General features: G+C 72.3%; 53 protein-coding genes and 1 pseudogene (2 of these 54 running past the window's edge). 30 read left to right on the top strand and 24 right to left on the bottom strand.

What is annotated here, in order from left to right; genetic code table 11:
• A protein-coding gene (locus FHX52_RS11330; protein WP_141822214.1) for a nitroreductase/quinone reductase family protein crosses the window boundary here: on the bottom strand, positions 1 to 167 show its 5' end (the start). The gene continues 370 nt to the left of window position 1, outside the view; the window shows 167 of its 537 coding nt (coding positions 1–167); the start codon lies at positions 165 to 167; its stop codon lies beyond the left edge, outside the window.
• Positions 168 to 280: 113 nt separating this feature from the next.
• Between FHX52_RS11330 and FHX52_RS11335 the strand changes: the two genes are divergently transcribed.
• From FHX52_RS11335 to FHX52_RS11360, 6 genes are all read left to right on the top strand, one after another.
• Positions 281 to 1,528: a threonine/serine exporter family protein gene (locus tag FHX52_RS11335; protein ID WP_141822215.1), complete on the top strand. Its 1,248-nt coding sequence runs from the start codon at positions 281 to 283 to the stop codon at positions 1,526 to 1,528.
• An 83-nt stretch (positions 1,529 to 1,611) separates the two neighbouring features.
• A complete protein-coding gene (locus FHX52_RS11340) occupies positions 1,612 to 4,503 on the top strand; it encodes a winged helix-turn-helix domain-containing protein (RefSeq protein WP_141822216.1) in 2,892 nt (963 codons plus the stop codon).
• Positions 4,504 to 4,694: 191 nt separating this feature from the next.
• Complete coding sequence (locus FHX52_RS11345; RefSeq protein WP_185747249.1) at positions 4,695 to 5,459, top strand: hypothetical protein; 765 nt, start codon at positions 4,695 to 4,697, stop codon at positions 5,457 to 5,459.
• A complete protein-coding gene (locus FHX52_RS11350) occupies positions 5,456 to 6,151 on the top strand; it encodes a DUF2306 domain-containing protein (RefSeq protein ID WP_141822217.1) in 696 nt (231 codons plus the stop codon). The genes FHX52_RS11345 and FHX52_RS11350 overlap by 4 nt, the downstream gene beginning before the upstream one ends.
• Positions 6,148 to 6,396, top strand: a complete 249-nt coding sequence (locus FHX52_RS11355; RefSeq protein WP_141822218.1) for a hypothetical protein — start codon at positions 6,148 to 6,150, stop codon at positions 6,394 to 6,396. The genes FHX52_RS11350 and FHX52_RS11355 overlap by 4 nt, the downstream gene beginning before the upstream one ends.
• A 280-nt stretch (positions 6,397 to 6,676) precedes the next feature.
• Positions 6,677 to 7,486 carry a hypothetical protein gene (locus FHX52_RS11360; protein WP_141822219.1) on the top strand — a complete coding sequence of 270 codons (810 nt, stop codon included), beginning with the start codon at positions 6,677 to 6,679 and terminating at the stop codon, positions 7,484 to 7,486.
• A 139-nt stretch (positions 7,487 to 7,625) separates the two neighbouring features.
• On the opposite strand, the gene FHX52_RS11365 is transcribed toward FHX52_RS11360, so the two are convergent.
• Together FHX52_RS11365 and FHX52_RS11370 are read right to left on the bottom strand one after the other, a co-directional pair.
• Entirely contained in the window at positions 7,626 to 7,835 is a 210-nt protein-coding gene (locus tag FHX52_RS11365) for a dodecin (protein WP_141822220.1), read from the bottom strand.
• A 91-nt stretch (positions 7,836 to 7,926) separates the two neighbouring features.
• Positions 7,927 to 8,223, bottom strand: a complete 297-nt coding sequence (locus FHX52_RS11370; protein WP_246069930.1) for a MerR family transcriptional regulator — start codon at positions 8,221 to 8,223, stop codon at positions 7,927 to 7,929.
• Between the two features lie 147 nt (positions 8,224 to 8,370).
• Here FHX52_RS11370 and FHX52_RS11375 point away from each other — a divergent pair, with 147 nt between their 5' ends.
• Positions 8,371 to 8,802 (top strand): Hsp20/alpha crystallin family protein, encoded by a 432-nt coding sequence (locus FHX52_RS11375; RefSeq protein WP_185747250.1) that lies wholly within the window; start codon positions 8,371 to 8,373, stop codon positions 8,800 to 8,802.
• 20 nt (positions 8,803 to 8,822) lie between these two features.
• On the top strand, positions 8,823 to 9,128 hold the full coding sequence (locus FHX52_RS11380) for a hypothetical protein (RefSeq protein ID WP_141822223.1): 306 nt from the start codon (positions 8,823 to 8,825) through the stop codon (positions 9,126 to 9,128).
• Between the two features lie 273 nt (positions 9,129 to 9,401).
• Here FHX52_RS11380 and FHX52_RS11385 read toward each other — a convergent pair whose 3' ends face one another.
• Together FHX52_RS11385 and FHX52_RS11390 are read right to left on the bottom strand one after the other, a co-directional pair.
• Positions 9,402 to 10,112, bottom strand: coding sequence for a class I SAM-dependent methyltransferase (locus tag FHX52_RS11385; protein ID WP_246069931.1), 711 nt, complete (start codon positions 10,110 to 10,112; stop codon positions 9,402 to 9,404).
• 125 nt (positions 10,113 to 10,237) lie between these two features.
• On the bottom strand, positions 10,238 to 11,032 hold the full coding sequence (locus FHX52_RS11390) for a helix-turn-helix transcriptional regulator (RefSeq protein ID WP_141822224.1): 795 nt from the start codon (positions 11,030 to 11,032) through the stop codon (positions 10,238 to 10,240).
• A gap of 82 nt (positions 11,033 to 11,114) precedes the next feature.
• Here FHX52_RS11390 and FHX52_RS11395 point away from each other — a divergent pair, with 82 nt between their 5' ends.
• The 10 genes from FHX52_RS11395 to FHX52_RS11440 all read left to right on the top strand — a co-directional run bounded on the left by FHX52_RS11395 (position 11,115) and on the right by FHX52_RS11440 (position 24,208).
• Entirely contained in the window at positions 11,115 to 11,414 is a 300-nt protein-coding gene (locus FHX52_RS11395) for a DUF2249 domain-containing protein (RefSeq protein WP_221630579.1), read from the top strand.
• Positions 11,415 to 11,462: 48 nt separating this feature from the next.
• A complete protein-coding gene (locus tag FHX52_RS11400) occupies positions 11,463 to 14,159 on the top strand; it encodes a multicopper oxidase domain-containing protein (RefSeq protein ID WP_221630580.1) in 2,697 nt (898 codons plus the stop codon).
• An 88-nt stretch (positions 14,160 to 14,247) separates the two neighbouring features.
• Positions 14,248 to 14,724 carry a hemerythrin domain-containing protein gene (locus FHX52_RS11405; RefSeq protein WP_246069932.1) on the top strand — a complete coding sequence of 159 codons (477 nt, stop codon included), beginning with the start codon at positions 14,248 to 14,250 and terminating at the stop codon, positions 14,722 to 14,724.
• Between the two features lie 138 nt (positions 14,725 to 14,862).
• Positions 14,863 to 18,663: a nitrate reductase subunit alpha gene (locus tag FHX52_RS11410; protein ID WP_141822226.1), complete on the top strand. Its 3,801-nt coding sequence runs from the start codon at positions 14,863 to 14,865 to the stop codon at positions 18,661 to 18,663.
• Entirely contained in the window at positions 18,663 to 20,372 is a 1,710-nt protein-coding gene (gene narH / locus FHX52_RS11415) for a nitrate reductase subunit beta (RefSeq protein WP_141822227.1), read from the top strand. The genes FHX52_RS11410 and narH overlap by 1 nt, the downstream gene beginning before the upstream one ends.
• Positions 20,369 to 21,067, top strand: a complete 699-nt coding sequence (gene narJ, locus FHX52_RS11420; protein WP_141822228.1) for a nitrate reductase molybdenum cofactor assembly chaperone — start codon at positions 20,369 to 20,371, stop codon at positions 21,065 to 21,067. The genes narH and narJ overlap by 4 nt, the downstream gene beginning before the upstream one ends.
• Complete coding sequence (narI, locus tag FHX52_RS11425; RefSeq protein WP_141822229.1) at positions 21,064 to 21,813, top strand: respiratory nitrate reductase subunit gamma; 750 nt, start codon at positions 21,064 to 21,066, stop codon at positions 21,811 to 21,813. The genes narJ and narI overlap by 4 nt, the downstream gene beginning before the upstream one ends.
• A 92-nt stretch (positions 21,814 to 21,905) precedes the next feature.
• Positions 21,906 to 23,135, top strand: a complete 1,230-nt coding sequence (locus FHX52_RS11430) for an MFS transporter (RefSeq protein WP_141822230.1) — start codon at positions 21,906 to 21,908, stop codon at positions 23,133 to 23,135.
• A 230-nt stretch (positions 23,136 to 23,365) separates the two neighbouring features.
• Positions 23,366 to 23,704 carry a Sec-independent protein translocase subunit TatA gene (gene tatA / locus FHX52_RS11435; protein WP_141822231.1) on the top strand — a complete coding sequence of 113 codons (339 nt, stop codon included), beginning with the start codon at positions 23,366 to 23,368 and terminating at the stop codon, positions 23,702 to 23,704.
• Between the two features lie 9 nt (positions 23,705 to 23,713).
• Positions 23,714 to 24,208, top strand: coding sequence for a cupin domain-containing protein (locus FHX52_RS11440; protein WP_246069933.1), 495 nt, complete (start codon positions 23,714 to 23,716; stop codon positions 24,206 to 24,208).
• Positions 24,209 to 24,371: 163 nt separating this feature from the next.
• Here the strand turns inward: FHX52_RS11440 and FHX52_RS11445 are convergent, their stop codons facing one another.
• Positions 24,372 to 24,578 carry a hypothetical protein gene (locus FHX52_RS11445; protein WP_141822232.1) on the bottom strand — a complete coding sequence of 69 codons (207 nt, stop codon included), beginning with the start codon at positions 24,576 to 24,578 and terminating at the stop codon, positions 24,372 to 24,374.
• Between the two features lie 193 nt (positions 24,579 to 24,771).
• Between FHX52_RS11445 and FHX52_RS11450 the strand changes: the two genes are divergently transcribed.
• Entirely contained in the window at positions 24,772 to 25,176 is a 405-nt protein-coding gene (locus FHX52_RS11450; RefSeq protein WP_141822233.1) for a DUF4345 family protein, read from the top strand.
• A gap of 164 nt (positions 25,177 to 25,340) precedes the next feature.
• Here FHX52_RS11450 and FHX52_RS11455 read toward each other — a convergent pair whose 3' ends face one another.
• Together FHX52_RS11455 and FHX52_RS11460 are read right to left on the bottom strand one after the other, a co-directional pair.
• Positions 25,341 to 26,342, bottom strand: coding sequence for an NAD-dependent epimerase/dehydratase family protein (locus FHX52_RS11455; RefSeq protein ID WP_185747251.1), 1,002 nt, complete (start codon positions 26,340 to 26,342; stop codon positions 25,341 to 25,343).
• Between the two features lie 75 nt (positions 26,343 to 26,417).
• Complete coding sequence (locus tag FHX52_RS11460) at positions 26,418 to 26,858, bottom strand: MerR family transcriptional regulator (RefSeq protein WP_141822234.1); 441 nt, start codon at positions 26,856 to 26,858, stop codon at positions 26,418 to 26,420.
• A 59-nt stretch (positions 26,859 to 26,917) separates the two neighbouring features.
• Between FHX52_RS11460 and FHX52_RS11465 the strand changes: the two genes are divergently transcribed.
• Both FHX52_RS11465 and FHX52_RS11470 read left to right on the top strand, forming a co-directional pair.
• Positions 26,918 to 27,808, top strand: coding sequence for an NAD(P)/FAD-dependent oxidoreductase (locus FHX52_RS11465; protein ID WP_141822235.1), 891 nt, complete (start codon positions 26,918 to 26,920; stop codon positions 27,806 to 27,808).
• A gap of 298 nt (positions 27,809 to 28,106) precedes the next feature.
• Positions 28,107 to 28,493 carry a YciI family protein gene (locus FHX52_RS11470; RefSeq protein WP_141822236.1) on the top strand — a complete coding sequence of 129 codons (387 nt, stop codon included), beginning with the start codon at positions 28,107 to 28,109 and terminating at the stop codon, positions 28,491 to 28,493.
• A gap of 139 nt (positions 28,494 to 28,632) precedes the next feature.
• On the opposite strand, the gene FHX52_RS11475 is transcribed toward FHX52_RS11470, so the two are convergent.
• From FHX52_RS11475 to FHX52_RS11485, 3 genes are all read right to left on the bottom strand, one after another.
• Positions 28,633 to 29,454, bottom strand: coding sequence for a hypothetical protein (locus FHX52_RS11475; protein ID WP_141822237.1), 822 nt, complete (start codon positions 29,452 to 29,454; stop codon positions 28,633 to 28,635).
• A gap of 184 nt (positions 29,455 to 29,638) precedes the next feature.
• A complete protein-coding gene (locus FHX52_RS11480; RefSeq protein ID WP_141822238.1) occupies positions 29,639 to 30,781 on the bottom strand; it encodes an alpha/beta hydrolase family protein in 1,143 nt (380 codons plus the stop codon).
• A gap of 113 nt (positions 30,782 to 30,894) precedes the next feature.
• Complete coding sequence (locus tag FHX52_RS11485; protein WP_246069934.1) at positions 30,895 to 32,052, bottom strand: glycoside hydrolase family 76 protein; 1,158 nt, start codon at positions 32,050 to 32,052, stop codon at positions 30,895 to 30,897.
• 30 nt (positions 32,053 to 32,082) lie between these two features.
• Here FHX52_RS11485 and FHX52_RS11490 point away from each other — a divergent pair, with 30 nt between their 5' ends.
• Positions 32,083 to 33,348: an RNA polymerase sigma factor gene (locus FHX52_RS11490; RefSeq protein ID WP_246069935.1), complete on the top strand. Its 1,266-nt coding sequence runs from the start codon at positions 32,083 to 32,085 to the stop codon at positions 33,346 to 33,348.
• A gap of 70 nt (positions 33,349 to 33,418) precedes the next feature.
• Here the strand turns inward: FHX52_RS11490 and FHX52_RS11495 are convergent, their stop codons facing one another.
• On the bottom strand, positions 33,419 to 34,501 hold the full coding sequence (locus FHX52_RS11495; protein WP_141822239.1) for a DUF429 domain-containing protein: 1,083 nt from the start codon (positions 34,499 to 34,501) through the stop codon (positions 33,419 to 33,421).
• Between the two features lie 177 nt (positions 34,502 to 34,678).
• Between FHX52_RS11495 and FHX52_RS11500 the strand changes: the two genes are divergently transcribed.
• The 3 genes from FHX52_RS11500 to FHX52_RS11510 all read left to right on the top strand — a co-directional run bounded on the left by FHX52_RS11500 (position 34,679) and on the right by FHX52_RS11510 (position 39,136).
• The gene (locus FHX52_RS11500; protein WP_141822240.1) at positions 34,679 to 36,097 is read left to right on the top strand and encodes a sigma 54-interacting transcriptional regulator; all 1,419 of its coding nucleotides are present in this window, start codon (positions 34,679 to 34,681) and stop codon (positions 36,095 to 36,097) included.
• Between the two features lie 126 nt (positions 36,098 to 36,223).
• Positions 36,224 to 38,290, top strand: a complete 2,067-nt coding sequence (locus tag FHX52_RS11505) for a vWA domain-containing protein (RefSeq protein WP_141822241.1) — start codon at positions 36,224 to 36,226, stop codon at positions 38,288 to 38,290.
• Positions 38,291 to 38,371: 81 nt separating this feature from the next.
• Positions 38,372 to 39,136 (top strand): GNAT family N-acetyltransferase, encoded by a 765-nt coding sequence (locus FHX52_RS11510; RefSeq protein ID WP_141822242.1) that lies wholly within the window; start codon positions 38,372 to 38,374, stop codon positions 39,134 to 39,136.
• 55 nt (positions 39,137 to 39,191) lie between these two features.
• Here FHX52_RS11510 and FHX52_RS11515 read toward each other — a convergent pair whose 3' ends face one another.
• Positions 39,192 to 40,136, bottom strand: a complete 945-nt coding sequence (locus FHX52_RS11515) for a phosphotransferase family protein (RefSeq protein ID WP_141822243.1) — start codon at positions 40,134 to 40,136, stop codon at positions 39,192 to 39,194.
• A 63-nt stretch (positions 40,137 to 40,199) separates the two neighbouring features.
• Positions 40,200 to 41,165 carry a thermonuclease family protein gene (locus FHX52_RS11520; protein WP_141822244.1) on the bottom strand — a complete coding sequence of 322 codons (966 nt, stop codon included), beginning with the start codon at positions 41,163 to 41,165 and terminating at the stop codon, positions 40,200 to 40,202.
• 85 nt (positions 41,166 to 41,250) lie between these two features.
• Between FHX52_RS11520 and FHX52_RS11525 the strand changes: the two genes are divergently transcribed.
• Positions 41,251 to 41,601 (top strand): iron chaperone, encoded by a 351-nt coding sequence (locus FHX52_RS11525; RefSeq protein ID WP_141822245.1) that lies wholly within the window; start codon positions 41,251 to 41,253, stop codon positions 41,599 to 41,601.
• On the opposite strand, the gene FHX52_RS11530 is transcribed toward FHX52_RS11525, so the two are convergent.
• The 7 genes and pseudogenes from FHX52_RS11530 to FHX52_RS11560 all read right to left on the bottom strand — a co-directional run bounded on the left by FHX52_RS11530 (position 41,584) and on the right by FHX52_RS11560 (position 48,419).
• Complete coding sequence (locus FHX52_RS11530) at positions 41,584 to 42,906, bottom strand: NAD(P)/FAD-dependent oxidoreductase (protein WP_141822246.1); 1,323 nt, start codon at positions 42,904 to 42,906, stop codon at positions 41,584 to 41,586. The genes FHX52_RS11525 and FHX52_RS11530 overlap by 18 nt on opposite strands.
• Positions 42,906 to 44,024 carry a saccharopine dehydrogenase NADP-binding domain-containing protein gene (locus tag FHX52_RS11535; RefSeq protein ID WP_141822247.1) on the bottom strand — a complete coding sequence of 373 codons (1,119 nt, stop codon included), beginning with the start codon at positions 44,022 to 44,024 and terminating at the stop codon, positions 42,906 to 42,908. Before FHX52_RS11535 ends, FHX52_RS11530 begins: the two co-directional genes overlap by 1 nt.
• Positions 44,025 to 44,225: 201 nt before the next feature.
• On the bottom strand, positions 44,226 to 44,804 hold the full coding sequence (locus tag FHX52_RS11540) for a dihydrofolate reductase family protein (RefSeq protein ID WP_185747252.1): 579 nt from the start codon (positions 44,802 to 44,804) through the stop codon (positions 44,226 to 44,228).
• Between the two features lie 63 nt (positions 44,805 to 44,867).
• A pseudogene (locus FHX52_RS24670) lies at positions 44,868 to 45,365 on the bottom strand (DNA glycosylase AlkZ-like family protein); the annotation flags it as partial.
• A 493-nt stretch (positions 45,366 to 45,858) separates the two neighbouring features.
• Positions 45,859 to 46,836 (bottom strand): methyltransferase family protein, encoded by a 978-nt coding sequence (locus FHX52_RS11550; protein WP_246069936.1) that lies wholly within the window; start codon positions 46,834 to 46,836, stop codon positions 45,859 to 45,861.
• Positions 46,837 to 46,890: 54 nt separating this feature from the next.
• On the bottom strand, positions 46,891 to 47,910 hold the full coding sequence (locus FHX52_RS11555; protein ID WP_221630581.1) for an alpha/beta fold hydrolase: 1,020 nt from the start codon (positions 47,908 to 47,910) through the stop codon (positions 46,891 to 46,893).
• Between the two features lie 47 nt (positions 47,911 to 47,957).
• Positions 47,958 to 48,419: a Cif family virulence factor gene (locus FHX52_RS11560; RefSeq protein ID WP_141822249.1), complete on the bottom strand. Its 462-nt coding sequence runs from the start codon at positions 48,417 to 48,419 to the stop codon at positions 47,958 to 47,960.
• A gap of 201 nt (positions 48,420 to 48,620) precedes the next feature.
• Here FHX52_RS11560 and FHX52_RS11565 point away from each other — a divergent pair, with 201 nt between their 5' ends.
• On the top strand, positions 48,621 to 48,968 hold the full coding sequence (locus tag FHX52_RS11565) for a YciI family protein (RefSeq protein WP_246070123.1): 348 nt from the start codon (positions 48,621 to 48,623) through the stop codon (positions 48,966 to 48,968).
• Positions 48,969 to 49,015: 47 nt separating this feature from the next.
• Here the strand turns inward: FHX52_RS11565 and FHX52_RS11570 are convergent, their stop codons facing one another.
• Together FHX52_RS11570 and FHX52_RS11575 are read right to left on the bottom strand one after the other, a co-directional pair.
• On the bottom strand, positions 49,016 to 50,113 hold the full coding sequence (locus FHX52_RS11570) for a helix-turn-helix domain-containing protein (protein ID WP_141822251.1): 1,098 nt from the start codon (positions 50,111 to 50,113) through the stop codon (positions 49,016 to 49,018).
• A 106-nt stretch (positions 50,114 to 50,219) separates the two neighbouring features.
• Positions 50,220 to 51,251, bottom strand: coding sequence for an alpha/beta hydrolase (locus FHX52_RS11575; protein WP_141822252.1), 1,032 nt, complete (start codon positions 51,249 to 51,251; stop codon positions 50,220 to 50,222).
• Between the two features lie 112 nt (positions 51,252 to 51,363).
• On the opposite strand from FHX52_RS11575, the gene FHX52_RS11580 reads away from it, so the two are divergent.
• Positions 51,364 to 52,305, top strand: a complete 942-nt coding sequence (locus FHX52_RS11580; RefSeq protein WP_141822253.1) for a TIGR03619 family F420-dependent LLM class oxidoreductase — start codon at positions 51,364 to 51,366, stop codon at positions 52,303 to 52,305.
• Between the two features lie 63 nt (positions 52,306 to 52,368).
• Here the strand turns inward: FHX52_RS11580 and FHX52_RS11585 are convergent, their stop codons facing one another.
• The gene (locus FHX52_RS11585) at positions 52,369 to 52,791 is read right to left on the bottom strand and encodes a PNPOx family protein (RefSeq protein ID WP_141822254.1); all 423 of its coding nucleotides are present in this window, start codon (positions 52,789 to 52,791) and stop codon (positions 52,369 to 52,371) included.
• Positions 52,792 to 52,995: 204 nt separating this feature from the next.
• Here FHX52_RS11585 and FHX52_RS11590 point away from each other — a divergent pair, with 204 nt between their 5' ends.
• Positions 52,996 to 54,558, top strand: coding sequence for an AMP-binding protein (locus FHX52_RS11590; protein ID WP_141822255.1), 1,563 nt, complete (start codon positions 52,996 to 52,998; stop codon positions 54,556 to 54,558).
• A gap of 126 nt (positions 54,559 to 54,684) precedes the next feature.
• A protein-coding gene (locus FHX52_RS11595; protein ID WP_141822256.1) for an LLM class flavin-dependent oxidoreductase crosses the window boundary here: on the top strand, positions 54,685 to 55,350 show its 5' portion. Its footprint extends 327 nt past the window's final position; the window shows 666 of its 993 coding nt (coding positions 1–666); its start codon is at positions 54,685 to 54,687; its stop codon lies off the right edge, out of view.

Consider the following 55,350-nt stretch of genomic DNA (forward strand, 5'->3'; position numbering starts at 1 on the left):
CTCCACAGGCCGAACCGGCCACCGGTCGCGCGCAGCACGGCGCGATGACCGTGCCAGAACGCCACGATGAACCAGCGCGGCTGCAGCCGTGCACGCCGGCCGCCCGCGGCGGCCGGTCCGGAGCGGACGCCGACCGGCGCCGCTCGTCCCTCACGATCCTTGGTCATGACCCCAGCGTGACCCCTCGTGACAGGCCTCGTCAGGGCCAGAAGTCCGTGGGTCGCGGACACGCGTGCGGCGTCCTTGGGATGATGCCGACCATGACGAGCGCAGAGTCGTGATGCCACCGACCCCGACCGCCGACGAGGACCGCGCCACCGAGACCCGCGCCCTCCTCGCGCACCTCGGCACCGCGATGATCGCGACCGGGCAGCCGGTGCAGGAGATCGAGGAGGAGCTCGCCGAGATCGCCGTCGAGCTCGGCTACCCCGACTTCCAGACCGCGGTCGGCCCCACCGGCCTGGTCGTCACCCTGACCGAGGGAGGCCCCGCGACGCAGCGGTCGGCGCCTCCCGGCCTGCGCCTCCACCAGTCCGCGAGCGTCCGCCGCATCCGCTACCAGCTGCTCAGCGGCGACCTCACTCCGCAGGTCGCCCGCGAGCAGCTCGCGGCGGTCGCCCGCCGTCCGGTGCGGCACCCGCTGTGGCTGGTCGCTCTCGCCTGGCCGGTGCTCGCCGTCGGCATCGCGCTGATCCTGCAACCCGGGTGGGCCAACGTCGCCGCGGCTGCCGTCGGGGCCGTCATCGTCTTCGGCCTCGTCCAGCTGGCCGAGCGCTACCAGGTGGTCAAAGCGCTGCTGCCGACGCTCGCCGCCTTCCTCGTGTCGCTGGCGATCTTCGGAGCCGCCAACGCGGGACTGCTCGAAGGCCCCCTGCGCACCGTCCTGCCGCCACTGGCAGTCCTGCTCCCGGGGGCGCTCGTCGTCAACGGCATGTCGGAGCTGGCCGCCGGGCAGATGCAGGCCGGCTCGGCGCGGCTCACCTACGGCCTCGCGCAGCTGGGTCTCTTCGCGCTGGGACTGCTCATGGCCACCGCCCTGCTGCGGGTGCCGACCGCGATGCTGACCAACCTCCGCGTCGACGAGTTCGGCTGGGCCGGAGCCCCGGTCGGCCTCGTCCTCATCGGCATGAGCATCTGCCTCATGGAGGGCGTGCCGCTGAGGATGCAGGGCTGGGTGCTGCTCGTCCTGAGCCTCGCCTTCGCGGCGCAGGTCGCCGGGCAGGAGCTCGGCTCCATCGCCCTCGGCGGCTTCCTCGGCGCGATCGCCGCCAGCCTCGGAGCGACCGTCGTCGAGATGCGACGACCGCAGCTGGCCCGCCTCGTCCTCTTCCTCCCGGCCTTCTGGCTGCTCGTGCCCGGAAGCCTCGGACTCGTCGGCGTCACCGAGCTCGCGGCGGGTCGGGAGTCGGCCACCGACGTCGCCCTCGGCCTGATCGGCGTCGCTATCGCCATCTCCCTCGGCCTGCTCGTCGGCTCCTCCCTGGGCCGCTCCCTTCGCGGGTGGCTCGCCGCGCCCGCCTCTCGCTGAACCCACGAGGGCGCCCGGTCCAGACCCGCAGAGGTGCCGGCAGTTTCACCGCGCATGCACCCCGAGGCACCTAGTCTGACGAGATGCCGCTACCGGGCACCAAGCTGCGGGCCCCGACCCCGCGTCGCCTGCTCGTCCCCCGTGAGCGACTGCTCGTCCGGCTCCGAGCCGACGCGGAGACGGTGCCGCGCCTGGTGCTCGTCTCGGCGCCAGCAGGCTTCGGCAAGACCACCCTGCTCAGCCAGTGGCTGACGCCGGCGTCCCGAGCCGCCGGCGACCACGCAGGTATGCCGCCCGCCTCGCTCACGCGCCCACCGCCCCCCGCGCCCCGGGTGGCGTGGCTGTCCCTCGATGCGGCCGATGCCGAGCTGCGCACGTTCCTCACCCATCTGGTGGCCGCCCTGCAGCTCGTCGCCCCTGCGGTCGGGGCCGATGCGCTGGTGCTCATGGACACCGACCGTCCCCTCCCCGTGCACGACGTGGCGGCCAGCCTCCTCGACGACCTCGATGCACTGCCGGGCCACACTGTCCTCGCGCTCGACGACTACCACGTCATCGACGACCCGCAGGTCCACGACGCAGTCGCCCTGCTGCTCGACCACCTGCCGCCACAGGTGACCCTGGCCCTGACGACGCGCGTCGACCCGCCTCTGCCGCTGGCCCGCCTGCGCGCCCGCGGTGAGCTGCTCGAAGTCCGCGCCGCCGACCTGCGGTTCACTCCCGACGAGGCCGAGGCCTTCCTCAACCACGTCATGGACCTGGGCCTCGAGCCGCGTCTGGTGGCCGCTCTCGAAGCCCGCACGGAGGGCTGGGCGGCGGGTCTGCAGCTGGCGGCCCTGTCGGCCCGCGGCCACCTCACGGCCAACCGCGGCGAGGCCGCATACGGCAGCGACACGGCATACAGCAGCGTGGCGGTGCCCGGCGATGTGGCGACGTTCGTCGAGGACTTCACCGGCTCCCACCGCTTCGTCCTGGACTACCTCGTCGAGGAGGTGCTGGCCACCCAACCCGAGCAGGTGCGCACCTTCCTGCTCGAGACGTCCGTCCTCGATCAGCTCACCGGCCCCTTGTGCGAGGCGCTCACCGGCTGCTGCGACGGTCGTCAGCTGCTGGCGGCCCTGGAGCACGACAACCTGTTCCTCGTCCCGCTCGACGACGAGCGCGCGTGGTATCGCTACCACCACCTGTTCGCCGACGCTCTGCGTGCGCGACTCCGCGCCGAGCAGCCCGGGCGGGTCGTCACGCTGCATCGGGCCGCCAGCGACTGGCACGCCGAGCACGGGTCGCTGGGCGACGCGATCAGCCACGCCCTCGCCGCGGTCGATGTCGACCGGGCTGCCGACCTCCTCGAGCTGACACTGCCCGAGGCCCGGCGGCAGCGCCGCGACCGGGAGCTGCGCGACTGGCTCAACGCCCTGCCCGAGGACGTGGTGCGCGGCCGGGCCCTGCTGGCCACGCAGATGGTTCCGGCGCGACTCTCTACGGGTGACCTCGGCGGCGCGGAGCGCTGGCTCGACGACGGCGACCGGGCCCTCCTGTCGGTCGACCTGGAGCCGGTCCCGTACGTGCTACCGGGCGGTCGGCTGGCAGATGCGGCGCGCGCCCGGAGGCAGGAGCTGCGGGGCCTGCCCGCTCAGGTGGCCGTCTACCGCGCCGCGATCGCCCAGGCCCGCGGAGACATCGACGCCACCATCGTCCACGCTCGCCGCGCCCTGCAGCTCGCGGGACCCGACGACCACGTCGCCCGGTCCGGCGGCGCCGGGTTCCTCGGCCTCGCCGCGTGGGCCTCCGGTGACCTGGCGACCGCCGTCGACACCTTCGGGGAGGCGGTGCAGAGCATGCGTGCCTCCGGCGGCCTCACCGACGAGCTCGGCGCCACCGTCGTCCTCGCCACCATGTGGCTGGCGCGCGGGCAGCCCGCCGAGGCCCAGCGGCTCTACGAGGAGGCCCTCGCCAGGGCGGACGCCCATCCCGGGGCCACGCTGTCGACGACCGGTGACCTGCACGTCGGCCTCGCGGACACGCTGCGTGAGCGGGGGCTTCTCGAAGGGGCGGCTGCGCACCTGAGGACGGCTCGCGAGCTGGGCGAGCGGGCCTCGCTCCCGGAGAACCGGCACCGCTGGTTCACCGCCATGGCAGGGCTGCTCGTGGCATCAGGCGACCTGCCGGGGGCGATTGCGAGGCTCGACGAGGCAGAGCCGCTGTTCGTCCGCGGCTTCTTCCCGGACGTCCGGCCCATCCCCGCCATCCGCGCCCGGGTCCACATCGCGCAGGGGCGGCTGGAGGACGCCGCGTCGTGGGCCCGAGCCCACCACGTCACCCCCGACGATCCGGCCGACTACCTGTCCGAGTTCGACCAGCTCACCCTCGCCCGCCTGCTCGTCGCCCAGCACCACGCCGACCGTGCGACCGACTCCCTCCGCCGCGCCCTCTCGCTCCTGGACCGCATCGCGTATGCCGCCACGGCCGCGGACCGCGGAGGGAGCGTCGTGGAGACGCTCGTCGTGCGCGCCCTCACACGCCGCCAGAGCGACCCGTCGACCGCCCTCGCCGACCTCGGCAGCGCGCTGCGCACGGGCGTTCCGGCCGGGTACTGCCGCCTCTTCCTCGACGAGGGAGAGCCGATGATCGAGCTGCTGCGTGCTGCTGCGTCACGGCCTGACCTGCCGGGCTCCGCCGAGGCGGCCGCCCTGCTCGACGCCGAGGAGGCCGCCCTGCTCGACGCCGAGGCGCGCCAGCGCAAGGGGCGAGCGCAGCCGGCTGCACCCACGACCCTCGGCTCGGAACCCTTGAGCGAGCGGGAGATCGAGGTGCTCCGGCTGCTCGCGTCGGACCTCACCGGCCCGGAGATCGCCAACCACCTCCACGTGTCCGTCAACACCTTCCGGACCCACACCCGGCACATCTTCACCAAGCTCGACGTCAGGACGCGGCGCTCTGCGGTGAGCCGAGCCGGCGAGCTCCGCCTGCTCTGACCCCACCGCCCGGCAGGGGCTGGGGTCGGGCTGGGGGGCCGCCTGGGCACTCCCGCCACCACTGCCAGCGCCTCGAGCTGAAGAATCACCACCCTGATCACATCACCATGCGATGTGGACTCACCACCCCCACTCCTACCGTCCAGGACATCGCCTGACACCCGGTCCGGCGCCTGCACGAGGAGCCCCGCATGAACATCACCGCAACCGGCCTCACCAAGGCCGCCGCGACCGCGGCCGTGGTCGCCGGGTCCATCTTCATCGCCGTCCAGATCAACCACCCGGCGCCCGACACCTTCACCACCGAGACCGCCCAGTGGGTGGCACGCAGCATCGCCAAGTCGGCCATGGCTGCGCTGGCCCTCGTCGGCATCACCGGCATCTACCTGCGTCAGCACCGCAAGGCCGGGGTGCTCGGGCTCGTCGGCTTCCTGCTCTTCGCCGCCGGCTACCTCGCGATGTTCTCAGTCGAGGTCATCGCCGCGACCGTCCTGCCGAGCCTCGTCCACAGCGAACCGGGCTTCGTCGACGACGTCGTGGCCGCCGCCGTGGGCGGCACGCCGGTGGGCGACATCGGCGGCCTGCAGACGGTGTTCAACCTCTCCGGGCTGGGCTACATCATCGGGGGCCTCGTCTTCGGCATCGCTCTCTTCCGCACCCGCGTCCTCGCCCGGTGGGCCGCGCTCCTGCTCGCCGTCAGCACCGTCGCGACCGCTGCGCTCGCCGTCCTGCCCGACGCGTTCAACCGGCCGCTCGCCGTCCCCGAGGGCATCGCCCTCATCGGTCTGGGCGTGTCGCTCTGGCGCAACCCTTCGGAGGTCACCGCTGCCTCGGCGAGCCCGTCGGTCGAGACCGCCTCGGCAGCTGGCCCGACATCTGGCCCGGCCGCTGGCCCGACATCTGGCCCGGCCGCTGGCCCGGCCATCGGTCCGGTCCAGCACCCCGCAGCCCGATGACGACGCCGACCGGCCGGTCCTCGGGCTGGCCGATTCCGGCAGCACTCGTGGCGCTGTCCGTGATCCCTTTGGCAGCGGGGACGTTGCGGCTGCTCCAGCTCGCCGGAGTCACGGATGTCCGCCCGGCCGATCACCGGTTCGTCGGCTTCCCGGCCGCGCTCGTCATCCACATCGTCGGTGCTGCCGTCTTCGCGCTGCTCGGCTCCCTGCAGTTCGTGCCGCGCTTCCGGGCTCATCACCCGGCGTGGCACCGCCGCGCTGGTCGGTTGCTGGCCGGCGCCGGCTTCGCCGTCTGCGGATCGGCGCTGTGGCTGACCCTGTTCACCGAGGCGCAACCGGGCACCGGGCCGCTGCTCTACGTCCTGCGCCTCGTGTTCGCCTCCGCCATGGCAGCAAGCCTGCTGCTGGGCCTGGCCGCGATCCGTCGCCGCGACATCGGTGCCCACCGGGCCTGGATGATCCGCACCTACGCGATCGGACTCGCGGCCGGCACCCAGGCCCTCACCGAAGGCCTGGCCGGGGCAGTCTTCGGCACAGGGACGCTGCGCATGGACGTCGCCAAGGGCGCGGGCTGGCTCATCAACCTGGCCGTGGCCGAGTGGGTCATCCGGCGCCCAGTTCACCCCGCTCGCCGGAGCGCGCGCGGCGGCACCGCAGCGGCCCACGACGCACCAGCCGGGGTTGCGAGATGACCGACCGGCCGCGAGCGAGCGCGCTCCCCCAGGCAGGCGGCGGCCCGGCGACATACGAGATCCGGATCGCAGCGCATCTCGACGACCACTGGTCCGCGACGCTCTGCGACCTCACCCTTTCTCGCCTGCCCGACGGCACCACCCGGCTGATGGGCCCGGTCGTCGACCAGGCGCAGCTGCACAGCGTCCTCGCCCGCATCCGCGACCTCGGCGTTCCGCTCCTGGTCCTGCGCAGGCTCGAGTGACTGCCTGCGCTGTCGCCCACTCGCCCACTCGCCCATCGAGGAGTGGCCGGGTCAACACCGCATGCATGCGCGCAACGCCTACCGTCGAGCGTGAGAGATGTATGTCGTACACCACCACCACCTATGAGGAGCCATCGATGTCCAACCCACGCGCGCAGGCCCGAACGGTCGCGCCGGTCGTCCTCGTTCGGCGCGGCATCACGCCGGCTGCGCCCCTGGTCAGCCACCGAGCTCAGGCGCTGGCATCGTGAGCACGACTGCACCGCAGACGATTTCGAGGATGCGCCCGCCCCCGCGCTGGTCGTGGCTGCCCGTGGCGGCCGCCGTCCTCGCGGTCTCGGTCCTCGTCCTGCCCTTCCGGCTGGCGGCCATCGGGCCGGGCGGGGGCTACCCGAGCGCGGCAGCCCTCGGCGACGCCGTGACCGCCGGCTTCGTGCGGTTCTGGTCCGCCGGCACCGGTGAGCTCCCCACCGGCCTCGCCGAGGCCGTCGACTTCTGGGCCCGCTTCCACCTCGTCAAGGCGGTGCTCGCGGCGGCCCTGCTCGCGGTCCTCGTCGCGCTCGGGCCCCGGGTCCTGGCCCGGTGGGCCGGCGCACAGAGCGTCCCGCAGCGTCTGCTCGCGGCGCTCGTCGTCGTCGTGCATGCGTCGGTCGCAGTGCTGGCCCTGCTCGTCGTGGTGGCGAACCTCCAGGGAGCCGTCGCGCCACTCTCGTCGGTGCTGGGGCTCATGGCGGTCACCGGCTCCGACACCGAGCTGGCTGCCAGCATCGCAGAGGTGCGCCAGACCCTCGCCGCGGGGGAGCGCACGCCCGCTCTGGACGCGTTGCTCGCCGACTTCACCACCTACCACGTGGTCATGGCGTGGCTCGGGGGAGTCGTGACGGTCGGGCTGGTCGTGACGGCAATCCTGCTCTGGCGACGACGTGCCCGTCTGCCGCGCACCGAACGCCGCCTCCGACGGCTGGTCCTCGCCCTCGCCGGAGCGGCGCTCGTGCTCGCGGGCTTCTTCGGCGTCGTGACCGCGGCGAACGTCAGCACCGCCGCGCGTCCGGCCCCGGCGCTGCTCGGCTTCTTCCAGGGCGGCAGCTGAGCTGAGCGGGTTGCCTTGTCAGTCAGTGGCGCTCGACGTCGCGGTATGCCGTGAGGCGGGGACGGCGGCATACCCCGGCTTGGCGGGTGGGTGTCGTGCCACGACGAGCTGCGCCCCGGCGGCGTCGGTGCCGGAAGGCTCAGTCCTCCATGCGGAAGCCGAGCTTGACGGTGACCTGCCAGTGCGCGACTGCCCCGTCGACGAGCTGGCCGCGGATGTCCTCCACCTCGAACCAGTCGAGGTTGCGCAGCGTCGAGCTGGCCTTGGCGACGGCGTTGCCGACGGCGGCCTCGATGCCGTCGGGCGACGTGCCGACGACCTCGGAGATTGCGTAGACGTGGTTGGCCATGGTTCCTCGATCCGAACGACGCACCCGGACTCTCCGAGTCGCGGCTTTCACGCTAGTCCGGTGGCCGCGCTCGAGGACAGCACCGGTCGGGTCAGCCCGAGTCGACGTCGATCCGGTCGCGCAGCTGCTGGTTCTCGTCCTGGAGGTCGAGCAGCATGCCGACGCCTGCGAGGTTGACCCCGGCATCGACGAGCTCGGAGATGCGGCGCAGCCTCGCGAGGTCGTTCGCGCTGTAGCGGCGAGTGCCACCCGCCGTGCGCGCCGGCTCGAGCAGGCCGCGGGACTCGAGGAGGCGCAGCGTGGCCGCGGGCATGCCGGCGAGCTCGGCGGCCACCGAGATGCCGTAGACGCCACGGTCATCGTCGGGTGTGGTCGCGCGCTCCGTCACCTCCGTCACCTCCTCGAGAAAATCTGTTGCGGGGTCTTGCCTCAGCATCCTCTCAGTGCTACAAAAAATCTACAGCGCATGCCACAGATCGTGAGATGCGGTCGTGGCCACTACGGAGCATCACTGGACACGATGGAGGTGAAGACGATGCTGATGCGCACCGACCCCTTCCGTGATCTCGACCGGTTCGCCCAACAGATGCTGGGCACGAACGGCACCCTCGCCCGACCCTCGGTCATGCCGATGGACGCGTGGCGCGACGGGGACACGTTCCACGTCGAGTTCGACCTGCCGGGAGTCGACCCGGGGTCGATTGACCTCGACGTCGAGCGCAACGTCGTGACGGTCCGGGCAGAGCGCCCGAACCGGGCCAGCGACGCAGAGCTCATCGCGGCGGAGCGTCCGCGGGGTGTCTTCAGCCGGCAGCTCGTGCTCGGCGACAACCTCGACACCGAGCACATCGAGGCCCACTACGACACGGGAGTCCTCAGCCTGGCGATCCCGGTGGCCGAGAAGGCCAAGCCGCGCAAGATCGCCATCGCGACCAAGGACGAGCAGAGACAGGCCATCGGCGCCTGAGGCAACTGGGAGTCGGAACCATGACCGGCGAGATCATCGACAGCGTCGCACCCGACCTCGAGGTGGGGGCCGACACGGACGAGGCCTTCTTCGAGCTCGTCTGCGCCGATGACGAGCTGCTTCGTGCCGAGTTCGAGGCGATCGTCGCCGCGAGCTGGGTGGGCCCGCCGGACCGGCCGACACCCGTGCCGAACCCGCGCCCACCTGTGCCGGGGGCGCCGCGGGTGGAGCTGCCTCGGGTGACGAGGCTAGAGCTCACAAAGCCCCTGCCGAGCGGACCCGGTGACGGGCAGCGAGGACGGGAGCGCTCACCCCCGCGACCGTGAGGGGCCGGTCCCCCCACCCTCACGCAACGGATCGAGGCCGAGACCGAGAGGAGCGTGATCACCCGCAACGCACGCGACAGTCGACAACACGCATACCGCACGCGAAGTGCACCGACGGTGCCCCGCCCTTGCCAGGGTGGGGCACCACCCTTGTCACCCCCGTGCCCCGATTCGAGGTGATCCTGACACTGACGTGGGTGGCGCCATCACCTCGAATCGGGTTCAGTCGCAGGGTGATTGGAGGTGATACTGGGACCTACGTGGGTCCCATCATCACCTCGAATCGGGGGTGTGGGTGTTGGTGGCGGTGGCGGGGGTGTGCGGGAGGCGGCGGGCGCGGAGGATGAGGTCGTCGTGGTGGTGGGCGCCGGCGCCCTCGGTGACGTCCCGCTCGCGTTGCTCGTCGCACTCGACGACCCAGCCCTCGCCGAGGGCGGCGACGACGTCGTCGTGCCCGACGTAGTCGTCCGGGTCGAATCCGTGCGACAGGGCGACCTCCCTGTCGAAGTTCGCGTGGTGGACGACGAGCAGCGTGCCACCGGGCGCAACCGCCCCGAGCAGCGCCTGCTCGACATCACGCCCCGGCGTCCGCATGAGCGCCGGGTAGAAGACGGTCACGAGGTCGAAGCGGGCCTCGCGGTCGGACAGCTCCACGAGGCCGGAGGCGACCCAGTCGACGTCCACCCCTTCTGCGTCCCCGGCGGCCCGCGCCCGGTCGAGGGCGTTCGTCGCCACGTCGATCGCCGTCACCCGCCAGCCGCGGCGGGCGAGCCAGACCGCGTCGGCGCCCTCGCCGCACCCGACGTCGAGCGCCCGGCCCGGCGTGAGGTCGCTGGCCTCGGCCACGAGCGCGACGTTGGGGTTGCCGCTCCAGACGGGCGACCCGGCATACCGCTCCTCCCAGTCGGCGTGGCCGTGACCCGGACGCTCGTTGCCGACAAGACGGTGCTGCTCGCGTGCATGAATGCTCTCTGAGGTGCTCACCGCTCCATCCTGAAGGTTCACCCCGAGGCGAAGGCAAGCGCCCTCGCGCAGCCACGCCGGCCCTCCGAGCCCGTATGCCGTCCGCCCCCTTCGGCCCTGAAGCGTGACCGCTCCCGCGGGCCGGCTCAGCGCGCGGCGGGCGAGGAGAGCCGGACGAGGCAGGCACCCTCGCGGGCGAAGGGCACGAGGTGCACCTCCGTGTCGGCGGCGCCGGACCGGTCGAGCGTCGCGCGCAGCATCTCCTCGTGCATCGTGCACACGACGCCGGGGTGGGCGCGGGCCGAGGAGAGCACCGGACACGTGCGCAGTGCGACCTGCCCGTCCGGTTCGACCTGCGGCGAGAAGCCGGCCGTCGTCAACAGGCCGACGACGACGTCGACGGGCGGCATCGGGCGCGCTCCCGGGGACGGCTCGCTCAGCTGAGTCGCCCAGCGGCGACCGATCGCCCGGGCCTGGACCTCGGGATCGCTGGTCTCGGCGAGATGCTCGGCCATGGCCGTGACGAGCTCGTCGGTCGACACCGGTCGTGACACGCGCAGCGCCTCGAGCACGAGGCGTCCACGGTCCGTGAGGTGGTGGCCGAGGGCGGGGCGGCCCCGCGTGCCGGCCTCGATCGCCGTTCGCGCGACGAGACCGTCGTCGACGAGCCGCGCGAGGTGGGCGCGGGTTGTGTTCGGGTGCCCGCCGAGGACCTCGACGAGCGTACCGATCGTCGCGGGGCGCTCCGGCCCGTAGCCGGCCAGGGCCTCGATCACGCGCTCGCGCGCCGGCGGCACCTCGGGCAGGGCCTCCGGGCCGCGCTGCCGACCCGGCTCCGAGATCTCCCTCGAGGCCTCTTCCGACGCCTCTTCCGCGACCGGTTCGGCGGCCCCCTCCGGGACCCGAGTTGGCGCGACGCCGCCACGTGGGCTATTTTTCACATGTCTAGTGTAATAAATACTCGCCCCCGCCGCATCTCCGCTGCACCCCCGCTGCACCCCCGCTGCACCCCAAGGAGCCACCGTGAGCATCCACGAGTCCCTTCCCGTCTCCGACATCAGCTCGACCGGCTGCGCCTGCGGGTGCTCCGACGAGGGCGAGCCGGAGCTCGACGTGCGCACCATCCCCCACGCGATCCGCCACGCCACCGTCTTCGGCGCGCTGGGAGCGGTGCCGGCCGGTGGGTCGCTGCGCCTCGTCGCACCTCATGACCCGAAGCCCCTGCTCGCCCAGATCGAAGATCGCGAGGGCGGCACCATCGAGGTCGACTACCTCGTGCGCGGCCCGCAGGCCTGGACCCTGCGCCTCACCCGTCAGGCCTGACGCAACCTCTGACGCCGCCCGCTGACAGACGCTCCCAGAGACGCCGCGATGAGCATGCGCCAGCTCGAGCGCCGCTCTGCCGCAGCCCTTCCGGGGCGCGGGGTGTGGCCGCTGCGCGATCACCCGACGACGCTGTGGCTGACCGCAGCCCTCGTCGTGGCGGCGCTCGGTCGGGACATCCCGGCAGCCGACTGGCTCGTCGTGCACCTCGTGCTCCTCGGTGCGGTCACGCACGCGGTGATGGTGTGGAGCACGCACTTCGCCCAGGCCCTCCTCAAGACGCCGCCGACCCTCGACGGTCGCCGGCAGCAGGGGCGCCGCCTCGCCCTCCTGCTCCTCGGCTCGACGCTCGTCTTCGTCGGCGTGCCGGCCGGCTGGTGGCCGGTGACGGTGGCCGGCGCCACGTGCGCAGGCGCCGCCGTCACGTGGCACGGCATCCAGCTGTGGCGCCGCCTCCGCGCAGCGCTCCCGGGCCGCTTCCGGATCACCATCCGCTACTACCTCTCCGCAGCGACGGCCATGCCGGTGGGCGCCTTCTTCGGGGTCCTCCTCGCGCAGCAGCCGCCCGACCCGTGGCACGCCCGCCTCCTCGTGGCCCACTCGATGACGATGGCGCTCGGCTGGCTCGGTCTCACCGTCACCGGCACCCTCGTGACCTTCTGGCCGACGCTGCTGCGGGCCCGCATGGACGACCGCGCCGAAACCCTTGCGCGACAGGCCCTTCCGGTGCTCCTCGTCGGCCTTGTGGTCGCCGTAGCCGGTGCGCTGGCGGGCAGGCACCTGCCCACGTCGCTGGGCCTCATCACGTATGCCGCCGGCATCGTCTGGTGGGCGCGCGCACTCATCGCCCCGGCCCGTCGCAGCGTGCCCCGCCGCTTCGCCACCGTCTCCGCTGCCTGCGCCCTCGCGTGGTTCGTCACCACCGTCGTCGCCGTCGCCGCGCTCGTCCTCCTGACGCCGGACTGGACCGAGGTCGGCGCCCACTACGAGCTCGTGGCGGCCGCGCTGGCCGTCGGTTTCGCCCTGCAGCTCGTGCTCGCGGCGCTGAGCCATCTCGTGCCGAGCGTCCTCGGTGGGGGCCCGGCCGCTCTGCGCGCCGGACTCGACTGGTTCGAGCGCGGCGCGCCCTTCCGGGTCGTCGGGCTCAACCTCGGCCTCGCGCTGTGGCTGCTCCCGCTGCCCAGCCCCACCCGCATGGCCCTGGGTGTGCTCGTGGCCCTCGCCGTGGCGAGCTTCCTGCCGCTCACCGGGCTGTCGGTGCGAGAGTCGATCCGGGCACGCCGGGCTGCAGAGACGGGCCCCGCTCCGACCCCCTCGACTGCGACGACCCCGCGTGCTCCTCAGAGCGAGAGGCCTTTCTGGTCCTCCGGCCAGCTCGCCGCCGCCGTGTCAGTCATCGCACTCGTCGTCGCTGCGAGCCTCGCCCTCCCGTCAGCCGCCGCCGGCGGGGGCGCTGCCCAGGTCACCCCGACGGGGCACACGACGACCGTCGAGGTGGCCGCCCGGGACATGCGCTTCACGCCCGCCACGATCACGGTGCCGCTCGGTGACCGCCTCGTCATTCGCGTGACCAACCGCGACGAGACGACGACCCACGACCTCGTCCTCGACACGGGCGGCCGCACGGCACGCCTGGCGCCCGGAGCCACCGGTGAGCTCGATGCCGGAGTCGTGGCCGGCCCGGTCGAGGGCTGGTGCTCGGTCGTCGGACACCGCCAGATGGGCATGGTCCTGCACGTCCTCGTCACGGGCGGCGCGTCAGGCAGTGCCGCTGCCGGGGCCCCGCTCGGCTCCGCGGCGGGTGGTGCACCCGCTGCTGGTCACGACGGGTCGGGCATGACGATGCACGACGCCAACGTGCACGCCGGCCAGGGCGCTCTGGGAGCCGGCTTCACGGCATACGACCCCCTGCTTGCGCCCCTCACGACCGAGCGGGTGCACCGGGTGACGCTCACCGTCGAGGAGCTCGAGCTGCAGGTCGCGCCGGGGGTCTGGCAGCGGCGGTGGACCTACAACGGCACCTCGCCCGGGCCCACCCTGCACGGACGCGTCGGCGACGTCTTCGAGGTCACCCTCGTCAACCACGGCACGATGGGCCACTCCATCGACTTCCACGCCGGGTCGCGGGCGCCCGACGACGTCATGCGCACGGTGCCGCCGGGCGGCAGCCTCACCTACCGCTTCACCGCGTCGCGGGCCGGCATCTGGGTGTACCACTGCTCCACGATGCCGATGTCGGCGCACATCGCCGCGGGGCTCGTCGGTGCCGTCGTCATCGAGCCACCGGACCTGCCGTCCGTCGACCGCAGCTTCCTGCTCGTGCAGTCGGAGCTCTACCTCGGCGCGAGCACGGCCCACGGCTCCGCTGCCGAGGTCGATGCGACCACGGCGCAGGCGGGCACGCCGGACGGCGTCGTCTTCAACGGCACCGCCTTCCAGTACGACTCGGCTCAGCTCCGGGCGCGGGTGGGGGAGCGGGTTCGCTTCTGGGTGCTCGACGCCGGGCCCAACCGGGCGACGAGCTTCCACGTCGTCGGGGCGCAGTTCGACGCGGTCTGGGCCGAGGGCGCGTGGCTCCTGCGGCCCGGTGCGTCGAGCGGCGGCAGCCAGGCCCTGGCGCTCGGCGCCGCCCAGGGCGGCTTCGTCGAGACGACCTTCCCCGAGGCGGGCCACTACCCGTTCGTCAGCCATGTCATGGCCGACGCGGAGCGCGGGGCGCACGGTGTCGTGCAGGTGCAGCCATGAACGAGAGCCTGACCGATACCCCAGACGCGCGCCGTCATCGCCGCCACCATCGAACCTGTGGCACTCCGACGGCCACACACAAGACCACATGCACGAACACCACCGACGACGGGAACCGATGATGTGCAGCTACTGCGGATGTGCCGACCTCGAGGTGGTCGGCCGGTTCATGGGCGAGCACGAGCACATCATCAACCACCTCAGCGCCCTCCGGAGCTCGCTCGACGACGAGACCCGACGACACGCTGCCGCGAGCGAGCTCGAGGCGCACCTGACGCCGCACGTCGTGGCCGAGGAGGCGGGCCTGTTCGCCGTCATGGCTCGCGACGAGGTCTTCACCGACCACATCGCCCGGCTCTGCGGCGAGCACCACGAGCTCGACGAGCTGCTCGCGGCGGTGGCGGGTGGTGACGTCGCGCTCTTCCCCCGCTTCGAGGACGCCCTGCGCGACCACATCGACCGCGAGGACAACGGGCTCTTCCCAGCGGCGGCCATCCACCTCGGTGGCCCCGAGTGGGACGAGGTCGAGCTCCTCACCCCGACGACAGCAGGAGCGCACCGATGACGACAAGCCCGACAAAGAGGACATCAACTACGCAGGGTCGTAGGTCTGGTCACACGGGCCCCACCCGTGACAGGGTGCAGGACATGGCAACCCTCGAGGTGTCCTGGCCGCGCAACGGAGCACGGAAGGGGGTGCGTCATGGCTGAACGGTCATCGACCGCATCGGCGGGTCGAGCGAGTGCCGCAGCGACTCCGGGCCTCGACGGCTCGGCGTCGGCAGCGCTGCTCAAGGCGGGCCGCTTCTTCACCCGGTGGGACGAGTCTGCTGACGGCAGAGCCGTCTACCGCGAGGGAGGCCGCGCCGGCGACGTCTTCTACCGCGACCGCTGGAGCCACGACAAGGTCGTGCGCTCGACCCACGGCGTGAACTGCACCGGCTCCTGCTCGTGGAAGGTCTACGTCAAGGACGGGATCATCACGTGGGAGACCCAGCAGACCGACTACCCCTCCGTCGGCCCCGACCGCCCGGAGTACGAGCCGCGCGGCTGCCCCCGCGGCGCCGCCTTCTCCTGGTACACCTACTCGCCGACGCGGGTGCGCTACCCCTACGTGCGCGGCGTCCTGCTCGAGATGTACCGCGAGGCCAAGGCGCGGCTCGGCGACCCCGTCGCCGCCTGGCACGAGATCACGACCGACCCCGAGAAGCGCCGGCGCTACCAGAGCGCGCGCGGCAAGGGCGGACTCGTGCGTGCGTCGTGGGGCGAGGCCGTCGAGATCGCCGCCGCCGCCCACGTCCACACGATCAAGGAGTACGGCCCCGACCGGGTCGCCGGCTTCTCGCCGATCCCCGCGATGTCGATGGTGTCGCACTGCGTCGGCACCCGCTTCATCCAGCTCATCGGCGGCGTCATGACGAGCTTCTACGACTGGTACGCCGACCTGCCCGTCGCAAGCCCCCAGGTCTTCGGCGACCAGACCGACGTGCCCGAGTCGGGCGACTGGTGGGACGCCACCTACCTCATGATGTGGGGCTCCAACGTCCCCGTCACCCGCACGCCCGACGCGCACTGGATGGCCGAGGTGCGCTACCGCGGCACGAAGGTCGTCACGGTGAGCCCCGACTACGCCGACAACACGAAGTTCGCCGACGAGTGGATGCCCGCCCAGGCCGGCACCGACGCGGCGCTCGCCATGGCGATGGGGCACGTGCTCCTCAAGGAGTTCTTCGTCGACCGTGAGGTCGACTTCTTCACCGACTACGTGCGCACCTACAGCGACCTGCCCTTCCTCATCCGCCTCGACCCGCCCGAGGAGGCGTATGCCGCCGCGTCGGGTGACGAGGGCAGCGCGGCCCTGGTGCCCGGCAAGTTCCTCACGGCTGCCGACCTCGCCGACGCCGGGGCCGTCGTCCCTGACGAGGATGCCTGGAAGACAGTGCTGCTCGACCGCGCCACCGGTGAGCCGGTCGTGCCCAACGGCTCGATGGGCTTCCGCTACGCCGACTCCGGCAAGGGTCGGTGGAACCTCGATCTCGAGGGAGTCAGCCCTGCGCTGACGATGGCCGGTGACGCCGCGGGAGGTGCGCCGGTCGAGAACGTCGAGGTGCTGCTCCCGGCCTTCGTCGAGCCCGACGGCACCGGCTCGGTGCTGCGCCGTGGCGTGCCCGCCCGCCGGGTCGGCGGCCACCTCGTGACGACCGTCTACGACCTCATGCTCGCGCAGTACGGCGTCGCGCGGCCGGGTCTGCCGGGCAGCTGGCCGACCGGCTACGACGACGTGACGGCCCCCTACACGCCCGCCTGGCAGGCCGAGATCACCGGCGTGCCCGCCGAGCAGTGCATCCGAATCGCCCGCGAGTTCGCGACGAACTCCGAGCAGTCGCAAGGCCGCTCGATGATCATCATGGGAGCGGGCATCTGCCAGTGGTTCCATGGTGACGCCACCTACCGCGCGATCCTCTCGCTCCTCGTCCTCACCGGCTGCATGGGCCGCAACGGCGGCGGCTGGGCGCACTACGTCGGCCAGGAGAAGTGCCGGCCCATCACCGGCTGGATCTCGCTCGCCAACGCGCTCGACTGGGGCCGGCCGCCGCGCACGATGACGGGCACGTCGTACTGGTACATGCACACCGACCAGTGGCGCAACGACGGCTACTCCGCCGACTCGCTGAACTCGCCTCTCGCCAGAGGACATCTGGCCGGCAAGCACACGGCCGACACCATCGCGCAGTCCGCCCGGATGGGGTGGATGCCGTTCTACCCGCAGTTCGGCACCAACCCGCTCCAGGTGGCCGAGGACGCCCAGGCCGCGGTCGACGCGGGCACCGCCGCCAGCCCAGCGGCATACGTGGCTGGGGCCCTGCACGACGGCTCGCTGACCTCGGCGATCGAGGACGTCGACGCCCCGGAGAACTGGCCGCGCACCCTCGTGCTGTGGCGGAGCAACCTCATGGGCTCGTCCGCCAAGGGCAACGAGTACTTCCTGCGCAACCTGCTCGGCACGCACCACAACGTCATGGGCAGTGAGAACCCCAACGCACCAAGGCCGTCCGAGGTGAAGTGGCACGACGAGGCGCCCGAGGGCAAGCTCGACCTGCTGCTCTCGGCCGACTTCCGCATGACGTCGACGACGCTGCTGTCCGACATCGTGCTGCCCGCGGCGACGTGGTACGAGAAGCACGACCTCAGCTCCACCGACATGCACCCGTTCGTGCACGCCTTCACCCCCGCCATCGACCCGCCGTGGGAGGCGAAGAGCGACTTCGAGCTCTTCCACCTCCTCGCGGAGAAGCTCTCGGATCTCGCGCGCACGCACCTCGGGGTGCGCAAGGACCTCGTCAGCGTGCCGCTCATGCACGACACGCCCGGTGAGACGGCGCAGCCCGGCGGGCGGGCGATCGACTGGCGCGCCACGGGTCAGCCCGGCACGCCGGGCAAGACGATGCCGGTCTTCCAGCTCGTCGAGCGCGACTACACCGCGATCAGCGAGAAGCTCGCCACCGTGGGCCCGCTCGCCGACAGCCTCGGCTTCACCGTCAAGAACGTCACCTTTCGCGTCGAGGAGGAGGTGGCGCGGCTCGCCGCCAAGAACGGCGTCATGCTCGGCGGAGCCGGCGACGGTCGGCCGGCGATCGACACCGACGAGAAGATGGCGGAGGCGATCCTCACCTTCTCCGGCACGACGAACGGCCACCTCGCGGTGCAGGGCTTCCGCACCCTCGAGGAGCGGGTGGGCAAGAAGCTCGCCGACCTCGCCGAGGGGTCGGAGGAGAAGCACGTCACCTTCGCCGACACGCAGAGCGCGCCGGTCGCGGTCATCACCTCGCCCGAGTGGTCGGGCTCCGAGACCGGTGGGCGCCGCTACGCCCCCTTCACCGTCAACATCGAGCGGCTCAAGCCCTTCCACACCCTGACGGGCCGGATGCACTTCTACCTCGACCACGACTGGATGCAGGACCTCGGCGAGGCCCTGCCGATCTATCGACCACCACTCGACATGCATCGCCTCTTCGGCGAGCCGAAGCTCGGGCCGGACGGCTCGAAGCAGGTGACCGTCCGCTACCTCACGCCGCACTCCAAGTGGTCGATCCACTCGGAGTACCAGGACAACCTGCTCATGCTCTCGCTCTCGCGTGGCGGGCCGACGGTCTGGATGAGCCCCCAGGACGCCGGCTCCATCGACGTCTCGGACAACGACTGGGTGGAGTGCCTCAACACCAACGGCGTGCTCGTCGGTCGCGCCATCGTCAGCAGCCGTATGCCTGAGGGCGTGGTCTACGTGCACCACGCTCAGGAGCGCACGATCGACGTCCCGAAGTCGGAGGCGACCGGCCGTCGCGGCGGCATCCACAACTCCGTGACCCGGCTGCTCGTCAAGCCCACGCACCTCATCGGCGGCTACGCCCAGCTGTCCTACACCTTCAACTATCTCGGCCCGACAGGGAACCAACGAGACATGGTCTCGACGGTCCGCAAGCGCTCGCAGGAGGTGACGTACTGATGCGTGTCATGGCCCAGATGGGCATGGTGATGAACCTCGACAAGTGCATCGGGTGCCACACGTGCTCGGTGACGTGCAAGCAGGCGTGGACCAACCGCGCCGGCACCGAGTACGTCTGGTTCAACAACGTGGAGACGCGGCCCGGTCAGGGCTACCCGCGCCGCTACGAGGACCAGGAGACGTGGAAGGGCGGCTGGACGCTGACCAACCGCGGCAACCTCAAGCTCAAGGCCGGCGGGAGGGTGCAGAAGCTCCTCGGCATCTTCGCGAGCCCCGTGCAGCCCAAGCTCGCCGACTACTACGAGCCGTGGACCTACGACTACCAGACCCTCATCGAGGCGCCGCTCGGCGACGACTTCCCTGTCGCCCGGCCCAAGTCGCTCATCACCGGCGAGAACACGAAGATCACGTGGTCGGCCAACTGGGACGACAACCTCGGCGGCTCGAGCGAGATGGGCGAGCTCGACCCGATCGTCGCCAAGCTCAACGCCTCGGTGCGCCGCGAGTCGGAGGAGAAGGTCCGCTTCGAGCTCGAGAAGACCTTCATGTTCTACCTCCCGCGAATCTGCGAGCACTGCCTCAACCCGTCGTGCATGGCGTCGTGCCCCTCGGGCGCGATCTACAAGCGCGAGGAGGACGGCATCGTCCTCGTCGACCAGGACCGGTGCCGCGGCTGGCGTCAGTGCATCACCGGCTGCCCGTACAAGAAGATCTACTTCAACCACAAGAGCGGCAAGGCCGAGAAGTGCACGTTCTGCTACCCCCGCGTCGAGGTGGGTCTGCCGACCGTCTGCTCCGAGACGTGTGTCGGGCGGCTGCGCTACCTCGGGCTCTTCCTCTACGACGCCGACCGCGTCACAGCGGCGGCAGCGACCCCCGACGAGGGCGACCTCTACGAGGCGCAGCTCGACCTCCTGCTCGACCCGAGCGACCCTGAGGTCATCGCCGCCGCCCGGCGCGAGGGCATACCGGACGACTGGATGGACGCGGCACGGCGCTCGCCCGTCTACGCGCTCGCCAAGACCTACCGCGTGGCACTGCCGCTGCACCCGGAGTACCGCACGATGCCGATGGTCTGGTACGTGCCGCCGCTCTCGCCGATCGTCGACGTGCTTTCGTCGCAGGGCCACGACGCGGAGGACCGCGGGGTGCTCTTCGGCGCCATCGAGGCGCTGCGCATCCCGGTCGACTATCTCGCCGAGCTCTTCACCGCCGGGCGCACCGACATCATCACGGACGTGCTCCAGAAGCTCGCGGCGATGCGGGCCTACATGCGCGACGTGTCGCTCGGCCGGGACGGCGACCCTGCGATCCCGGAGGCCGTCGGGATGAGCGAGGAGACGCTCTACGAGATGTACCGCCTCATGGCGATCGCCAAGTATGCCGACCGCTACGTCATCCCGACCGCGCACGTCGAGCGCGCCCACGAGCTCGAGGAGATCGGCTGCTCGCTCGACTTCGACGAGGGGCCGGGGATGTACGAGTCCGGTCCGTTCGGTGAGGCGAGCGGCCGGCCGGCGCCTGTGGCCGTGGAGACGTTCAACGCCCTCAAGCAGCGCCAGACGTCCGACTCCGCGATGACGACGACGGCGGGCGGCGGGCTGCGTGGCCGCGTCAACCTGCTCAACTGGGACGGCAACGGCGCCCCCGACGGTCTCTTCCCGGGAGCGTCAGCCGGGTCGAGTGACCCGACGGAGGCGCCGCGATGATCGGCCTGCGACGGTTCACCGACCGCAGGGCCGACCGCCGACGCGACGACCGCGTCGTGCACCTCGTCGCCGCTCGCTGCCTCGACTACCCGCGCGAGGAGCTCGTCGAGTCGCTGCCCATGCTCACGGAAGCCCTTGCCGAGCAAGGGGACTCAGCTGGCGCGCAGGAGCTGCGTCCGCTCGTCGAGCACCTGGGGTCGGGGCCTCTGGCCGACCTGCAGCGCGCCTACGTCGACACCTTCGACCTCAGTCGCAAGCACGCCCTCTACCTCTCGTACTGGACCGACGGCGACACGCGCAGACGGGGCGAGGTGCTGGGACGGTTCAAGGCGGCATACCGGCGCAGCGGCTTCCTCGTCGACACGCACGGCGAGCTGCCCGACTACCTCCCCATGGTGCTCGAGTTCGCCGCGTGCGCCGACGCCGAGGCAGGGGCAGCGCTGCTGCAGGACTATCGCGCCAGTCTCGAGCTGCTCCGAATCGCACTGCAGGAGAAGGAGAGTCCGTATGCCGCAGCCGCCGTGGCCGTGTGCGCCACCCTCCCCGGGCCGTCGCCCGTCGACCGCGCGGCCGTCATGGAGATGGTCGGGATGAGCGGGCCACAGCCCACCGAGAGCGTGGGCCTGGACCCCTACGACCCGAGACTGCTTCCGCTGCAACCGATCCCGCGAGCGGCCGTGGAGGTCTCGTCATGAACACCTTCCTCTGGGGCGTGCTGCCCTACCTCTGCATCGCGAGCCTCGTCGGCGGCACGATCTGGCGCTACCGCTACGACAAGTTCGGCTGGACGACGCGATCGTCACAGCTCTACGAGTCCCGACTGCTGCGCATCGGCTCGCCCCTCTTCCACTTCGGCATCCTGCTCGTCTTCTTCGGGCACGTCGGGGGGCTCGTCATCCCCGAGTCGTGGACCGACGCGGTGGGCGTCAGCGAAGGGCTCTACCACTTCAACGCGCTGCTCTTTGGCGGCATCGCCGGCGTCTGCACCCTCGTCGGCATCCTCATCCTCGTCTACCGCCGCCGCACGACGGGACCGGTCTTCATGGCGACCACGAAGAACGACAAGCTGATGTACGTCTTCCTCGTCGCGGCCATCGTGCTCGGGCTCTGGACGACGCTCGTCAGCGTCGGCGCCGGGAGCGAGGCGCACAACTACCGCGAGACGGTGTCGCCATGGTTCCGGTCGGTCTTCCTCCTGCGGCCCGACGTCGCCGCGATGGCGGCCGCGCCGATCCAGTTCCACATCCACGCGATCGTCGGCATGCTGCTCTTCGCGCTGTGGCCCTTCACGCGGCTCGTGCACGCCTTCACGGCGCCGCTGCACTACCTCTTCCGCCCCTACATCGTCTACCGCTCGCGCGACCGGCAGGTGTCGGGCTCGCGGCAGACCCGACCCGGCTGGAGCGGCATCGGCACCGCCGACCGCGACCGCCAGCGCTGACCCGCGCCTGACCCGGCTACACGGCATACGCCCGGAACCGCCGGCCGAGCGCAACCCCTCACCATCACGACAACGCACAGATCGAGGAACTCATGAGCAGGACCGCACCCACCGCGCCGCCGCCGAGCGTGGGCCTGAGTGGGCAGGGGAAGAACCTCGCCCTCGCGACCTGGGCCTTCGCAATCACCTTCTGGGCCTGGAACCTCATCGGCCCCCTCGCCGTGAGGTACACCGAGCAGATGGGCCTCAGCAGCAGCCAGAAGGCGCTGCTCGTCGCGACCCCGGTGCTCGTCGGCGCCGTCGGGCGCATCCCGGTCGGAGCGCTCACCGACCGCTACGGCGGCCGCACGATGTTCCCGATCCTGACGCTCGTGACCGTGCCCTTCGTGCTGCTCGTGGCGCTGGCCGGCAACCTCAAGTCGTTCCCGCTGATGCTGCTCTTCGGCTTCTTCCTCGGCATCGCCGGCACGACCTTCGCCGTCGGTGTGCCCTTCGTCAACGCGTGGTACCAGGCTGACCGGCGCGGCTTCGCCACCGGCGTCTTCGGCGCCGGCATGGGCGGCACCGCGCTGTCGTCCGCGCTGACCCCACGCATGGTCACGTGGTTCGGCTACACCCTGACCCACATCATCATCGCGCTGCTGCTCATCGCGACCGCGGCCCTGTGCTGGACCGCGATGCGCAACTCGCCCGTGTGGAAGCCCAACACCGACCCCGTCGTGCCGAAGCTCAAGGCCGCGCTCAAGCTGCCGGTGACGTGGCAGATGTCGCTGCTCTATGCCGTCGCCTTCGGTGGCTTCGTCGCCTTCTCGACCTACCTGCCGACCCTGCTCAAGGACGTCTACTCCTTCGACCTCACGGCGGCCGGCACGCGCACGGCGGGCTTCGCCATCGCGGCGGTCGTCGCCCGCCCGATCGGCGGTGCCCTGTCTGACCGCATCGGACCGCGCGCGGTCGTCGCCATCTCCATGGCCGGCACCGCGGTGCTCGCGGCCGTGCTCGCCTTCGAGCCTCCGCTCGAGCTGCCCGCGGGCGCCGCGTTCGTCTCGATCGCGTTCTTCCTCGGTCTGGGCACGGGCGGCGTCTTCGCGTGGGTCGCCCGCCTCGCGCCCCCGGAGCGGGTCGGCAGCGTCACGGGTCTCGTCGGTGCCGCCGGCGGACTTGGCGGCTACTTCCCGCCGCTCGTGCTCGGCGCCACCTACGGCAAGGTCTTCGAGCACTACGGCTTCGGGCTTATGCTGCTCTGCCTCGTCGCCGTGGCCGCGCTCGTCTTCGCGCTCGTCGGCGTCAAGGAGGCTCGTCGCAGGGAGGCCGTGGCCTGAGTCGGGTGGCGCCGGCGCGCCCACCACTCATCTGAGGGTCAGCCGCACACCGTCTGCGATGTGCGGCTGACCCTCACGTGTGTGATCTGCGGCGCCGTGTGCCGCTGAGGTCCGGGTGCGGTCGTCGGGGTCTCCAGCGTGGTCGCAGCGGGCTCCCCGGGATCTCCCACCCCGCGGTCCTACCCTCCCGGCGAGGGGCGCACTGCGTCCCGATCGTGAAGGAGGACGCCATGGCCGATCTCGGATGGCCGGAGCTCAGCATCATCGTCATCGCCTTCGTGCTCCTCTTCGGCTGGAAGAAGATGCCCGACATGGCCCGCAGCCTCGGCCGCTCGGCCCGCATCTTCAAGTCCGAGGTCGACCAGATGCACACGGACGGCTCGGCCGGCGCTCGCGCCGAGGCCACGGCCAGCCCGACGACGTATGCCGCCGGGCCGGCTTCGCTCGCCGACGCCGAGGCCCGCGCCGCTGCGGCGGACGCCGAGCTCGCCAGCCTCCGTGCCGACGCCGAGGTCGCACGCCTTCGCGCCGAGCGTGAGGCTCTCGATCGGACCTCCGGCTCGCACTAGTCTGCGACGGTGCAGAGCCACTCCGACACGAGCCCGTCACCCAAGACCTCGACCGCTGTCTCGCCCGGACCCCGGAACGGGCGGGTGCTGGCGGTCGACGTCTTTGCAGACGCCCTCGACGAGCAGATCCCGCCCGGTGAGGCCGTGGTCGACGGCGACCCGACGGCGGGGGTGTCGGTGCTCGGCGAGGTCGGTCGGGTGGAGAGGGTCGACGGGACCGGTGAAACCCTAGCGACCGCAGGCGCGTCCGGTGGCGCTGAGGTCGGTGTCTGGGAGATGACCGCCGGCACGGCCACCGACATCGAGGCCGACGAGGTCTTCGTCGTGCTGTCGGGCCGGGCGAGCCTGACGTTCGACGACGGCGAGACCCTCGAGCTTGGCCCCGGTGTCGTCGTGCGCCTCCACGAGGGCGAACGCACGACCTGGGCGGTGCACGAGACGATCCGCAAGATCTACGTCACCCCCGCGGCGACCCAGACGACCTCAACGGCTCCCGAGTCCTGAACCTCCCGCACCTGCCCCAGCCCCCACGTCCCTCGCAACACACCGAGCAGTCGTCAGATCCGCGAGGTATACCTCGTCGGGTTGACGACTACTCGGTGTGTTCGGGTCGGGGGTGGGCACGCGGGCGCGAGCGGGAGGCCGCCAGCCCGGAGTGGTGCAGCCCTCAGGCGCGGTGCTTGGCCTTGGCCCGGGCCTTCGACCGGCGCCGGTCGAGGAGGCGGCTGCCCGACTGGAGTCCGCGGCTCAGCGTGCTCGGGCCCTTGCGCCGCTCGAGGGCAGTGCCGAGCCGGCCGAGGACGAGGCTGGCGAGCGGAGCGACCAGCACGGTGATGAGCCAGAGCCGGGCGCGGCGGGAGAAGAAAGCCCACATGGGAGGTCCTTTCGACAGGGGGCGAGTCGGTTGACGACGCCCCCACCCCATGCCCGATGGGCCTGCGTCTCTGACATCCCGGACGCGACCAGTCGCGCCAACAGGTCCTCGGCGCAGGCCCGGCGCAGGGTCATACTGGTGCGCACGCTGGACCGCCCCACCGGTGCGGTCGGCCGACTGACGGGGGCGAACGATGCACGGTGCGGGCTCAGGCGACAACGCGGTGGAGCGAGCGGCGAGCGCCGTGGCGTATGCCGTCATCGGTTCCGTCGGGCTCGTCGCCCCACGGCGGGTGCCGCAGATCTTCGGCGCCGATGCGCCCACTGCCGACTCCCGCACGGAGGTGCGAGCGGTCTACGGCGGCATACCCCTGGCGATGGTGGCCGTCATCGCCGCGGGACGCCGCGACGGGCTGCGGGCGGCCGCTGCGGCGAGCGGCGGCATGGCGCTGGCGCGCGCCACCGGGATGCTCGTCGAACCACGCTCGCGCACGGCGACGACGACCGGCTTCCTCGTGCTCGAGGCCGCGCTGGCGGCTCTCCTACACCGAGCGGCCGCCAAGGCTGCCCCAGGACAGGTCACCGGCGCCAGACGATGAAGCGGACTCGAGGCGAAGAAGAGCTCGCCGTCCACGGCCCACACCCGCGTGTCGGGGTGGGGTGTGCGACGTCGACGAGCACGAGGGGCAAGACGCCCGCGAGGAACGTCGAGAGGGGGTGCGCGCCTCAGAGGCCCTGACGCTTCAGCGAGGTGCCGGGGGAGTCACCGCGCGTCGTGGGCTGCCCAGAGGCGGGCCTCGGCCTCAGCATCCATCGGGCCGGCCCCACGGTTCGTCGGCCGCTCGGGCAGACCCTCGCGCTGGAGCCAGGCCCACGTGTCGGCCACGGTCTCCTCGATCGGTCGGCAGCTCAACCCGGCGGCCATCGCCGCGGAGACGTCACAGTCGTGCAGGCCGGCATACTCCCCGGTCGGCGGCAGCCAGATGGGCAGCTCCGTCCACGGCGCGACGCCGGCCGCCTCGATCGTCTCCGGGCTGAGCCAGACGAGGTCGGCCCCCGCCCCGGTGACGTCGTTGCAGGCGTCGAGCACCTGACCGATCGTCGCGTGACCTGGGCGGCTCACGGTGTTGAAGGTGCCGACCGGGCGCGAGCCGAGCACCCAGTCGGCGATGTCGCGGCAGTCGACGTACTGCAGCGGGCGATCGCGCGGACCGGGAGCGGGCACGCGTCCGCCAGGTGATGCGGCCGCAATCCGCTTCAGCCAGAACGGCATCCGTCCGACGATCTCGTACGGTCCGAGGATGAGACCGGCCCGCAGGAGGGCGATGTCGCCACTGAACTCCGAGAGCACGGCCAGCTCGCCGCCACGCTTGGCGGCCGCGTAGTCGTCGCCGTCGGCCCCGCCCGGGTCGCCGTCGACCACGGGCGCGCTCTCGTCCGAGCCCACCTCGAGCGGCCAGGAGTAGACGGAGCGCGACGAGATGTAGCAGTAGGAGCCCGCGCGCCCGTCGAGCAGCCGCGCGGACTCCTGCACCGACACGGGCGCGAGCGACCACGTGTCGACGACGGCATCCCACTCGTCGTCGCCGAGCGCCGCGGCGAGAGAGCCTCCCTCGAGCCGGTCGGCGTGACGGGTCTCGGCGCCCGGCGTGTCCGGCCCGCTGACGCCCCGGTTGACGGTCGTGACCTCGTCGCCGCGCGCGAGGCCTGCCTCGACGAAGGCACGTCCGACATGGTGGGTTCCACCGAGCACGAGGAGTCTCATGCACCGATCCTCACGCGAGCCACCCCGTCTGCCAAGTGTTTTCGCTGTCGGTGGAAGACGCGCTCGCCTACCACCTCAGAAATGCCACTCGTCCGGCCGGACGGACGGCGTGCGCCCCGCAGTGAGGTCGGCGACGAAGCCGGCGAAGCGTGGGCAGGCGACGATGTCGTGCGCCTGGCAGCGCAGGGCGTGCTCGGTCATCTCGCGCGAGCGCTCGATGGCGCGGCTGCGCTCGTCGAGGTCGCGCAGGTGGGCCTCGAGCACCTCGTGACGCCCCTTCTCCTCGCCGTCGATGAGGGCCCGGATCTGGTCGAGCGACATCCCGGCCGACTTGTTGCGCACGATGACGGCGACCCGCACGAGGTCGTCGTGGCCGTAGCGGCGGTAGCCGGAGGCGTCGCGCGCTGGCCGGAGCAGACCGATCGTCTCCCAGTGGCGCAGGACGTTGGTCGGCAGGTCGAACCGTGCGGCCAGCTCACCGACCGTCCATGTCTCGTTCTTCTCGTTTGCCTTCATGTTGACATGAAGGTACACGCTCGGGTGAGACACCGACAGAACCACAGAAGGAGACCCTCGTGCAGACAGACGTCGCGATCGTCGGCGGTGGACCCGCCGGCCTCCAGGCCGCCCTCACCCTCGGGCGCATCCACCGCAAGGCCGTCGTGCTCGACGACGGCACCTACCGCAACGCCGCGGTCGCCCACATGCACAACGTGCTGACCAACGACGGACGCCCGCCGGCTGACTACCGCGCGGCCGCTCATCAGGAGCTCGCGGCATACGACTCCGTGACGGTCCTGCGGGTGCGAGCGGACGCCATCGAGCAGACGGGTGACTCCTTCCGGCTGCGGCTCTCGGACGGCTCGGAGCTGACCGCGCGGACGCTCGTGCTCGCCACCGGCGTGCGTGACGAGCTGCCGCCCATCGACGGCCTCGGCGCGTTGTGGGGCGACCTCGCCGCGCAGTGCCCGTTCTGCCACGCGCACGAGTTCAGCGGCACCCGCATCGGCGTCATCGGTGGGGAGTCGGCCGCGCACTACGCGGCCATGCTCGGCCCGATCGCCTCGGAGCTCGTCGTGCTGACGAACGGTGAGCCGCTACCGCCGACGTGGCGGGGCGGGGCGCAGGTGCGTGCCGAGCCGATCGTCTCCGTCGAGCCGCACGCGGGCGGTGTGCGCGTCCGGCTCGCTGCCGGGGAGCCCGAGCAGGTCTCCGTGCTGTTCCTGAGGCCGACCCTGCACCAGTCGGCGCCCTTCGCCGAGCAGCTCGGCCTCGAGCTCAACCCGTCGGGGTGCGTGCGCGTCGACGAGTTCGGGCGCACGAGCACGCCGCGGGCGTATGCCGCGGGCGACCTTGCGCACCAGCCGACCTTCCCGGGGCCGATGGCGTCCGTCGTCATGGCCCAGGCCATGGGCCAGATGGCAGCGCTCGGAGCGCACTCGACCCTCATGGAGGCAGGCCTCTGAGCCCCACCCCCCAATCGAGAGAGCACCCCGTCGGGCACCCCCAATCGAGAGAGCACTCCGTCGGGGGCCCAGTCGAGAGAGCACTCCGTCGGGCACCTCCAATCGAGCGAGCACTCCGTCGGGGGGCCACTCGCGAGGCGCTCCCCGGCCACGCGGCATACGCTGCTCGGAGCCCTCGGGAGCCGCCCGTGCGGGAACGCGGCCCGAGAACGTCACCGCAGTGATGTCGAGGATGTCGGATCGGCTCCGACGTCACCTCTGAGGCCGCACGAGGCGGTCACCTGACGAAGGAGAAGTCGTGAAGTACGTCATCCTCATCCACTCCAACCCCCAGCCGTGGGGCCACCCGACCAGCGACTTCCTCGCCGCGCACCAGGAGCAGCCCGCCGAGGAGCGCGAGCGCAGCAACGCCGACTTCGAGACGATGCTGACTCAGCTGTCGCAGTCCGGCGAGCTCGTCGGCGGCGAGGCTCTCGCCGCACCGTCGACGGCACGGCTCTACCGGTGGGACGCCGGCCGGCGCGTCGCCACGGACGGGCCCTACTCCGAGACCAAGGAGCACCTCGCCGGCTTCTTCCTCATCGACGTCGCGAGCCAGGAACGCGCCGAGAAGATCGTGCAGAGCTTCTCCGGGCCGGGCGAGACGGTGGAGCTCCGACCCGGCTGGACCGGCCCCACCGAGTGAGCACGCAGTGAGCACCGAGTGACCACCGAGGGACCCCTGAAATGACCACCGCCTGACCGCTCTCTCTCCCGAATCGAGGTGATCGCGACACCCCCGTGGGTGCCGCGATCACCTCGAATCCGGGGCGTCGGGGGGCGCGTCAGCCCTTCTTGCCCTTGAGCTGGATCGACTGCTCGGCCGAGTACTCGCCGCAGCCCGTGAGGTTGCAGGCCGCGCCGAACGTCACGTTGACGGCCTTGCCGCCCTTGAAGAGGCCGTTGTCGGCGAGGATGAAGGCCGTCCACGGCTCGGCCTGGCCGGTGCAGGACACCTCGGCACCGCCGTAGCCCCGGATGAGCAGACGACCGACGCGCTGGGTGAGCTGGAGGTCGACGAAGGCGAAGTCCGCCCCCTCGTCGCACGTCACGGTGCCCGAGACGTAGGCGCCGCCCGACTTCGAGTCGAACTGGGCGACGGGGTTGAGGGTGGCCTCGATCATCGGCGGCGGCGGCGCGACGTCGACGGTGATGTCGAGCGTGCCGCCGTTGCCCGCCCCGTCGAGCTGGTCGTCGAAGGCGAGGATCGTGTACGTCTCACCGGCCGTGACGGGGAAGGCCACGCCGGCCTGACCGCACGCGACGATGGACAGGGCGCCCGGGCTGCCGAGTCCGACGATGACCCCGGCGCTGTAGCTCGACCCGCTGACGTCGGCGGCGAGGTAGCCGTCCGCCGCCGCGGTGACGGTGAACCAGACGCTCGCATCCGTGGCCGGCGCCCCGCAGTCGAGGTTGGCCTGGACGTCGTCCGCGTCGGTCGTCGCCTGGCTCGTGTCGATGGTTGCGCTGTAGGGAAGGGCCGTGATGACGACCGGGCTGCTGCCGAGGTCGTTGCTGGGTGCCGCCGCAAGAGCGGCCCCTGCTGACAGGACCAGACCGGTGACTGCCGCGACCGCCGCCGCGCCCCACCTCGTTGTGAGTCTCATGCTTCGTTCCCCTTGTCTCGACGAAGAGAGCTCGCCCAACCCGCCCGACACTGGACGACCCCTGTGACCTGGCTGAGCAGGCCATGTGTCGACGGTAGCGAGACGACATCTCCGACATGGGCGTTTCGATACATTCCGCAACCGCGTGCAGCGACGGCACGCGTCCGCGCCGAGATGCCCCCCGTCAGGACAGGTGCTGCGCGAGGAAGGCTCGGGTGCGTCGGATCGAGGTGTCCCACTGCGGCGAGGCGAGGGTGTGCCGCCCTCCCGGATAGACGCGCAGCTCGACCTGCTTGCCCTTCGCTTCGAGCGCGGCGACCGACTCACGCGACCACGCGAGCGGGCAGTCCTCGTCGGCCGTGCCGTGGTGGATGAGCAGCGGCTCGGTGACGCGGTCGAAGTAGGTGCGGGCGCTCGTCGCCGCCCAGCGCGCCGGCTGCGCCTCGGGTGTGCCGAGGCGGGCGATCACCTTCGCCGCGGCACCCGATCTCGACGGGTCGCGCCGCACCCACTTGTTGAAGTTGTCGACGCTCTCGGAGCTCACGGGGGCGTAGGCGACGGCGGCCCGGAAGACGCCGGGCTGCGCGACGATCGCGGTGTAGACGACCCCACCGCCCATCGACCGCCCGATGAGCGCCACGCGACCGGGGTCGACGGCGGGGTGGGCCTTGAGTGCCAGCGCCGCGTTGACCGCGTCGATCGTGTAGCCGACGCGCAGGTTGGCGTCGTTGTCGGGGTCCTTGCTCGACTGCGCGTGGTTGCGGTAGTCGATGTGCAGGGTGACGTAACCCTGCCGCGCGAGGTAGTCGCGCTCGCGGAGCATCGTCTCGCCGTTGGTGTACTCCGCAGGATCGACGTAGCCGTGGGCGAGCACCACCGCCGGGAAGGGGCCTCGGCCTCGGGGGATGTTGATGCGTCCCGAGATGGTGAGTCCGTCGCCCTGGTAGGTCGCGAAGTACTGTCGGTAGGCACTCGTGCTGCCGCGCTCGCGGCTGAGCCTGAGGTTGCGGCCGTCGTAGCGGTGCTCGATGAGCGCCTGGATCGAGGCGGGGTCGGCTGGCCGTGTCGCGCTCGGGCTGGGTGAGGCCGTGGCCGTCGGGCCGGTCGAGCCGGGTGGGCTGCTCGGAGTCGCCGCGGACGAGGCGCCGGCGGTCGGCCCGCCGGACGCTGTCCCGGCACCGGACGTGGCCGGTCCCGTCGCCGCGCCGGTCTGGCCACCCGTGGCGGAGCACGCCGACGCGAGAGCGCCCACGAGGCCCGTGATGGCAACACGGCGGCATACCTCAGGGGTCCTGGGCTGGTGAACGGCTCGGCGACGGTCGCTCATCACCCGAGTGTCACCCGCTGACCGGCGCACGCCGCCACCGCGCCCGAAGACGCGACCCGATCGTGACCTGCGCACTGCGGCGTCGAGTGGCGGAGCGACGTCCTCGTCCGCGGTCAGACGGTGGCGGCCGCCTCGAGGAGCATCCACGCCTGCACCTGGGTCGAGAGCTCGATGCGCGCCCCCGGCGGCTGGCTCGTGCGCGCCGGGCTCCGGGGGTCAGGTGACCACACGGACACGGCGGAGGCCCGGTCCCGTCCCCTCAGGTCGCGGCCGCGCCACAGGCCGTCGGCGGTCGCGGTGACGAGCCGCCTTGCTGTGTCGCGCGCGTCGTGTGAGAGCCCCTCGGTCGTGGCGGCCAGCGCCAGGTAGCGACCGAGGATGCCCGTGAACAGTCCGCCGTCGCCGTCACCGTGAGTTCGCAGCAGGCGTATGCCGTCCGCCTCAGTCGTCAGCCGATCGTGCACTGCCGCAACGAGATCGGCCGCTCGCTGCAGGCTCTGCTCGTCACCGAGCGTGACGAGCGCGCCGAGCACGGTGCCCTGGTTGTAGGACCAGATGTCGGGGACGATGACCTCCGCGCGGGCGGAGCGCACTGACCCCTGCGACGGCGACGACGTGAGCCGCACACCGTCGAGGAAGAGGCCGCTGTCCGCCGACCAGAGCCTCGTGTAGAGCCAGTCGACGATGCCGCGAGCCTCCTCGACCCGACCGAGCCGGGCGAGGTGAAGCGCAGCAGGGGCGCTCGCGGGCACGTTCTTGAAGTCGCGCTCGACGCTCCAGAAGAGGCCGCCGCCGAGCTCCTTCGTCAGGGCGGAGCTGAGCTGCCGGGTGAGGTCACGCTCCGCGGTGCGCAGTCGTCGCTGGGGTCGCGCCCGGCCGAGGGCCGCGTGGAGCAGTGCGAGCCGCCCGGCCGCCAGGGCGAGCCACGCCATGTCGTCGTAGTAGTCGTTGACCCAGCGAGCACTGTTGCGCAGCCGGATCGTCCGCAGCAGCCGGTCACCGGTCCGTGCTCGCTCGCGTGCTCCATCGGTGTCGCCACCGCGGAGGCAGCGCAGCGCCGCGTCGACGATCGCATCGAGGTAGTGGGCCTGCCACCAGTAGTGCCACGGGTTGTCGACCCGGCCGTGCGCGGGGTGGGCGACCCGTGCGAGGTGCGTGAACGGCATACCCGCAAGTCGCGCGCCGAAGAGGGTCGTCACCGTCCGCTCGGCCTCGGCGGCGCGGGCGTCCCAGGGCGGGTCGGGCGGGGTCGGAGCGGCTGCGGCTGGCACGCGCCGACGCTACCCCGCGATGATGGCCGCGTGGAGGCTGGCGTGGAGAGTGGCGAGCAGCTGTGGCGGAGTCTGGCACCCCAGGTGCTCGGCGCGCTCGTGCGGCGCTACGGCGACTTCGACCGCGCCGAGGACGCAGTGCAGGAGGCGCTGCTCGCCGCGTCGACGCAGTGGCCCCGCGACGGTATGCCGCACGACCCCCGCGCGTGGCTCGTGCGGGTCGCGTCGCGCCGCCTCATCGACCACTGGCGGGCTGACGACGCGCGGGCCCGTCGCGAGCGGGCCGATGCCGGAGCGGTGCCCACCGACGCGCTCGTCGAGTCCCCAGCAGACTCGTGGGTGGAAGCGGGCGACGCAGGGGCGGGCGACGCGCACGCCGACGACACCCTGACGCTGCTGCTCCTCTGCTGCCACCCGGCGCTCACGCCGCCGAGCCAGGTGGCGCTGACGCTCCGCGCGGTCGGCGGCCTCACGACGGCAGAGATCGCCAGTGCGTTCCTCGTGCCGGAGTCGACCATGGCGCAGCGGATCAGCCGTGCCAAGCAGGGGATTCGCGCCGAAGGGGCGCAGTTTCTCATGCCCGAGGGCGACGAGCTGCGGCAGCGGATGGCTGCCGTCCTGCACGTGCTCTATCTCGTCTTCAACGAGGGCTACACGACGAGCCACGGGTCGCAGCTGCAGCGAGTCGACCTGACCCGAGAGGCAATTCGCCTGACGCGCGCCGCGCGAGAGCTCCTGCCCGACGACGGGGAGGTCGCCGGCCTGCTCGCGCTCATGCTGCTGACCGAGGCTCGCAGACCCGCGCGCACGGCGGCCGACGGCTCGCTCGTGCCGCTGGCGGAGCAGGACCGGTCGCTGTGGCTGAGCGACCCGATCGACGAGGGCGTCGGGCTGCTCACGTGGAGCCTGGCGGCGACACCGGTGGGGCCCTACCAGCTGCAGGCCGCCATCGCGGCGGTGCACGACGAGGCAGCGACCGTCGAGTCGACGGACTGGGAGCAGGTGCTCACGCTCTACGAGATGCTCGAGCGAACGGCACCGGGGCCGATGGTCACTCTCGGTCGGGCGGTTGCGGTCGCCATGGCGCGTGGACCGCAGGAGGGGCTGGCTCTCGTCGACGACCTCGAGCGGTCGGGATCGCTGGTGCGGAGCCACCGGTTGCACTCCGTGCGCGCACACCTGCTCGAGCAGGTCGGCGACCGGGAGGCGGCTCGCGAGAGCTACCTCGTGGCGGCGGGCCTCACGACCAGCCTGCCCGAGCGGGAATACCTGCAGCGCAAGGCCGCTCGCGTGTGACCGCCGACGACCAGATCGCACAGACACGCCGCCGGTGCGTGTCGGCGGCGAGGGCGGTCAGCGGCGCAGGTCAGGCCCAGATCGCGGCGGCGATGCCGTCGCTGAAGCGCTCGGGCGGGTCGGGCAGCGACCGGGCCATGCCCAGCGTGTGGCGGGCGGCAGTCCACGCGACCGCGCACGCGTCGATGACGTCGTCGGCGGCATACCCCTGGCCTGAGAGGACCGACGGGCGAGGGATGCCACCCGCGGCAAGGGCGGCGAGCCGCTCGGTGCGGCCCTCCTCGGTCTTCTTGCTCGCCAGGATCGGGGCGCCGGCCATCGCTGCGAACGACACCTCGGGGTGCACCTCGAGCACCGTCACCGTCGGTCTCGTGCGCAGCCAGGCGTCGACCTCGACGATCTTGTCGCGCAGCGCGAAGGCTTGCGCGCCGACGCCCTGGCCGACGAGGTCGCGGTTGACGGCGTCGGCAGCGAGCCGGGAGTCGGCGGCATACGCGGCTCGCGTGAGCGTGGAGAAGATCGACGACGCTTTGCCCGGGATCGCTGTGCGAGCGAGCACGTCGGACCGACGAATCGTATTGTCAGGCAAGCCGATCGGGATGTCGATGCCGACAGCGACGATGCCGAGCGACTCACGCACCATCGACACGAGCTCGGCGATCGTCGGAGCGACGACGACGCGCGGTCGCGGCGCCCCCGGCTCGAGCACGGCGCCGACCCAGCCGGCCTTGCACCCGTCGACGCCGAGCACCGGGGCGATGACCTCGATCGGTGCCGGTCGCGCGGGTCGAGCAGGTCCGCCCGCCGCGAGCCGCGGTGCCTTGGCGCTCGAACCCCGTGAGGTGGCGACGGGGTATCGCGCGGCGTTGCGCTCGGCCTTGCTCGCGAGGGCCGCGTCGAGGTCGAGGTCGAGCACGTCGGCGAGGCGCAGCAGGTAGGTCATGACGTCGGCCACCTCGTCGGCGACGTCCTGCCGCCGGTCGCCCTGCATGACCGCCCGCGACTCCTCGGGCGTCAGCCACTGGAAGATCTCGACGAGCTCGGCGACCTCGACCGACAGGGCCATTGCGAGGTTCTTGGGGTCGTGGAACTGACCCCACTCGCGCTCGTCGGCGAAGTCGCGGATCCGCTGGCGCCACACGTCGGTGTCCATGGCGACACCCTCTCGCAGCCGCACACTCCGGGGCCATCCGCACACCTGCGAGCGGCGCGCACACCGGGCCCGGGGTGCGGCTGCCCCCGCGGCGTGCGCCCGGGCGCACCCAGGCGCACCCGTCCGCGGTGAGACAGACCCTTCGACACCGGGCAGATCCGGACGTAGCGTGAAGCGGTGAGTCACCCTCTCAGCGAGACGAACCAGGGCCCCGATGCCCGACCGACGACCCTCGGCGGCCTCCGCGCCACGGGGCACCAGCACCGCAGCGTCAAGGCGGAGCTGCGCGACAACCTCCTCGCGCGCCTCCGTGCCGGCGAGGATGCCTTCCCCGGCATGGTCGGCTTCGACGAGACCGTCCTGCCCGAGCTCGAGGCCGCGCTGCTCGCCGGCCACGACCTCGTGCTCCTCGGTGAGCGCGGCCAGGGCAAGACCCGCCTCATGCGCACCCTCGGTGGGCTGCTCGACGAGTGGAGCCCCGTCGTCGAGGGCTGCGAGATCGGCGACGACCCGCACAGCCCGTCGTGCACCCGGTGCCGCCGTCTTGCGGCCGAGCTCGGCGACGACCTGCCGATCACGTGGCGGCACCGCAGCGAGCGCTACACCGAGAAGCTCGCGACCCCCGACACGAGCGTCGGCGACCTCGTCGGTGACGTCGACCCGGTCAAGGTCGCGCAGGGCCGCACCCTCGGCGACCCCGAGACCGTGCACTATGGCCTCGTGCCGCGATCCAACCGGGGCATCTTCGGCCTCAACGAGCTGCCCGACCTCGCCGAGCGCATCCAGGTCGCGCTCTTCAACGTGCTCGAGGAGCGCGACATCCAGATCCGTGGGTACTCGCTGCGGCTGCCGCTCGACCTGCTCCTCGTCGCGACGGCCAACCCCGAGGACTACACGAACCGCGGCCGCATCATCACCCCGCTCAAGGACCGCTTCGGCGCCGAGATCCGCACGCACTACCCGACCGAGGTGTCCGACGAGGTCGCCCTCATCGCACAGGAGGCACAGCTCGTCGCCGACGTGCCGGAGCACCTGCTCGAGGTCGTCGCCCGCTTCACCCGCGGGCTGCGCGAGTCCAGCGCCGTCGACCAGCGCTCCGGCGTCTCCGCACGCTTCGCCATCGCTGCCGCAGAAGGCATCTCGGGCTCGGCGCTGCGCCGCGCCGCTCGGGCCAACGAGGCGTATGCCGTCGCGCGGGTCTGTGACGTCCCCACCGTCGTGCCCACCCTCCTCGGCAAGGTCGAGTTCGAGATGGGCGAGGAGGGCCGGGAGCGCGACGTCCTCGCCCACCTGCTCCGGCTCGCGATCGCGGAGACGTATCGCTCGCGCCTCGCCGGCCTCGACCTCACCGGCTTCACCGACCTCTTCGCCGAGGGCGCCGTCGTCGAGACGGGCGAGCTCGTGCCGGGCTCGGAGCTGCTCGCCCAGGTCGGCCCGGTCTCGGGGCTGTCGAAGGTGCTCGACCGGCTCGGCCACGCCGATGACGCGTCGCCCGGGCAGGTCGCGGCTGCCATCGAGTTCGTGCTCGAGGGCCTGCACCTGACCCGCCGCATCGACAAGGACTCGGTGGCCGGCCGCACCGTCTACGGAGCCTGACCCCATGTCTCCCCGCGACCCCACCTCGCAACACACCGAGCAATCGCCAACGGTACGTGGCATACCCGTCCACCTTGGCGATTGCTCGGTGTGTTGCGGGACAGCGTGGGCTGGGGGTGGTGGGCGATGACCCCGCGTGACGGCGACGACGTGCACGGCCGCTACCGCTACTCGCCGTGGACAGGAGGTGCCGACCCGCTCGCGCCACCGTTCGACGTGCGGTCGGCGCTCGACGAGGTCGGCCGCGACGTCATGGCCGGCGGGAGCCTGCGCGAGTCCCTGCGTGAGCTGCTGCGGCGCGGCATGGACGGCCGGCGCGGGCTCGACGACCTCGCCGAGCGCGTCCGCCGGCTGCGTGAGGCGGCGCGCCGCCGGGGCGACCTCGGCGGCACCCTCGACCAGGTGCGCGCGATGCTCGACCAGGCCCTCGCCATGGAGCGCGACCAGCTCGCCGGTGAGGAGGGTGACGACGCGCGCCTCGCCGAGATGGACCTCGCGACCATCCCCGACGACGTCGCAGGAGCGGTGCGAGCCCTGGGCAGCCACGAGTGGCACTCCGCCGAGGCCAAGGCGACCTACGACGAGATCGCGCAGATGCTGCAGCGAGAGATCGTCGGCGCGCAGTTCGAAGGCATGAAGCAGGCGCTGTCGGGCAACGACCCCGAGGCGATGCAGCGGGTCAAGGACATGCTCGCCGACCTCAACGACCTCCTCGCCGCGCACGCCCGTGACGAGGACACGACCGACCGCTTCCGTGACTTCATGGACAAGCACGGTGACCTCTTCCCCGAGCAGCCCGAGACGGTCGACGAGCTCATCGACGCCCTCGCCCGACGGCAGGCGGCAGCCGAGCGGCTCATGGCGTCCCTCTCACCGGAGCAGCGCGAGCAGCTCGCCCAGCTCATGGCCGACGCCCTCGGCGACCCCGACCTCGCCTCTCAGATGTCGCAGCTCGCCGACAACCTTCGCGCCCTCCGTCCCGGCCTCGACCGGCGCGGCCCCGTGCAGCAGGGTCGGGGAGGCGAGTCGCTCGGTTGGGGCGAGGCCGTCGACGCGGTCGCCGAGCTGGCCGACCTCGAGCAGCTGCAGGAGCAGCTGGGGCAGGGCTACTTCGGCGCGACCCTGGACGACGTCGACGTCGAGCGGCTGGAGCAGTATCTCGGCGCCGACGCCGCCACCGACATGGAGGCGCTCCGCCAGCTCGAGCGCGAGCTGGAGCGGCAGGGCTTCGTGACCCGCGGTGACGACGGCCTTCGCCTCACTCCCCGAGCGATCCGGCGTCTGGGCGAGACCGCCCTGAGGCGCGTCTTCCAGCAGGTCGACGCTGCGGGCCGTGGCGACCACGACGACCGCGCTGCGGGTCAGGCCGACGAGCCGACCGGCCTCACCCGGCAGTGGGAGTTCGGTGACGAGCTGCCCCTCGACACGGTGCGCACCGTCTCGAATGCCTTGCAGCGCAATGCCCGTGCGCGTGGAACTGGGCACTCGACGCGGAGTGAGCCGGTCTCCACCACGTCGAGTGCCCACTTTCCGACGGCAGCCGGCGACCCGGCATACGGGACGGGGGCGGTGGAGCTGCTCGTCGAGGACTTCGAGGTGGCCGAGACGGAGCGGCGGGCACGGGCGGCGGTGGCGCTGTGCGTCGACATGTCGTTCTCGATGATGCAGGAGGGCCGGTGGGGGCCGATGAAGCAGACGGCGCTCGCGCTCTCGCACCTCGTGCAGACCCGCTACCGGCACGACGCGCTGCAGATCATCGGCTTCAACCTCGCGGCGCGCCGGCTCACGCCGGTCGAGCTCGCCGAGGCCGAGCCGGAGTGGGTGCAGGGCACGAACCTCCAGCACGCCCTCATGCTCGCGTCGCGGCACCTGCGCCGGCACCCCGACGCCGAGCCGGTCGTGCTCGTCGTCACCGACGGGGAGCCGACCGCGCACATCGAGACCGACGGCCGGCCGACCTTCCACTGGCCGGCGACCCAGGCGACGCTGCGGGCGACAGTCGCCCAGGTCGACGAGCTGCGTCGCTCGGGGGCACAGCTCAACGTCTTCATGCTCGGCGACGACCCGGGGCTCGCGCGGTTCGTCGACGCGGTCGCGCGTCGCGCCGGTGGCCGCGTCTTCACCCCGGACATCGGGCGGCTCGGAGAGTACGTCGTCGCCGACTACCTGCGCGCTCGACGCGGCGGGCGGTGACGTCCGCTGGCAGCCGCTGGCGGCCGCTGACGGCTCGGAATTCGGTCGCCCTCCGGTGACCGCGGCTGTCAGGGTGGCCCCATGGGGCTCACTCACGACGCGCGGCTGGACCGCATCGAGGCGTACTACGACTGCGCCCCGCGCGCCGTCGCCACCGTGGAGCAGGTCGGCCCCTTCACGCTCTTCGTCGCCGACGAGGGCACGGGGTGGCAGTTCTACGCGCGCCCCCGGCTGGGCGGCGGGCACACCTTCACCCCCGATGACGTATGCCGGGTGCTCGAGCGCCAGCGCGAGCTGACCGTGCCGCTCGCCATCGAGTGGGTCGAGCAGGTGACGCCGTCGCTCCTGCCGGCGGTGCGCGGCGCCGGTCACGAGCCGCACCGCTACCCGCTGCTCGTCATGCCCGCGGACGTGGCGGTCGCCCCGGACCCGCGAGCCCGCCCGCTCGAGCCGGCCGAGCCGCACCTGTCGCTCGCCCTCGGGTCGGTGTCGGCAGGGTTCAGCGAGCGCGACGAGGTCGAGCCCAAGGACCCGGGTCGGCACCCGGAGATGATGGAGCGCGGCGACCTCGTGGTCGTGGCCTCGTTCGAGGGCAACCGTCTCTGCGGGGCCGGGTCGGCTGCCCCCCGCGGCGACGTGGCCGAGCTCATGGGCATCGCCGTGCCCCCGGGACACCGCGGGCGCGGTCACGGCACGGCGATCACGAGCAGCCTCGTCGCTGCGGCCCGTGAGCGGGGTGTCGAGGTCGTCTTCCTCTCGGCCGGGTCCGACGCGGCGGCCTCGATCTACCGACGGGTCGGCTTCGTCGACCTCGGCACCGCCTGCGTCCTCGGCATCGACGACTGAGCCCAGCACCCTGGTGCGGGTGTGCCGTCCTGCGGTTGGTGCCGGTGTGCGCGGGTCAACGGGCGCGGACGAGCGCGTCCGCGAGGTAGGGCCGCAGCCCCTCTGCCCAGCGCGCGCACGTCGCCGGCATCGTCGGCAGGGCGGGCGAGGCGGGCTGTGTCGACCGCGAGACGAACGCCATCGCGACGGCGGACGCGAGCGCGAGCAGGTCTGCCGGGTCATGGTCACGCAGCACCGGGTCGGCTGCTGCGCGGTCGGCGGTCGAGATCTCGCTCCCCGTCATGGAGCAGTCGAGCGCGAGCAGCGCATGGTCCATCCAGGGCGCGCCGCGGCGCGCCTGACCCCAGTCGACGAGCACGGTGCGGTCGGGGGTCAGGACGACGTTGTCGGCGCGGATGTCCCAGTGGACGACGGCGTCGCCCGCGATGAGGTCGGCCGCGCGCTCCGCGTGTGCCGCCAGCGCGTCGTGGTGCGCCGCCCACCACGGGTCGACGAGGTCGAGCCGACCGGCGAGCTCGCGCCATCGCGTGAGGAAGATCGGCGACGACTCCCGGGCTGCGGGCAGCCCCTCCAGCTGCACCTCGTCGAGCACCGGTCGCAGTGCGGCCAGAGCCTCCCCGAAGCGGAGGAGGTCGGCCGTGCGCCACGGAGCGGGTGGCGGCGCGCCCGGCAGGTCCTCGATGAGCAGCACGACCCAGTCGCCATCGTCGTGCACGTCGAGCAGCCTCGGCAGGCTGGGGTGCTCGGGCAGCGCGGCGAGAACCCGGCCCTCGTCACGCAACAGGCCCGGGGTGTCGGGGTGGAGGTCGACACCGCACCCCTTGACGAAGGCTCGGGCGCCCGTGGCCGCCCGAACTCGTGCCGCGGGCCCCGGCGACATGCCGCCGACACAGTCGACGACGTCGACAACCGCACCGCCGAGCCGGCTCTCGACCCACCGTCGCACGCGAACCGGCACCTGCACGTAGGGGATTCGCACACCCACCGCATGACCGTTCATCTGCCGAGCATGCCGACCGGGGCCGGTCAGCTCAACCCGATTGCCCGCGGGCGCTGCTCGACGTCAGACCTTGGCGGGTCGGAAGCCGGCTGCCTCGGCGTCGCTCATCGTGGCAAAGCACTGCTCCGGGTTGGTGACCTTGTAGTAGCGGTCGCCCGGCTCGTGGGCGATCATCGAGCTCTCGTTGCCCTTGACCGGCAGGCTCCGCGGGCACGGGTGCTGGTCGCCCGCCAGCGGCCAGGCACCGGCCGATCCGGCCAACGAGCCGCCTGACGTTCCACCGGTCGAGCCGCCCGTGCCGGGTTGCGCGCACGCGGCCCTCGGGCTCGCAGCGTCCGCCCTGACGTATGCCGTCTCGCGGGCGTGCCTGCCGTAGCCGTCGCGCGAGTCGTAGCGGGCCACCGCGAACCCCTGCTTGATCTGGCGCAGCCCCGCATCGACCCCATTGACGTCGACGTAGCGCAGCAGCCGCCCGTAGCGGTCGACGTCGTCACGGGCGCCGGCCGTGAGGGTCACGCGCTGGCCGCCGATGATGCCGCGCAGGTTGCGGGTCGACTCGGTGAAGCCGCACTGGCCCGTCTCCGGGGTGTCGATGCCGACGAGCCGGACCTTCTGCGAGACGCCGTCGCGTGACACCCAGATCGTGTCGCCGTCGACGACCTTCGTCACCGCCCAGGTGCGGGCGGCTGCGGCCTTCTTGTCGGCCGCAGCCTTCTTGGCCTTCGCGTCAGCCGCCTTCGCCGCAGCAGCCTCAGTGGCGTCGGCGGCCTTGGCCTCGGCGTCCGCTCGGGCAGCCGCAGCCGCAGCCGCAGCGGCCTCGGCCTCGCGCGCAGCCGCATCACCGTCACTCGTCGGCCCGCCCGAGGACGACGATGCGGCGCCTCCCGCATCCACCCAGACCGTCGTGCTGGCCGGCGAGGACGCTGCCCCGGCAGGGCCGTCACCCTGAGCCGTTGCGACGGTGCCCGCGAGGACGAGGCCGGCCACGGCGATGAGGACGGCGTTCGTCGTGGCCTTTCGGGACGGCATACGGCTCCTCGTCGGGCGGTGCGCCGGCGGGCGCGTCAAGGCGCGTCGGCACCTCCCGGCAGCGTAGGTGGCGACACTATGTCGCATGGCCACTTTCGCGAGCATCGACGACTACGTCGCGTCCTTCCCCGACGGGCCGCGCCAGATCCTCGAGCGGGTCCGCGACGCGATGCGCCGCGGGGCGCCGGGGTCGGAGGAGAAGATCCGCTACGGCATGCCCGCGCTCATGTTTCGCGACCGCTACGGCCTGCACTTCGCCGGGTGGAAGAAGCACGTCGGGCTCTACCCCGTCGCCGTCCTCGAGGGCGAGCTCGAGCAGCAGCTCGCGCCATTCCGCGCGACCAAGGACACGGTGCAGTTCTTCTATGCCGAGCCCGTGCCCTACGACCTCATCGAGCGGGTCACCCGTGAGCTCGCGTCACGCCACGCCGAGTGATCCGTCGCGCGGCGCGGCCGCGTTCGTGACACCACCCACGGTCGGCGTCACCAGGGGAGCGCGCCGTCCGTATGCCGCCTGGCGGGCGAAGTCGAGGGCGACCTGGGCCGCCTTGCGCCGGCTCGGCATGAACCGCAGGAAGAAGGTCAGGCGCAGGACCCACGCGACCCACCCGGTGAACGGGATCCCGTAGAGCTCGGAGATCGAGCGACCGAGGCCGAAGGAGGCCGCCTGGCCGAGGCCGCGGTATGCGAACGGCCGGGTCGCGCGGCCACGGATCGTCCGCGCGAGGTTGCGACCGACGTGCTCGCCGCCCTTGATGGCCCACAGGGCGTTGGCCGGCACGGGCTCGCCCCTGCTCGGTTGCACGACGCACGCGGCGTCGCCGGCCGCCCACACGCCGTCGACGACCGAGAGGTCCGGGCGCGTCACGAGCCTCCCGCGCGGGTCGCGGTGCGCATCGAGCCCGGGCACCTGCACCGCGCGCTGCCCGATCGTGCCGATGACGGTGCTCACGGGCAGGTGCGTCCCGTCGGAGAGGTATGCCGCGTGCTCGGTCACCGCGGCGAGACGCACTCCCAGCCGGACCCGCACGCCGAGGCGGGCGAGCTCCTGCTCGGCGCGTGCGGCCAGGCGGGGCTGGGTCTCGCGCAGCTCGGGAAGGATCGTGTCGCCCGAGTGGACGAGCTCGACGCGGACCCGCGGACCGCCGAGGTCGGCGACGGCGGCTGCCATCTCGACACCGGCCATGCCTCCGCCTGCGACGAGGACGGTGTGACGGCGCAGGCCCCGATGACCCGCAGCTTCGCGGACGCGTTCGGCGAGGACGGCGATGTCTCCGGGAGCCCGAAGGGTGAAGCCGTGCTCGGCGAGGCCGGGCACCGTGGCTGCCGGCTCCCGGCCCCCGGTGCCGACGACGAGCTCGTCGTAGTCGACGACTCGCTCTTTGGAACCGCTGGACTCGCTGGGCCGGCTGGCCTCGCCCAGCTTGTCGGCGAGGGTGTAGCGGACGATCCGGAGCTCGGCGTCGACGGCCGTCGCGCGGCCGAGCACGACGTGGGCATGCGGCATCGCCTCGACGAGAGGCGTGCGCGTCCGGTCGTAGGGGAGCAGCCCCGCGAGGACCTCGCCGGTGAAGCCGTGGAAGCTGTGGGCGTCGTCGGTGCTGATGACGACGATCTGGACCTCGCCCCGACGGACGGCGCGGCCGGCGTGGCGCATGAGGCCGGCATACGCGTGGAGGGTGACGTAGCCGCCCCCGAGGAGGACGACGCGGTGCTCTGCCGCCGGCAGGCGGGTGGCCATCACGCCACCGCCAGCGCGCGGGTCGGGAGGTCGACGGGTCGGCCGAAGCTGGTCGGCTCCGCGGCGTGGAAGCCGAGGTGCGCGAGGCCGCGGGCCAGGTGACGCGTCTCGTCGACGAGCTCGAGCGACGGGTTGCCGATGGAGAAGTGGCCGCGGTGACCCGAGAGCGCGAGGAGGGCGGTCTCGGCGAAGCACGCGTAGGCGCGGCCGTCGGGCAGGCCGATGTTGCCGCCGACGAGACGCAGGCTCGGGATCTCGACGACGCCACCGTCGATGACGAGCACGTCGGGCCGGGCTGCGAGCAGGTCGGGTGAGGTGTTGCGCGGCTGGGTCGCGTCGAGCACGACGGCACCCTCGCGCAGGTGCTGCGGCTGGAGCAGGGCGTCGGCCGAGGCCGTGAGCAGGATGACGAGGTCGGCGCCGGAGACGGCATCGATCGATGTGGCGGCGACGGTGGGCACGCGCCGCCCGACCTCGGCCGCGAGCGCCTCGAGGCGCCCAGCCGATCGGGCCACGACCGTGAGCCGGCCGGCGGCGCGGTCGCGGGCGAGCAGGCGGGTCACGGCAGACCCGACGCTGCCGGTCGCGCCGACGACGGCGACGTGGGCGCCGCCCAGCCGCCCGAGGTGCTCGAGGAGCCGGCGCGCCTGGTCGTCGACGATGGCTGCGGTGAAGGCGTTGCCGTTCGTCACGCCGATGTCGGTGCGGCCGCGCAGTGAGACGCCTCCACCGGTGACCGTGGCGGTCAGTGCGCCGAGTCCGACTGTGCCGCAACCGAGTCCGCGAGCCTTGTCGACCGCACGGTGCACCCGGTCCCGGCCCTCCCCGGGCTGTGCGAGCAGGTGGCGGGCGCCGTAGGGGACGAGCACGACGTGCCCGACCTGCGACCCGCCGATGTGGATGGCGGCCATGGCGACCGGCGGCACGGGCAGCCGGCGGAGCGCCGTGTCGTAGGCCCGTTCGGGAACGCGACCGAGCGGCGACCAGACCCGGGCCAGGTCCTCACTGAGCCTGGCGCGCGGGTGGACGGTGAAGGCGAACCTGCCCGGGCCCGAGGCCGCCGACGGCGTGGTCGGAGTGTTGTCACCGGCGGTCCGGGTGCTGGTGTGCGTGCGCATGCGGTGCTCCTCTGGGGTCTGCTGCCGGTGGTCGACGGCCCGCCAGCCCGTGGGGACTGGCCGTGCGATCTGCGTGGGCGGCGCCGTTGCAGGAGCGGAGGAGCGTGCGGGGGTGGTGATACGCCGCGGACCGCGCGGCACGGCATACGGCAGCGGAAATGGGTAGGCGTACCCAGCGCTCGTGGGAGCGAGTGCGTCAGCTCAGCCGGACCGGAGCGGTCGGTAGACGAGCCAGAGCGCCCCGCCGGGTGTCGGGGTGGCGGTGTGCAGGGTGAGTCGCTGAAGGTCCTTCGCCCGCTCGAAGAGGCGCCGCCCCTCGGGGTCGACCAGGGGCGCGACCGCGAGGTGGAGCTCGTCGACGAGCCCCTCGGCGAGCAGGGACTGCGCAAGCGTGATGCTGCCGTGCACGCCGATGTCCTTGCCGGGCAGGGCCTTGAGGTCGCGCACGATGTCGGGGAGCGGACCTGAGACCGCCTCGGCGTCACCCCACTGCGTCGTGAGCGGGGTCGACGTGACGACGTACTTCCTCGCGCCGTTGATGAAGTCGGCGAAGGGCTGGACGTCTGATATCGGCCAGTAGCGCGACCACTCGTCATACATGTGGCGCCCGAGCAGCACGGCGTCCTGCCTCTCGATGAGCTCGGTCTCGCGGGCGATGAGCTCGTCGTCGAAGGTCGGCGGCTGCGGTCGGTCGGGGTCGACGTCGGGCGGGAAGAGCCGCGTCGGATCGTCCACGGCGCCGTCGATCGAGGTGATGGTGTAGACGACGATCTTGCGCACGGTCGACTCCTGTCGGTGGGTCAGAGTGGGTCAGGTTGGCCAGGTGGCTCGCTGGCTCGGTGGTCAGGGCGCCGCGGGGCCGCTGAGCTCGAGGCCGAGCCAGGCGGTGAGATCGCGCAGCTCGCGGTGGACCCCGGCCGTGATGGCCTTGGTGAAGCGGACGTCCTCGTGGATCGCGTTCACGACGAGGGTGCCGGCCTTGCGGTCGGCCTGGGCGTCGAGCTTCCCGACGAGCCGGTCGTGGTGGAGGATCGGCAGCGCGAAGTAGCCCCAGCGACGTTGGGCCTTGGGCTTGTACATCTCGAGGATGTACTCGAACCCCCAGAGCTGTTCGGCGCGCACGCGGTCGTGGATGAGCCGGTCGAACGGCGAGAGCAGCGCCGTGCGCCCCGAGAAGGTGCCCGGCACGTCGAGGTATGCCGGGTGGACCCGCCAGGTGCCCGGCACCCCCTCGACCTCGGCAGGCTCCCCGGCGTCGCCGGCGAACGGGGCCTCACCCGGCATGACGGTGCCGGTGGCGCGGGCGATGCCGAGGGCAGCGAGGCGTCGCTCGTTGCGGTGCGCGAGGGCCTCCTCGAGGTGAGCCTCGGCAGGTCGGGCGGATACACGCGCTCCGGCAGGTCGAAGTAGCGCTGGCGCCCCTTGCGTCCGGCGATGGCGGCCTCACCGCGGAGGACGAGCGCCTCGAGCATCTTGGTGATGTTGCGGTTGTTGGTCCATCCGGTCGACGGCCACGGGACGACGCTCGTGTCGGGGATGTCGCGCGACAGGAGCGGCCCGTCGGCCTCGAGCTTCGCGAGGATGTCGCGCCGGAAGGAGTCGTTGTCGGCGAGCCACCTCGCCATGAAGGGGTAGGGCTCGGACTCGCGCACCTCCGCGATGACGGCCGGCACGTCGTGCGGGCTGCGGATGTAGGCGACGGTCTCGACGAGGGTGCGGTCGCGCTCGATCGCAGCAGTGAGGTCAGCGGGGTCGTAGGTCTTGCCGAGCCGGCTCCACAACACGAGGTCGGCGCTCGGCGCGATGGCAGCGGTCGGGTCGATCTGCAGGAAGGTCAGCCGCTCGACGGTCGCGACGAGGTCAGTCGGGCGCGGCCGGTCGAGCAGCTGCGCGTGCACCGCGATGCGGCGCGCGTCCAGGGCCGTGAGCTGGTGGACCACCATGCCCGAGACGCTAGCCGAGCACGGGGACAGGGTGGCTGATGAGCGACCGCCCATCGCGGGCGACGGCCCGTCCGCTGGGTCAGGCCCGGTCGCGACCTGACGCTGCCGCCCGGCCCCCGGCCCCCGTCCCCGAGCCCGAGACGGAGTCCGGGCACGAGCGCTGGGACGCGGGCGGCGTACGCGTCGTACTCGGCCCCGAAGGTGCGGCGGAGATCGCGCTCTTCGAACGTGATCCCGACGGCGACGTAGCCGGTGGCCGCGATGGCGAAGAGCAGGTGCGGCGCGCTCATCAGCGGGGTGGCCCAGAAGGCGAGCACCAGACCGGTCATCAGCGGGTGGCGCACGATCGCGTGCAGCCCGCCGACCTGCAGCGCCGACGACGTGTCTGCGCCCGGTCCCGCAGGGGAGCCCCACCCGGCCTGCCGCAGCCCAATGAGGTCAAGGTGGTCGACGGCGAAGGTCGCCGCGACCGCGAGCACCCAACCCGCCGCGCACAGCAACCACAGGGCGTATGCCGCCACGCCCTCGACGTGCCAGACGAGCCCGTCCCACGGTTGCCACAGCGCCAGCAGGAGGGCGAGGCAGACGTTCGTGGCGAGCACGTAGGTGGTGCGCTCGAGCTCGGCCGGGACCCGACGCCGGAGCCAGGCCTTCACCGGGCGGCGGGCCATGACCGAGTGCTGGACGGCGAAGAGCAGCAGGAGCGCGAGGTCGACGGCGACGGCCCCGCCGGTGCTCGTGCGAGCCGGCCCGTCGACCGTGCGGGGGAGGAGCACCCCGGCGAGGAAGACCATCGTCCATGCGGTGATGGCGACGAAGCCGCACCAGGCGGCGGCGGAGACGGCGAGGAACACGATGCGTCGGGTCATCCCCTCATGGTGTCCACGCACGATCCGCAGCACAGCCGTGGAACTACCGCACTTCTACGGGGTCCGGGCGACGTACCACGCGGCCACCTGCGCGCGTGAGCTGAAGCCGAGACGGAGCCGGATCCGCTCGAGGTGCGACTCGGCGGAGCGCTCGGTGATGCCCAGCCGGTCGGCGATCTGGCGGTTCGTCAGGCCCTCGGCGACCAGAGCCGCGACCTCCGCCTGGCGGGCCGTCAGCCCGGTCGGCACGGCCCGGCGCAGCGCCGGCAGGCCGAGGAAGCGCCGCACCTGCTCAACCACCGACTGCGCGTCGCCGATGGCGGGCAGGTGCGAGCGGCCCTCCAGCTCGACGAGCTCGGCGCCCGGGATTGCTTCTGCGAGAGCGCGACCCCCAGCGACGGGCGCCGCCCGGTCGCCACGCCGGTGCAGCACGAGGGTCGGCGCCCGCACCTGCCCGAGCAGTGGCGAGACGTCGAGCTCGTAGGCGAGCCGCAGCAGCGCGACAGCCGTCTCGGCCGAGGACGCGGCGCGCTGGTAGCGAGCGAGGGTCCGCCTCGTGCCGGCATCCGCATCGGGGGCGAAGACCTCGGTGAGCAGGTCGGACCCGAGACCCCAGTGCGTGGCCAGCAGGCCGAGCACGTGCTGCCGGCTGTCGTCGTCGCCGATGGCCGTCCCGACGGGCCAGCCGCCGTAGAGCACGAGCCGCGACACGGTGCCGGGCCGCTCGGCGGCCCACTGCGCGGCCGTCGCCGCGCCCAGCGACCAGCCGAGCAGGTCGAAGCGCTCGGCGCCGACCGCCTGGGTGACGGCGGCGATCGTCGCGACCTCGAGGTCCATGGTGCGGGGGCCGTCGTAGGCGTCGGAGAGGCCACAGCCCGGGCGGTCGTAGCGCACCAGCGTGCGCCCCGACGACAGCGCCTCGTGGAACATCCGCTCGGCCGGGATGGCCCACCCCATTTCGAGGTGGCTCAGCCATCCGGGCGCGACGACGAGGAGCGGACCGCTGCCCGTGACGGCATACGCGACCCTCGTCCCGTCCGTCAGGGACGCCATCCCCAGGCGCTGCGCAGCCACGCTCTCCAGTGAACCGCACGGCCGGGTCGGGTGGGTTGCGGGCGGCCTCAGCCGGCCGTGTTCGGCAGCCTCAGGCCGTCGCGCTCGTCGTCCCACGCGGCCGCGCTGATGCGCCACCCGCCGGTCGTGCGGACGAGCTGGATCGTCTTCATGCCGCGCCCGGTGAACGGCTCGCCGTCCTGCGCGCCTGCCTTGGCGTAGCTGCCGAACCAGTGCGCGATGTCGCCGAAGACCTCGATGCGCCCCTCGACCGGCCACTCGCGGAAGTCGGTGAGCGACCCTCCCGTCAGCAGCGCCTCCCGCGGTGCGATGAACTCCTCGACCCCCATGACCGCCGGCTCCAGGCCGCACGTGCGCACGATGACGGCCTGCGGGAGCAGCAGCCCACGCAGCCGGTCCATCCGCTCCGCGCAGCCAGGCCCCGACGCGAACGCGCCGAAGAACGCCTTGACCATCCCCTCGATCGCCGCCTGGTCGGTCGTCTCGTCGGCAGTCCCGTCCGTGGTCACGGCCACACGCTAGCCGCGGCACCTGCTCGACGTCGTATGCCGTGTGCCCGGGTCAGGCGCACAGGGCACTGTCACGCTGAGCCGGAGAAATCTCGAGACGCGTGTCGAAGACCTTCACCGTCGGTCGACGTACGGGTACGAAGGACACCACAGCAACCAGGAGGAGTGATCGACATGCCGCGTTTCATGGGTTTCGTGAGGATGCAAGAGGGGATCGGCACCCCGCCGCAGTCGCTCTTCGACGCGATGGACGTCTACATCGGTGAGCGTGCCGCAGCAGGGGTCTTCGTTGACGGGGGCGGTCTCTACGGGACGGAGGACGCCGTGAACTTCGTCGTCAGCGGGGGCGAGGTCACCCAGCACGACGGGCCGTTCGCCGAGTCCAAGGAGGTCATCGGAGGCTGGTCGCTCCTGCAGTACGACTCCCTCGAGGACGCTGTCGCCGACCAGCGGAAGTTCGCCGAGCTGCATGCCGAGCACTGGCCCGAGGTCACCGTGATCTCGACGCTGCGCCAGATCTCGGACGGTCCCGAGGCGCCCGGCGACTGAGGGCGAGCCACGACCTGGCAGGCCGAGACGGTCTGCCGGGTCGGCCGTCAGCCGAACCGGGCGCTCGCTGCCCGCCGGACGATGAGCGCCGTGTGCAGCCGTGCGCGACCACGGCCGGTGGTCACGTCGAAGCCGAGATGCGTCGGCAGGTCGGCGAGCCGGGCCTGCAGCGTCGAGTGGTGCAGGCCGGCAGCGCGAGCCACAGCCCGCACGCTCTCGGCGTCGGCGAGCGACTCCAGCGCCTCGACCGACCAGCCGTGCTCGACGGCCCGCTCGACACCCGCCACGTCGGCCGGTGGGGACGACGCGTGGTCGGCGGCCTCGACGGCCTGCGCCAGCAGACCGAGGTCCGCCACGCGCACCCACGGCTCACGGCCCGTGGTCACGCGCAGCGCGAGCAGGGCCTCCGACCATGACCGGGGCAGGTGGTCGACCGTGACCGTCGAGCCGACCCCGACCCGCGTCGTCGGCGCGCCGCCTGACGCGGGCTCTCCGGCCGTACCTCCGGCCACATCTCTGGGCCCGGCCTCGCCGCGCACCAGGCTTGCCGTCACGAGGCCGTATGGCGTCGCCATCCGCGCCGAGGCCAGCGCGGCCCGCGGGGTGGTGGGTGTCGATGCGCCGCCCGTGGCGACGACGGTGAGCAGGGTGCGCGGCTCGAGCCCGAGACGCGCCGCGGCCCGGTCGCGGTCGGTGGGAGCCGAGCCCGTGTCGAGGAGCACCTCGAGCGACTGCCGCGCGACGGCGTCACCGGCCGTGCTCGCGCCGCTGACCATGACCGAGTGCGCGAGACGCTCGAGGACCATCGCGTCGTTGGCGTGGGCCGCCGCGGTGCGCTCGAGCCAGACGACGACACCGTCACCGCACTCGCGCTGGGGCCAACCGGGCGAATCGCCAGACGTGGCAGGGCCGCTCGGTTCTCCTGGGTATCCCGCGTCCGGCAGCCGAGCGCCCGACGGGTCGATGCGGAGCGTCCTGCCGCCGCGCCGCAGCCCGGCGACGGCGCCCGACAGCAGCGCCGCCCCGCGGACCATCGTCTCGACTCCGACACGGCCCTCGACGAGGTGGTCGAAGTACGTGATGACCTTCAGCGTCTCGCTGGCTTCCGGGTCGAGGGAGGTCAGCCGACCGACGAGCTCCTGCACCTGGCGTCCTCGGGGGTGGGGGGTCGTCCCATCGTAGGCGCGCACGCGTTTCGGTGGGCCCCGAGAAGGTCAGCGACCCACGGAGCCCGCCGGACGGCATACGTGATCAGGCGTCGCCCGCCACGTGCCCGAGGATGCGGTCGAGCCAGCTCTGCTGGGCCTCCACGGAGATGCGCGCGAGGGTGGCGGCGCCACCCATCATCTGGAAGCCGTGGAAGCCGCCGGGCCACACGTGCAGCTCGGCGACGCCGCCGTCGGCCCAGATCTGTGTCGCGTAGGCGACGTCCTCGTCGCGGAAGACCTCGGCGGAGCCCACGTCGATGAAGGCCGGCGGCAGGCCCGACAGGTCGGTGGCGCGAGACGGAGAGGCGTAGATCGACACGTCGTCCGTGCCGCGCCGGTCTCCGAGGTAGGCGTCCCAGCCGGTGTCGTTGGAGCCGCGGTCCCAGATGCCCATGCCGACGTACTGGTGCGAGCTGACGGTGACGTTGCGGTCGTCGATCATCGGGCACATGAGCAGCTGGCCGATGAGAGCCGGCCCGCCGCGGTCGCGGCAGAGCAGGGCGACCCCGGCCGACAGCCCACCACCCGCGCTGCCACCGGCGACGACGACGCGGCCGGCGTCGAAGCCGAGGGTGTCGCCCTGGGTGACGAACCACTGGAGCGCCGCGTAGCAGTCCTCGAGCGGCACGGGGTCGGGGTGCTCGGGCGCGAGGCGGTACTCGACGCTGGCGACGACGGCGTCGTAGCGCTCGACCCACTCGACGCACGCGTCGGCGCCGGTGAAGCGGTCGCCGATGATCATGCCGCCGCCGTGGATGTGGAAGATCGCCGGGCCACCCGCGGTGTGGTCGGTGCGGCGGAAGACCGACACGACGATCTCGGCGTCCTCGTAGCCCGGCACGGTGAACTCGTCGTGCGTGACCGCCCGGCCCTCGAGGACCTGCTCGAGGGGGACGGCGAGCGGGGCCTCCCGCATGAGCGGGATCATCTCGGGCGTCAGCGTCGGGGGCAGCTGCTCGCCGATGACGGAGAGGACGGCGGCGAGCTCGGGGTCGTAGGGCGGGCGGCGAAGCGTGTCGGACGTCGTCACGGGGTCCTCCTGGGTCAGGGCCACCTCGTCGTGGCCTGCAGCCATGATCGTCCGCCGGCTGGGCCCGCTCCACCGCCGCGACGACGCGAAGTGGCCGGCGGGACCCGCCGCGTGGCCAGTCTGGTGCCCCGCGGTGGACGGCTGACACAGTGGGCGGATGGCTGGTGAGGCGCCGCTGCTCGGCTTCGGTCTGCCCGTCTCGGGGGCGTGGGCGACCCCCGAGACGATGCGTCGCGTCGCCCGCCGCGCCGAGGAGCTCGGGTATGCGTCGCTCTGGACCTTCCAGCGCGTCCTCTGGCCCGCCGACGGCAGTCTCGGACCCGCGCACCGCTCGGTGCTCGACCCCGTCGTCGCGCTCGCGCACGTCGCCGGGCACACCGAGCGCATCGGGCTCGGCACCGCGACGATCTGCGCGCCGTTCACCGCACCGGCCCTGCTCGCCAAGACGATGGCCTCGCTCGACGTCGTCACGGGTGGTCGCCTGACGGTGGGGCTCGGCATCGGCTGGCTGCCGCAGGAGTATGCCGCCGCGGGCGTCCCGCTCGAACGGCGCGGTGCGCGGATGGAGGAGTACCTCCGCTGCCTGCACGCGCTCTGGACGCAGGACCCCGTCGAGTTCGCGGGGGAGTTCTACACCGTGCCGCGCTCGCACCTCGGGCCGCTGCCGGTGCAGCAGCCGCACCCTCCCGTGCTGCTCGGTGGGACGGCCGACGCGGCGCTGCGTCGGGCAGGTCGTCTGGCGCAGGGCTGGATCGGGTCGAGCTCGCACGACCTCGCCGGGATCGGCCGCGACATCGAGACGGTGCGCGACGGAGCGCGGTCGGTCGGGCGCGACCCGTCGGCCCTGCGCTTCCTCGTGCGGGTCGTCGTCGACCTGCGGGACGTCGCTGCGGGGCCGGGGCGCCGGCCCTTCCAAGGCAGCTCCGGTCAGGTGCGTGACGACCTGCGCGCGCTGGCGGCGCAGGGCGTCACAGAGGTCTTCGTCGACCTCAACCTCTCACCGCGGGTCGTCGGGGCGGGCGTCGACGTGGCCGAGGCCACGGCCTACGCAGACCGGGTGCTGGACGAGCTCGCCCCAGTGGCAGGCGAATCCGTGTAGCGCGGGTGTGGCGCTGGTGCAGCGCTGGTGCAGCGCTGGTGTAACGACGGGGCGATCGGCGGTCTAGCTCGCGGCCCACCCGGTGACCTCGACGACGCGCAGCACGTGGACGCGGTCGAAGGGCCGGTCGCGATACTGCGCGTAACGCTCCTCCAGCAGTGCGCCGAGCCCCTCCTCCAGCTCGGCGCCCGGATCGGGCTCCCACTGCAGCGAGGCCCGCACCCACCACAGCCGCGACCAGTCGTCGCGGTCCCACTGCTCGACGAGCAGCGTTGCGCGCGAGTCGGACTCGAGGTTGCGCTCGCGCTGGAGCCGGCTCGACGACTTCGGCTTGACGCGGTCGACGGGGATGCCGACGAAGCCGTCGCCGTCGATGGCGAAGACGCACGGCACGGCGTCGACCCCGCGCGTGGCGTGCACGGTGCAGAGGATGCCGTGGTCGGCGGCGACGAGGCGGGCCATCGCCGCGTCGGGGGCGAGCCTCATCGTCGGACCACGCGGGGTCGGGAGGTGGCTGCCATGTGGTCCTCGATCGTGCCGGGGGTGACCCCACCCAGCGTAGGCGGCCACCCGGGGCGCGGACGTCGCTCGCGGCATACCGGATGGGGTGGCGTCGACCTACGATGAGCACGTCCCGCGGTGCTCACGTGGCCGCGGCCTCGCCGTCAGCGTCGACGCTTGGGAGGTCTCATGAACCCGGCCGTGTGGGTGGAGCGCCACGGGCGCCGTCGGCGGGACGAGCCCGCGATCGCCGAGGGCGAGCGTGTGCACGCGACGTGGGGCGCCTGGGCGGCGCGGACCGCGAGCCTCGCCGGTGGGTTGCTGGGGGAGCTCGGGCTCGCGCCCGGCGACCGCGTCGCCATCGTCATGCGCAACCGGCCGGCATACCTCGAGGCGATGTATGCCGTGTGGCACGCCGGGCTGGTCGCCGTGCCTGTCAACGCGCGGCTGCACCCGCACGAGTTCGCCTACATCCTGGGCCACAGCCGGACGAGCGTCGTGCTGACCGACGAGGAGCACGCCGAGGACCTCGCGCCGCTCGTCGAGAGCGTCGAGACACTGCGCGAGGTGGTCGTCGCGCCGGGGGACCGGTGGGAGCGGATCGCTTCTGCTGCAACGGTTCCCGTCGCCGACCTCAGCACGGACAGTCCGGCCTGGCTCTTCTACACGAGCGGAACCACCGGTCGCCCCAAGGGGGCGACGCTGACCGCGGGCAACCTGCTCATGGCGTCGCTCAGCTACTTCGCCGACATCGACGCCGTCGCTCCTCAGGACGCGATCCTGCACGCCGCACCGCTGTCGCACGGGTCGGGGCTCTACGGGCTGCCGCACGTGGCGCGCGGCGCGACGAGCGTGCTGCCGGAGTCCGGGGGCGTCGACCCGGCGGAGCTGGCGGCGCTGCTCGGGCGGTGGCCGGGCACGTCGTTCTTCGCGGCGCCCACGATGATCAAGCGGCTCGCGGCGGACCCGGTCGTCGCGGAGGCGGCGCGCACGCACCTCAAGACGGTGATCTACGGCGGCGCGCCGATGTATCTCACGGACCTCGAGGACGCACTCGATGCCTTTGGTCCCAAGCTCGCCCAGATCTACGGGCAGGGTGAGACGCCGATGACGATCACGGCGCTGTCGAAGGCCGACCATGCCGAGCGCGACCACCCGCGGTGGCGAGAACGACTGCAGAGCGTGGGCTTCCCGCGCACCGACGTCGAGGTGCGGGTCGTGGACGGTGACGACAGGTCAGTCGAACCCGGCGAGGTCGGGGAGGTCGTCGTGCGTGGTGCCGTCGTGATGGCCGGCTACTGGGACGCGCCCGAGGCGACGGCCGAGACGCTGCGCGGTGGGTGGCTGCACACCGGCGACATGGGCAGCTTCGACGACGAGGGCTACCTGACGCTGCGCGACCGTGCGAAGGACCTCATCATCAGCGGCGGGATGAACATCTACCCGCGCGAGGTCGAGGAGGCGCTGCTCCACCACCCGGGCGTGCGGGCCGCGGCCGTCGTCGGGCGGGCGGACGAGGAGTGGGGGGAGTCGGTCGTCGCCTTCGTCGTGCCGATGGACGAGGACGCGCCACCGCCTGCCGAGGAGCTCGACCGCACGTGCCTCGAGCGCATCGCGCGCTACAAGCGGCCCAAGGACTACCGGATCGTCGAGGCGCTGCCGACGAACAACTACGGCAAAGTGCTCAAACGGGAGCTGCGCGAGCAGCTGTCGGTGACGTCGGCCGGGGAGGAGCGGGGCCAGGGCGCCTGAGGCCCATTCACACGAGCCGCCCGCCGGGTTACATTCAGCGCACCGGTTCGGCACGCGTACGTGCACCAACCCGAGGCGTGATCGGCCGCTCCATCCATGACAACGGCGTCAGGAGGCAGTCCCTTCATGAAACTCGCTCTCTACCTGCCCAACTTCCGCGACAAGGTGACGGTCAAGGAGCTCGAGGACCTCACGGCGCTCGCCGAGGACCTCGACTTCGACTCGGTGTGGACCCTCGACCGCATCGTCGTCCCGGAGGCCTCCGACCGCGGCGAGCTGCAGTACTCGTTCGGCATGATGGCCGAGTTCCCCAAGCAGCTGCCGGTGTCGTCACGCGGCGAGTGGCTGCAGGGATGGCCGCTCATCCCGTGGCTTGCAGCCAAGACGTCGAAGGTCCGCATCGGCATGAGCATCATCGACACCCCTTACCGGTCGCCGGGGGTGCTGGCCGCCGAGCTCGCGACCGTCGACCAGCTGTCGGGTGGGCGGCTCAACGTCGGCGTCGGATCCGGTTGGATGCCAGAGGAGTTCGCGGCGGCGAGCGCGACGGACATCTTCCCGCGGCGGCACACGCACGTGCGCGAGACGATCGAGATCATGCAGGGCATCTGGACCAACGACCTCTTCGAGTACCACGGCGAGTTCGCCGACTTCGACCGGTGCGGCTTCGGCGCGAAGCCGGTGCAGAAGCCGCACCCGCCCATCTACTTCAGCGGCCTGCGCGACCCGAAGCGCTCGGCCCTGCGCATCTCGAAGTACAACCTCGCCGGCTGGATCGGCATCCAGGACCAC

It is taken from the genome of Humibacillus xanthopallidus (genome assembly GCF_006717145.1).
Taxonomy (GTDB): Bacteria; Actinomycetota; Actinomycetes; order Actinomycetales; family Dermatophilaceae; genus Humibacillus; species Humibacillus xanthopallidus.

What these genes read in the sequence shown, in the direction of transcription:
- FHX52_RS11335 (WP_141822215.1), top strand. Translation starts at nt 281, where the DNA reads ATGCCACCGACCCCGACCGCCGACGAGGACCGCGCCACCGAGACCCGC.
- FHX52_RS11365 (WP_141822220.1), bottom strand. Translation starts at nt 7,835, where the DNA reads ATGGCCAACCACGTCTACGCAATCTCCGAGGTCGTCGGCACGTCGCCC.
- FHX52_RS11530 (WP_141822246.1), bottom strand. Translation starts at nt 42,906, where the DNA reads ATGGCCACCCGCCTGCCGGCGGCAGAGCACCGCGTCGTCCTCCTCGGG.
- FHX52_RS11450 (WP_141822233.1), top strand. Translation starts at nt 24,772, where the DNA reads ATGCACGGTGCGGGCTCAGGCGACAACGCGGTGGAGCGAGCGGCGAGC.
- FHX52_RS11460 (WP_141822234.1), bottom strand. Translation starts at nt 26,858, where the DNA reads ATGAAGGCAAACGAGAAGAACGAGACATGGACGGTCGGTGAGCTGGCC.
- FHX52_RS11505 (WP_141822241.1), top strand. Translation starts at nt 36,224, where the DNA reads ATGACCCCGCGTGACGGCGACGACGTGCACGGCCGCTACCGCTACTCG.
- FHX52_RS11535 (WP_141822247.1), bottom strand. Translation starts at nt 44,024, where the DNA reads ATGCGCACGCACACCAGCACCCGGACCGCCGGTGACAACACTCCGACC.
- FHX52_RS11360 (WP_141822219.1), top strand. Translation starts at nt 6,677, where the DNA reads ATGCGCCCGCCCCCGCGCTGGTCGTGGCTGCCCGTGGCGGCCGCCGTC.
- FHX52_RS11580 (WP_141822253.1), top strand. Translation starts at nt 51,364, where the DNA reads ATGGCTGGTGAGGCGCCGCTGCTCGGCTTCGGTCTGCCCGTCTCGGGG.
- tatA (WP_141822231.1), top strand. Translation starts at nt 23,366, where the DNA reads ATGGCCGATCTCGGATGGCCGGAGCTCAGCATCATCGTCATCGCCTTC.
- FHX52_RS11480 (WP_141822238.1), bottom strand. Translation starts at nt 30,781, where the DNA reads ATGAGCGACCGTCGCCGAGCCGTTCACCAGCCCAGGACCCCTGAGGTA.
- FHX52_RS11350 (WP_141822217.1), top strand. Translation starts at nt 5,456, where the DNA reads ATGACGACGCCGACCGGCCGGTCCTCGGGCTGGCCGATTCCGGCAGCA.
- FHX52_RS11380 (WP_141822223.1), top strand. Translation starts at nt 8,823, where the DNA reads ATGACCGGCGAGATCATCGACAGCGTCGCACCCGACCTCGAGGTGGGG.
- FHX52_RS11510 (WP_141822242.1), top strand. Translation starts at nt 38,372, where the DNA reads ATGGGGCTCACTCACGACGCGCGGCTGGACCGCATCGAGGCGTACTAC.
- FHX52_RS11495 (WP_141822239.1), bottom strand. Translation starts at nt 34,501, where the DNA reads ATGGACACCGACGTGTGGCGCCAGCGGATCCGCGACTTCGCCGACGAG.
- FHX52_RS11565 (WP_246070123.1), top strand. Translation starts at nt 48,621, where the DNA reads ATGCAAGAGGGGATCGGCACCCCGCCGCAGTCGCTCTTCGACGCGATG.
- FHX52_RS11355 (WP_141822218.1), top strand. Translation starts at nt 6,148, where the DNA reads ATGACCGACCGGCCGCGAGCGAGCGCGCTCCCCCAGGCAGGCGGCGGC.
- narI (WP_141822229.1), top strand. Translation starts at nt 21,064, where the DNA reads ATGAACACCTTCCTCTGGGGCGTGCTGCCCTACCTCTGCATCGCGAGC.
- FHX52_RS11550 (WP_246069936.1), bottom strand. Translation starts at nt 46,836, where the DNA reads ATGACCCGACGCATCGTGTTCCTCGCCGTCTCCGCCGCCGCCTGGTGC.
- FHX52_RS11445 (WP_141822232.1), bottom strand. Translation starts at nt 24,578, where the DNA reads ATGTGGGCTTTCTTCTCCCGCCGCGCCCGGCTCTGGCTCATCACCGTG.
- narJ (WP_141822228.1), top strand. Translation starts at nt 20,369, where the DNA reads ATGATCGGCCTGCGACGGTTCACCGACCGCAGGGCCGACCGCCGACGC.
- FHX52_RS11430 (WP_141822230.1), top strand. Translation starts at nt 21,906, where the DNA reads ATGAGCAGGACCGCACCCACCGCGCCGCCGCCGAGCGTGGGCCTGAGT.
- FHX52_RS11410 (WP_141822226.1), top strand. Translation starts at nt 14,863, where the DNA reads ATGGCTGAACGGTCATCGACCGCATCGGCGGGTCGAGCGAGTGCCGCA.
- FHX52_RS11525 (WP_141822245.1), top strand. Translation starts at nt 41,251, where the DNA reads ATGGCCACTTTCGCGAGCATCGACGACTACGTCGCGTCCTTCCCCGAC.
- FHX52_RS11455 (WP_185747251.1), bottom strand. Translation starts at nt 26,342, where the DNA reads ATGAGACTCCTCGTGCTCGGTGGAACCCACCATGTCGGACGTGCCTTC.
- FHX52_RS11520 (WP_141822244.1), bottom strand. Translation starts at nt 41,165, where the DNA reads ATGCCGTCCCGAAAGGCCACGACGAACGCCGTCCTCATCGCCGTGGCC.
- FHX52_RS11375 (WP_185747250.1), top strand. Translation starts at nt 8,371, where the DNA reads ATGCTGATGCGCACCGACCCCTTCCGTGATCTCGACCGGTTCGCCCAA.
- FHX52_RS11400 (WP_221630580.1), top strand. Translation starts at nt 11,463, where the DNA reads ATGAGCATGCGCCAGCTCGAGCGCCGCTCTGCCGCAGCCCTTCCGGGG.
- narH (WP_141822227.1), top strand. Translation starts at nt 18,663, where the DNA reads ATGCGTGTCATGGCCCAGATGGGCATGGTGATGAACCTCGACAAGTGC.
- FHX52_RS11475 (WP_141822237.1), bottom strand. Translation starts at nt 29,454, where the DNA reads ATGAGACTCACAACGAGGTGGGGCGCGGCGGCGGTCGCGGCAGTCACC.
- FHX52_RS11590 (WP_141822255.1), top strand. Translation starts at nt 52,996, where the DNA reads ATGAACCCGGCCGTGTGGGTGGAGCGCCACGGGCGCCGTCGGCGGGAC.
- FHX52_RS11515 (WP_141822243.1), bottom strand. Translation starts at nt 40,136, where the DNA reads ATGAACGGTCATGCGGTGGGTGTGCGAATCCCCTACGTGCAGGTGCCG.
- FHX52_RS11575 (WP_141822252.1), bottom strand. Translation starts at nt 51,251, where the DNA reads ATGGCTGCAGGCCACGACGAGGTGGCCCTGACCCAGGAGGACCCCGTG.
- FHX52_RS11340 (WP_141822216.1), top strand. Translation starts at nt 1,612, where the DNA reads ATGCCGCTACCGGGCACCAAGCTGCGGGCCCCGACCCCGCGTCGCCTG.
- FHX52_RS11405 (WP_246069932.1), top strand. Translation starts at nt 14,248, where the DNA reads ATGCACGAACACCACCGACGACGGGAACCGATGATGTGCAGCTACTGC.
- FHX52_RS11585 (WP_141822254.1), bottom strand. Translation starts at nt 52,791, where the DNA reads ATGAGGCTCGCCCCCGACGCGGCGATGGCCCGCCTCGTCGCCGCCGAC.
- FHX52_RS11345 (WP_185747249.1), top strand. Translation starts at nt 4,695, where the DNA reads ATGAACATCACCGCAACCGGCCTCACCAAGGCCGCCGCGACCGCGGCC.